Source organism: Parageobacillus caldoxylosilyticus NBRC 107762 (genome assembly GCF_000632715.1).
Lineage (GTDB): Bacteria > Bacillota > Bacilli > Bacillales > Anoxybacillaceae > Saccharococcus > Saccharococcus caldoxylosilyticus.
Genome location: NZ_BAWO01000020.1, coordinates 1 through 42,259, shown reverse-complemented (window position 1 = coordinate 42,259; position 42,259 = coordinate 1). Strand labels below are relative to the sequence as shown.

The following is a 42,259-nucleotide window of genomic DNA, read 5'->3' as shown; positions in this document are numbered from 1 at the left end:
GGCTCGCTGTCAGCGACGGCGCCCGTCGCACACCATTCCTTCCCTCGGTCCGTACACGACAACGATTTTAGCAACCAGGTCTACACCTCCTTCTGCAAGACGGGCGTTTCTGTTTACCATTGTACAGTGGCGGAAAAATAAGGACAAGGGAAAAACTTGTCCATGATTGTCATGAAAAAGCAGGATTTTTTGTCGAAAGAGCGAACATACATAATGTTCACATTATTTTAACAGCAAAGGGGATTGACAATGAACGTAAAAAAGGTTGATCATGTCGGCATCGCCGTTAAATCGCTTGAGAAAACGCTGCCATTTTATGTCGATATACTGCAGCTAAAATTTCTCGGCGTGGAGGAAGTAGAATCGGAAAAAGTAAAAGTCGCCTTTTTGAAAGCAGGAGAAACGAAAATCGAACTGCTTGAACCTACATCGCCGGAAAGCGCGATTGCAAAATTTATTGAAAAGCGCGGTGAAGGGATTCATCACGTCGCGCTTGGAGTGGACGATATACAAGAACGGATCAACGAGTTGAAAGAAAAAAGAATTCGCATGATTCAAGAAACGCCAAAACGCGGCGCCGGCGGTGCGCTTGTCGCCTTTATGCATCCGAAGTCAACCGGAGGAGTTTTGTACGAACTTTGCGAGAGAAAGGATGCGGAGGTGTAAGCGATGGCTGACATGTATGACAAAATTAATGAGCTGTATGACCGGCGCCGCGAAATCGAGCTTGGCGGCGGCGATGATAAAATTGAAAAGCAGCACGCCAAAGGAAAACTGACCGCGCGCGAACGCATTGATTTGCTTCTCGACGAAGGGACGTTTGTCGAGTTGAATCCGTTTATTGAACATCGCTGCACCGATTTTGGCCTTGATGGAAAAAAAGGCCCTGGAGACGGCGTTGTGACCGGATACGGGAAAATCAACGGCCGCACCGTATTTGTCTTTTCACAAGATTTCACGGTATTCGGCGGTGCGCTTGGAGAAATGCACGCGAAAAAAATCGCCAACATTATGGATTTAGCGGCTAAAACGGGAGCGCCAGTCATCGGTCTGAATGATTCCGGTGGCGCGCGCATTCAAGAAGGGGTATTGTCGTTAGACGGATATGGACATATCTTTTACCGCAACGCCATTTATTCCGGTGTCATTCCGCAAATTTCCGTCATTATGGGACCATGCGCGGGCGGCGCTGTCTATTCGCCGGCGATCACCGATTTTGTATTCATGGTCGAAAAGACGAGCCAAATGTTTATTACAGGTCCGAAAGTGATCGAAGCGGTGACGGGAGAAAAAATTAGCGCTGAAGATTTAGGCGGTGCCCGCGTCCATAACACGATCAGCGGCAACGCCCACTTTTCCGGAGCAACCGAGGAAGAAGTGCTCCATCAAGTACGGCAGCTATTAAGCTATTTGCCGCAAAACAGTCAAGAAAAACCGCCGTTTGGCCCGATTCCAAACGAAGACGACTATCGTCCCGATTTAGCCGATGTCGTGCCGATTGATGCGGTCCGGCCGTATGATGTGCGCAACGTTATTTTGCAGGTCGTCGATGAAGGCTCGTTTATGGAAGTACAAAAAGATTTCGCGAAAAACATCGTTGTTGGCTTTGCCCGCATCAAAGGCGAAGTCGTCGGGCTGGTGTGCAATCAGCCGAAATTTATGGCCGGCGGGCTTGACATTGATTCGTCTGACAAAGCAGCGCGCTTTATCCGCTTCTGCGATTCATTTAACATCCCGCTTATTACGTTTGAAGATGTCACCGGCTTTTTCCCAGGCGTCAAGCAGGAGCACGGCGGCATCATTCGCCACGGCGCGAAAATTTTGTATGCGTATTCTGAAGCGACGGTTCCAAAAATTACTGTCATTTTGCGGAAAGCATACGGCGGCGCGTATGTGGCGCTTAACAGCAAGTCGATCGGTGCCGACGTCGTTTACGCGTGGCCGAACGCCGAAATCGCCGTGATGGGGCCGCAAGGAGCGGCGAACATTATTTTTGCGAGCGAAATCGAAAACAGTCCGAATCCGGAAGAAACTCGCGCGCAAAAGATTGAAGAATATCGGCAAAAGTTTGCCAACCCATATGTCGCTGCCAAATACGGCATGATCGATGACGTCATCGACCCGCGCGACACGAGAATCAAGCTTATTCAGGCGCTGGAGATGCTCCGACATAAACACGAGGAACGCCCTCAGAAAAAGCATGGCAATATTCCGCTATAAAATAGTAAACCCCGCTGTCCATTCGTGGCAGCGGGGTTGATTCATTCGCTTCTTATTCTTCAAAAACAATTTTTCGCAATCATTGGCAAAATCGGTTATACTTTTAAGTGAGTACATACATAAGCAGGAGGAAGAATGAAGATGATCAATCAGCAACGTTTGGTCGACGAATTTTTGGAACTCGTGCAAATCGATTCGGAAACAAAGCATGAAGGAGAAATCGCCAAAGTATTAAAGCAAAAATTCGAAGCGCTTGGACTGCATGTCATCGAAGATGATGCCGCGGCAAAAACCGGACACGGCGCCGGCAATTTAATTTGTACGTTAGAGGCGACAAAAGAAGGTGTTGATCCGATTTATTTCACGTCGCACATGGATACAGTCGTGCCGGGAAAAGGCGTCAAGCCGTCGATTCAAGACGGATATGTCGTCACCGATGGAACAACGATTTTAGGAGCGGACGATAAAGCGGGCTTGGCGGCGATGTTTGAGGCGATTCGCGTCTTAAAAGAGCAAAACATTCCGCACGGCGTGATTCAATTTATTATTACTGTAGGGGAAGAATCTGGGCTTGTCGGGGCGAAAGCACTCGATTCGTCATTGATTCAAGCAAAATTTGGCTATGCGCTAGACAGCGACGGCAAAGTTGGCAACATTGTCGTTGCCGCTCCGACACAGGCGAAATTGAAAGTCGTCGTGCACGGCAAAACGGCGCATGCCGGTGTCGCTCCAGAAAAAGGAGTATCAGCGATTACGATTGCCGCAAAAGCGATTGCAAAAATGCCGCTTGGACGCATTGATGAAGAAACGACGGCAAACATCGGCCGCTTTGAAGGCGGAACACAAACAAATATCGTTTGCGACCGCGTCGATATTTTAGCAGAAGCGCGCTCCTTAGTGCCTGAAAAAATGGAAGCGCAAGTCGCGAAAATGAAGGAGGCATTTGAAACGGTTGCGGAAGAAATGGGCGGACGTGCGGAAGTAGAGGTTGAAGTCATGTATCCAGGCTTTAAGTTCGGCGACGGCGACCATGTTGTCGAAATTGCGAAACGTGCCGCGGCAAAAATCGGGCGTCCTTGTGAATTATTGCGCAGTGGCGGCGGCAGCGATGCGAACGTTATTGCCGGTTTCGGCATTCCGACGGTCAACTTGGCGGTCGGCTACGAAGACATTCATACGACGAATGAACGCATGCCGATTGAAGAGCTTGTCAAATTAACGGAAATGGTTGTCGCAATCGTTGAAGAAGTAGCGAAATAATAACGGGGCATCCATGTTTGGATGCTCCTTCTATATAAGAAGAGTTGTGAGCAATGAGGGGAGACGGTGGAATGAACAAGTTTGTTGTTTTTCAGCTCGAGCGCGAGCAATATGCGGTTCCGATCGAATATGTCATTTCCATTGAAAAAATGGTGGAGCCGACCATTATTCCGCAAATGCCTGACTATATGGTCGGGGTCGTTCGCATTCGCGGCGAGTTGGTGCCGGTGCTTGATACACGCAAACTGCTGTACGAGCGTTCATTTGAAGAAACGGACAAGACGCGACTGGTCGTCACCACGGCTGAAGATATTTCCGTTGCCTTTATTGTCGATGAGGCAAAAGAGATTCTCGATATTCCGGAAGAAGCGGTAAAGCAAGTCAATATGCTTGCCTATCAGCAAACACCTTATCTTGTCGGGGTCGCCAGCCTGCCGGAGCGGTTGATTATATTAATGGACCCGAACCGATTATTTGCCCATTTGGAAGAAGCAGACGAGATTAAGGAGCATATCCATAGTCACCAATGATTGGTGGCTTTTTCCTTAGACAGTGATGATATTGTGGTTCATGATGATCAGGCGATCAATTTGCAGATCGTTCGAATGATTGTCGAAAAACATCTGGAGGATTTTCGCGAGTATGCGAAGCAAGTGCTGGCGCAAGAAGACGAGGAATAGTGATGAGGGGTTGCTGTACGCAGCCTTTTTATTTTTAGGTGTTTGCCCATACATTTTTGTATTCCGCACATATCCTAGAAAAGGAGAGAACGAACTCCACTCGTTTTCTTGTCATTACCACGTGAAGTGCCAAAGGAGGATCTTAAATGGACGAAAGACAATTTGGAATGTATCCGGGTGGCGGATACTATCCGTATCATCATTATCCGTATCATCATTACCCGTATTATCCTTATTACTATCATCACCACTATCATTACCCGCACTATCCGCACTATCCATACGGCCATCAATACGGCGGATATGGCGGATATTAAGATTATCTTAAAGAGTCCTGGGTTCGGGACTCTTTTTTTATTTAAGAAATATCGTGTTACGTACGCGGCAAGCTTTTCTAAATCGCTCTAAATGTAATTCAAAACTTGATATGATAAAATGAACTGTGGTATGTTCTTTCATGAACAAATAAAAAGTTATAGAAAGGAACGTTTGACGATGGCAAAACAACAAATTGGCGTCATTGGGTTAGCAGTAATGGGAAAAAACCTTGCGTTAAATATTGAAAGCAAGGGATATTCAGTTGCCGTGTATAACCGTTCCCGCGAAAAGACGGATCAATTTTTACAAGAAGCGCAAGGAAAAAATATTGTTGGTACATATAGCATTGAAGAATTTGTCAATGCGCTTGAAAAACCGCGGAAAATTTTGTTGATGGTGAAAGCGGGCGCACCGACGGACGCAACCATTGAACAATTAAAGCCATATCTAGAAAAAGGCGATATTTTAATCGATGGCGGCAACACGTATTTCAAAGATACACAGCGCCGCAACAAAGAATTAGCCGAACTTGGCATTCATTTTATCGGCACGGGCGTTTCCGGCGGCGAAGAAGGCGCATTAAAAGGCCCGTCGATCATGCCGGGCGGTCAAAAAGAGGCGCATGAGCTTGTGCGCCCGATTTTCGAAGCGATCGCCGCGAAAGTGGACGGCGAGCCGTGCACGACGTACATCGGTCCGGACGGCGCCGGCCATTATGTAAAAATGGTGCATAACGGCATTGAATACGGCGATATGCAGCTCATTGCCGAAGCGTACTTCTTGCTGAAGCATGTGCTTGGCTTAAATGCCCAAGAATTGCACGAAGTATTTGCTGAATGGAATAAAGGCGAATTAAACAGCTATTTAATTGAAATTACGGCCGATATTTTCACGAAAATCGATGAAGAAACAGGCAAGCCGCTTGTCGATCTGATTTTAGATAAAGCCGGTCAAAAAGGAACAGGGAAATGGACAAGCCAAAATGCGCTTGATTTAGGAGTGCCGCTTCCAATCATCACGGAATCGGTGTTTGCCCGCTTTATTTCTGCAATGAAAGATGAGCGCGTGAAAGCGAGCAAGCTTCTTTCCGGTCCGGCGGTGAAACCGTTTGAAGGCGATCGCGCCCACTTTATCGAAGCGGTGCGCCGAGCGCTTTACATGAGCAAAATTTGTTCGTATGCCCAAGGTTTCGCACAAATGAGAGCAGCGTCTGAAGAGTATAATTGGAATTTGCAATACGGCAATATCGCGATGATTTTCCGCGGCGGCTGCATCATTCGCGCCCAATTTTTGCAAAAAATTAAAGAAGCATACGATCGTGATCCACAGCTGCCAAACTTATTGTTGGATCCGTATTTCAAAGACATCGTCGAAAATTATCAGGAAGCGCTGCGTGAAATTATTGCGATTGCCGTCATGCGCGGTATCCCAGTTCCGGCGTTCTCGAGTGCATTAGCTTATTACGACAGCTACCGGACAGAAACATTGCCGGCAAACTTAATTCAGGCGCAGCGCGATTATTTTGGTGCGCATACGTATGAGCGCGTCGATAAAGAAGGTATTTTCCACACAGAATGGCTGAAAAAATAATAGGTGAAAACCCCAACCGCCAAGCGGTTGGGGTTTTTGTTTTTTTTATATAGACGTTTTATCTAGTTATCTGTTATTATTTTAAATAGGTATATACATATTTAAATAAAATAATATATAAATTTATATGACAGAAGAGGGGTATAAAAATGATGGATCAATCACGTCGAAATATTATTCCAGATGGGTTTCTTTGGGGAGGCGCGGTTACCTCTTTCCAAACGGAAGGAGCATGGAATGAAGGGGGAAAAGGGCTGTCGATCGTCGATGCCAGACCGATACCGGAAGGGCACTCCGACTGGAAAGTCGCTGTTGACTTTTATCATCGCTACAAAGAAGATATCGCGTTGTTTAAAGAGTTAGGTTTTAATGCATACCGTACAAGCATCGCCTGGACTCGGATTTTCCCAGACGGCGAAGGGGAAGTAAACGAAGAGGGTCTGGGGTTTTACGATGCGGTGTTTGATGAACTATTGGCGAATGGGATTCAGCCGGTCATTACCCTTTACCACTTTGACTTGCCGCTTGCTTTGGCGAAAAAATATAACGGCTTTGCTTCGCGAAAAGTGGTCGACTTATTTGAAACGTATGCAAGAACGGTATTTGAACGCTATCGTGATAAAGTGAAATATTGGCTTACGTTTAATGAACAAAATCTCGTATTAACGAATCCGCATTTATGGGGCGCGACATTGCCGGAAGGGGAGGATCCTGAGGCCTTCGCCTATCAAGTATGCCATAACGTATTTGTCGCTCATGCGAAAGCGACAAAAGCGCTTCATGAAATCATTCCCGATGCAAAAATGGGCGGAATGGTCACCTATTTGACGACATATCCGGCGACGTGCAAGCCGGAGGATGCGCTGGCAAACATGAAAGCGAAAGAACTTTTAGTCGATTTTTATTTCGATGTGTTTGCCCGCGGCGCTTATCCGAAATATGTGACTCGCCGTTTGGAAGCGAAGGGGATCATGCCGGTATTTGAAGAAGGAGATGTAGAGCTGTTAAAAGAAAACACGGTTGATTATTTATCTTTCAGCTATTATCAAAGTCAAACGGTGCGCCATACGGAAGAAACGGGACAACTAATTTCCGGATTAACGCCAAATCCATATTTAGAAAAAACGGAGTGGGGCTGGGCCATCGACCCAATCGGACTACGCATCGCGTTAAAAGATATATACGCCCGCTACGAGATGCCGATTTTTATTACGGAAAACGGAATAGGAGTCAAGGAAGAATTGAACGAGCATGGCACCGTCGAAGACGATTACCGCATCGATTATTTGCGCAGACACATTGAACAAATGAAACTGGCGATGGAGGAAGGCGTCGAAGTCATCGGCTATTTAATGTGGGGATCAACTGATATTTTAAGTTCGAAAGGGGAAATGAAAAAACGGTACGGGGTTATTTTCGTCAACCGTGATGACACCGATTTGCGCGATTTAAAACGGTATAAGAAAAAAAGCTTTTACTGGTTCCAGCGCGTCATCGCGACCAATGGAGAAGAGCTGTAAAAAGAGAAAGCACCCTTGGCCCAGGCTAAGGGTGCTTAATGATTCTCTTATAAACTTTCCGTAAATAATAGCACACGCGCCGGTGCGGCGTCCGTGCCGACGAGTTTGAGCGGTGCGGCGACCATAAAATATGAACCTTCTGGCACCTCTTTTAGCCGCAGCCCTTCAATGACGATCACACCTGCGGAAAATAGCGTTTTATGCGTCGGATGCCCCGGCTGGCTTCGCTCAATGCCCAGAGCATCGATGCCGACGCCGCGGATCTTTTTATCGGCGAGGTATCGCGCCGCATCTTCGGCTACATAAATAAACTCAAAGTTAAACGCGTCTTCAAGCGAGTTTTTCGTCTTGAACAAGACAAAATCGTTTTCTTGAATGTCTAAAGCGGCGATGTCGTCTTTCGAAATTTTGTCGCTGACATGCGTTAGATCAAACAATTTGCATGGGCCGACGAGGCGGTCGAGAGAAATCGTTTCAAACGTTTCGCCGCCTTTGACCATATGAAGCGGCGCATCAATATGCGTGCCGGTATGCACGTCCATGTCGATGCGCGATTCCGTGACGTAGTCGTTTGTCACGCTTGTTAGTTTCGGCTGTTTTTCCGGCTTATTTTTATATACAGGCATTCCTTCAAAAATGGGTGCAGTAACATCATAAAACTTCATCACTAAGCGTTCTCCCTTCTTTATTGATGATAATGAATGGGCCACCAATGGAATCCATCTTTTTTCAGTAATGCATCAGAAGCTTTCGGTCCCATCGATCCGGCTTCATAGTTTGGAAAGTCGACTGCTTTTGTGTTTTCCCATACTTCTGAAATAGGGTCGACAAATTGCCATGACGCGGCTACTTCATCCCAGTGCGTAAAGTTGGTGGCGTCGCCGTGCATGCAGTCATACAACAGCTTTTCATACGCTTCCGGCGTGTTAATGCCGTCGATGCAGTTGTTGCAGTAATCTAGTTCGATCGGAGCCGTTTTCATGCTTTCGCCGCTTTTTTTGCCGTTTAAATGAAGGGTGATGCCTTCATCCGGCTGAATGTGGATGATTAACAGGTTTGGTTCGATTTTTTCATTTGTTCGGTAATACAAGTTCATTGGTACATCTTTAAATTGAACGACAATTTTCGTTGATTTTTCCGTCATCCGCTTGCCGGTGCGAATGTAAAACGGCACGCCGGCCCAGCGGAAATTGTCGATCATCAGCTTTCCGGCGACAAACGTTTCCGTGTTAGAATTCGGATCAACGTTGTTCTCCTCGCGATAGCCGACAACTTCTTTTCCATTCACAACGCCTCTGCCGTATTGTCCGCGTACAAAATATTGATCTACTTCCTCATGGGAAATTGGCCGAAGCGCGCGCAGCACTTTTACTTTTTCGCTGCGGATTTCGTCGGTCGTCAGTTTAATCGGCGGCTCCATCGCCAAGAGCGCAACCATCTGCAGCATATGGTTTTGCACCATATCGCGCAGCGCCCCTGAATGGTCGTAATAGCGGCCGCGGTCCTCCACGCCAAGCGTTTCGCTGGAGGTAATTTGAATGTTGGAAATAAAGCGGTTGTTCCAAAGAGGTTCGAAAATCGCGTTCGAAAAACGGATCACCTCGATGTTTTGCACCATTTCCTTGCCAAGATAATGGTCGATCCGGTAAATTTCGTTCTCCGAAAACACTTGGCGAATTTCTTCATTCAGTTTTCGGGCGCTTTCAAAATCATGGCCAAACGGTTTTTCAATGACGAGGCGCTTCCAGCCGTTGGTTGCCGTAAGGCCTTCCGATTTTAGGCGCGATGTAACCGTACCGAAAAATTCCGGCGCCATCGCTAAATAAAAAATGCGGTTGCCATTGCTATGGTATGTGTCATCAAGCTCCTCAAGCAGCGACTTTAGCTGCCGATAGGAGGCGGTATCGGTCACATCAAATGGATGATAATAAAAATGGGATACGAATTGTTCATTGTTTAGCTCTTGCCGGAGCGCGTTTTCTATCGATTCGCGGACATAGTTGCGAAATTCATCGTTTGACAGCGGTCGGCGTGCGACTCCGACAACGGCAAACTCCTCAGACAAATTTCCTTTTTCATATAAACGGTAAATGGAGGGGAACAGTTTGCGCTTTGCCAAATCTCCCGTAGCGCCAAAAATCACGATTAATGATTTCGGATTCATGTTGTTCACGGTATGTACCTCGCTTTAGCCAAATTTGTCTCTTCAAGTAAATAATTGTAGAGATTTATGGCGGTGAACGCAAACATTTTAGCGTTTTGTTATAAAAGAGTGTTGAAATCATCCGGCAACCATTGGTACGCTAACAACAGGCGACCATCATAGATCGTTTTGCATAAGGAGTGGGTGTTTTGGAGCTATTGTTTTTAGGTACAGGGGCGGGAGTGCCGGCAAAGGAACGAAATGTTACAGCGATTGCGCTGCAGCTGTTGGAAGAACGCGGGGCGACATGGCTGTTTGACTGCGGCGAGGCGACACAGCATCAAATCTTGCGCACATCCATTCGTCCGCGTCGCATTGAAAATATTTTTATTACTCATCTTCACGGCGATCATATTTTCGGATTGCCGGGACTGCTTGGCAGCCGTTCTTTTCAAGGCGGGGAAACGCCGTTAACGGTGTACGGACCGAAAGGAATTCGCGCGTTTATAGAAACGGCGATTTCCGTTAGCTTCACCCGGCTGAAATATAATTTGCAAGTGGTAGAAATCGAGGAAGGAACGGTGTTTGAAGATGAACGGTTTGCGGTCATCGCCAAACAGCTTGATCACGGCGTTCCTTCCTATGGTTTTCGCGTTGTGGAAAAAGATTTGCCTGGCACGCTTTTAGTTGATAAATTAAAGGCGCTCGGCATTCGTCCAGGTCCGATTTATCAGGAAATTAAGCTTGGGAAAACGGTGAAGCTAGAAGATGGGACGGTCATTGACGGCCGCGAGTTTGTCGGTCCGCCGCAAAAAGGAAGAATAGTTGCGATCCTTGGCGATACGCGCTATTGCGAAGCAAGCATCGAGCTGGCCAAAGAGGCGGACGTGCTGGTGCATGAAGCGACGTTTGCCGCGGAAGAAAGCGATTTGGCGCACGATTATTTTCATTCCACCGCCGTGCAGGCAGCGGAAGTGGCAGTGCGCGCCGGCGCCAAAAAACTGATTTTAACGCATATCAGTTCACGTTATCAAGGAATGCTAAGCGAACAATTGCTCGTAGAGGCAAGAAACGTGTTTCCAAACACAGAATTGGCTGCCGATTTTTCTTCCTTTGCTATTGCCCGCAAAAAATAAGGCTGCCGAACATCGGCAGCCTTAAAAACGCCATCCTCGTTCGTATTGCACCGGCGCAGGGATCGTCGTTCCCAACTCTTTGGCGGCGGCGTATGGCCAATATGGATTGCGCAGCAATTCGCGTGCGAGAAACACTAAATCGGCGCGTCCGTTGCGCAAAATTTCTTCCGCCTGCCATCCGGAAGTAATCAAGCCGACCGCTCCAGTAGCGATTTCTGCTTCGCGGCGAATCAATTCGGCAAACGGAACTTGGTACCCCGGATACGCGTTAATCGTTGCCGGAACGACCGCACCGGAGCTGACGTCGATCAAATCGACGCCTTGTTCTTTCATGCGCTTGGCGTATGGAATGTAATCTTTCGCCGTCAATCCCTCCGGATGATAATCGGAAGCGGAAATGCGGACAAAGAGCGGTCCGTCCCATACTTGCCTTACCGCATCGATCACTTCCCCTAAAAAGCGGTAGCGGTTTTCCGAGGAACCGCCGTATTCATCTTGCCGTTTGTTGGCAAGCGGCGATAAAAATTCATTAATCAAATAGCCGTGGGCGCCGTGAATTTCAATGACGTCAAAGCCGGCCTCCTTCGCGCGGCGCGCTCCGTTTTGAAACGCTTGAATCGTTTCTTCAATGTCCGTTTTCGTCATTTCTTTTGGCGTCCGTGTTTTTTCATTAAACGGAATCGCCGAAGGAGCGATAATTTCTCCTTCCACCTCCGCTTTGCGCCCGGCGTGGGCAAGCTGAATGCCGATTTTCGCGCCGTGTTCTTTCACTAGCGAAACTAATTCGCGCAAGCCGTCTACATGTTCATCGCTCCAAATGCCTAAATCGCGGGCGGAAATTCTTCCTTGCGCTGTAACGGCCGTCGCTTCGACGATAATCAGCCCGACTTGGCCAACCGCACGTGTCGGATAGTGGATTTTATGCCAAGTTCGCACTTTCCCGTCTTCCGTGTCGCACGAATACATGCACATCGGGGACATGACAATCCGGTTTTTCAGCGTCACGCCGCGGATCGTATACGGTGAAAAAAGCATCGTTTCCATTTGGCTATTCTCCCTCCAAGTCTTGTATCATTCTTCCAATTGAATGATAGCACGTTTTTTGAGGGAAACAAAATCAAACGCCTTATCATGTCATGATTGCATAGCCGCGGAAGAAAGTAACGCTTTTCCTAATTCCTCCGACCGCTCCGTCGCCCGTTTAATGCAAGCAGCGACCGCCTCTTGAAAACGGTATTGTTCCAGCACTTGGATGCCGGCTTCCGTTGTTCCGCCCGGGCTTGTGACTTCTTTGCGCAAGATGGATGGATGTTTGCTGGTTGACTGCAGCATGTGCGCGGCGCCGATAATCGTTTGCAAAATTAATGGTTTCGCTACAGAGCGGTCAAGGCCAATTTCTTCGGCTGCTTTTTCCATCGCTTCGACTAAATAATATACGTAGGCAGGACCGCTCCCGGAAAGGCCGGTGACGGCATGCAGATCCTGTTCGGGAACGATCGCAACGATGCCGACGGTCTCAAACAGTTTTTTGGCAATCGCTACATGGGCGGCTGTTGCAAAGCGGCCTTGGGAAATGGCCGTAGCGGATTGGCCGATGGCGGCCGATGTATTCGGCATTGCCCGAATGACAGCCACATTTTTGCCGACTAAAGAAACAATCGTGTCGGTGGTGACGCCGGCTAACAAGGAAATGATCAACTGATGCCCGTGGATTGCTGAGGCGACAGCGCCCATTGCCTCCGCTACATCTTTTGGTTTCATCGCTAAAATAATAATATCCGCCTCTTTGACTGCTTTTCTTTTATCCGTTTCGCTGCGAACCCCGTATGTTTTGTTCATGTATTCAAGCCGTGTTCGGTCGCAGCGGTTGGTCACGATAATTTGTTCAGGCACGTACAGCGTCTTTGTCATCCCGGAAATAAGCGATTCCGCCATGGAGCCAGCTCCGATAAACGTAATGGTTGGTCTGTTTTTCATCGCTGCATTCCTCCTTCTTGTTTAGAAAATAAAAAAGACCTTCATCCCCAAAAAGGACGGAAGGTCTTTTATTCCGCGGTACCACCTTTTTTGGCTCTGCCGGCAACTATCCCGAAAAAGAGCCCACCTCTGCACCGATAACGCCGGTGATGCGTTTAGGTTTTCCTAACAGCTCATAGGGTAGGTTCAACCATGAAGAGGGTAATGAAACCTTCCAGCCCCTGGGTTTCACTCTCTGGCTACCATTCATGGTTTACTGGCCCTACTCATCGCCCATTTGCAAATATTAATTTGTTTGCAATTATGCAATGAAATAAAGGGTGTTGTCAATAGAAAAGAGACAAAATTTTTTATATTTTTTTGCGAATTGTTTAAAAAAAATGACAAACAGCGAAAATCAGTGTAAACTGTAAAATAATGAATAACGATTCATTTTTTATTGCTGGAAAGAAGGGGAATGCAATCATGAAGGAACGCGTTTACCGCATTACTGTGCCAACACCGTTTCCGGTCGGAAATGTAAACATGTATGTTATTGAAGGCGACAACTTGACGCTGATTGATGCCGGAGTGAAAACGGAGGAGGCGTGGCAGTCGTTTCAACAGCAACTTCGCGAATTAGGCTACACTCCTCGAGACATTGATCAAGTCGTGATTACGCATCATCATCCTGATCATGTCGGACTGATTGATTATTTGTCTGAGGAAATTCCGGTCATCGGGCATAAAAAAGCGGACCGCTGGGTTCGCCAAGACGAGACGTTTTTTCAGCAGCAACAGCAGTTTTTTGCGCAGTTTTTAGTCGAGTGCGGCGTTGACCAGTCATTTATTGCTCAGTTGCCTCAGTTGCGCCGCTCTCTTCGCTACGCATGCCGCCGTCCGCTTGCCGGTACGGTCCAAGAAGGGGATTCTTTGCCGGGGCTGCCGCATTGGAAAGTAATCGAAACGCCGGGGCATGCGCAAAGCCATGTTGTATTTTATCGGGAAACGGATGGGGTGATGATCGGCGGCGATCATTTATTGCTCCATATTTCGCCGAATCCGATGATGGAGCCGCCTTTTGTCGGGGAGACGGAGCGGCCGAAGCCGCTATTGCAGTATAACGACTCCTTGCGGAAAATGCTCCGTTATGATATTGCTTATTGCATGACAGGGCATGGGGAAGACGTGACCGACGTACCCGCTTTAGTGGAAAAGCGGCTCCGCAAACAGCGGGAGCGCGCCGAGCAAGTGCTAGAAATGATCAAGCAAGGTCCGCATACCGTATTCCAAGTTTGCCAAAAGCTATTTCCTGCCGTCTACCGGCAAGAGTTTATGCTGACGATGTCGGAAACGATCGGGCAGCTGGATTACTTGGAAGCAAACGGTGCGGTGAAAAAGAGACAGACAGGGGATTATTACGTGTATGAAGCGGTGGAGGTGTCTGTTTGAAACTAGAGGGAAAACATATTGTCATCACTGGAGCGTCGGGCGGCATCGGTGAGCAAATCGCCTATGAAGCGGCGCGGCAAAAAGCGGTTCCGATCCTCTTGGCCAGAAATGTAGAAAAGCTGCAAGCGATCGCACAACAAATTGAACGTACATATCGCGTGCCATGCCATTATTTCCGTCTGGACGTAAGCGACATAGCCGCGGTGGAAGATGTATTTCAACAGTTGTTCGATCAGCTCGGCGCCGTCGATGTATTGGTGAACAATGCCGGTTTTGGCGTGTTCCGCTATGTGGAGGATATCGATGTTGAGGAAATGAAGGCGATGTTTGCCGTCAATGTGTTTGGCTTAATCGCCTGTACGAAAGCGGTATATTCCCATATGAAGGCGCGGCGCAGCGGCCATATTATCAATATCGCTTCGCAGGCGGGAAAATTAGCCACGCCAAAATCAAGCGTATATGCCGCCACCAAGCATGCCGTGCTTGGGTTTACGGACAGTCTGCGTATGGAAGCGGAACGATATGGGATTTTTGTAACGGCAGTCAATCCTGGGCCGATCCGCACCAATTTTTTTCAAGTCGCCGACCAATCAGGGGAATATGTGAAAAATGTGGAGCGCTGGATGCTTGCTCCGGAGAAAGTAGCGAAACGGGTGGTGTCCGTCATGATGACGCCGACACGAGAAGTCAATATGCCGCGCTGGATGAACGCAGGCAGCCAGCTGCATCGATTATTTCCATCACTCTTCGAAAAAGTGGCTAAACGGGCGTTTTTCAAAAAATAGCACTCCTTGCCAAAAAGCAAGGAGTGCTATTTCGTAATATAGTCGTAAATGACATCGTGGACGATTTCGTACAGATCCATGTCACCATCGTCCGTTTTTTTCGCTAAAATTTTCGCACATAACTGTTTCCATTCTTCGTTATTTAGCGGCAGTGATTCGTTGTCATATCCATATTGCAAAAAACAATTGCGAATGAGTTTACGCAGCCATTTTTCCTCCAATTGTGCCACTTCCTGAGCTTATTGCGATTCGGATTCAGAAGGGGTAGCGCGGACAACGGAATGGAATTTTCCTTTATGCGCGCCGTCGCAAAATGGTTTGTTATTCGACAATCCACAACGGCAGAGGGAAAACGTCTGTTTTGTTACGAATTTATTCCCTTCCGCATCAATCAGCTCGACATCGCCTGTCACCCGATACGATCCGTTGTCATTGACTTTAATTTGCACTTTGGCCATGATCCGTTCCTCCTTTTTATTTTGACAGCATCTTGCTTAAGTAGGTACAATAAAAGCAAAAACGAGAAGGAAAAGGAGCATCATTCGGCGTGAACATCACATTTACCGAGAAAGCAATCCAGCAACTTACTCCTATTTTAACGCAATCAAAGCGAATGTTAAAGCTAAAATATGACACAGATGGATGTGGCTGCCTTGTTGACGGCGTCATTGCCTTATGGCTCGTCGATGAGACGGATGAGGACGATCTTGTCATCGAAACGAACTTTGTTCCTATTCTCATCGAAAAGTCCCGTCTTGTCTTTTATGATGATGTAATGACGATTGATGCCGGACAAGGGGCGAACGTATTTCAGCTGAAAAGCCCTAGGCAAATTTTAAATCCGCGCATGGCGCTTGTCGAAGCGAGTGAACAGCATGAACGATAAATTAAAGCAACTAAAAGATGTAGCAAAGCAGAAAACGTGGGTGTCGTTTTTGCATGGAAGCGACCCGTACAGTTTGCTGCATTGGTCGATCGCCGGCCCTTATCACGAGCCAAAAGACGTTTGGCTTTTGCAGAATGAAATGACGTTTGAAACGAAAGAATTTGCCACGCTCGACGAGGCGGTGTCGTGGATAGATGAACATATGCCGCATATTACAGAAATTTTATAAAAACCGTAACCATTCCGGTTACGGTTTTTCTGCTCGCCTCCGCTTTTCCGATTGTCTAGCTACAGCGCCTAGCCTTCTTCTGCCAAATAACCTTCGCCCTCGGGGTGGCAAGCACCCCTGCGGTCGAAGAACATTTGGCTTCGAAAGCTAAACACGGCGCTTCCGCTTTTCGTTATTGTGGGGTGTTTTGCCGCTTGGTCGGATGGACCGCTTTTTCTAGTTCTTCTTTGGCGATTGTTGGTTTGACGGTATCTGCGGTCGGTTTTCCTTTTTGGGCGCGATTTTCTGCCATTTTCTTTCGCTCCTTTGCGTAAAATTGGTTCGTTTTTATCATGCAGGAAGAAATAATGTTTTATTCATGGGGGGATGGATATGAATAAACGGAAAAAAGATCGGGGCAAGCAAGAAGAAGAGCCGCTTTTGCTAAAGGATCGTTTGAATGACGAATTATTTATGAGGCTAAAGAAGAAAAAAGAGGAGCTCATGCATCAAGAAGAGCGGCGGAAAGCGGAAGAAGAAGCGCGGAAGCGGGAGGAGGCGCGGAGGAGGGAGCAACAGAAAACGTTTGCCCAGCTGCTGGATGAGAGCGACTTAGTTTGGCGCCAATTTAAGTAAAAGTCGAAAAAAGGAAGGAGATTGCCATGGACGCTCATTCGATGGAAAGAACGGGTGAGTCGCGTCGTAAAGCCGCATGGATCTTTTTAGCGGTCGGCGTCGTTTTTCTTGCCACCAACTTGCGCGCCCCGATTACCGCGGTCGGGCCGCTTGTTCCATCCATTCAGCAAAGCCTGCATCTTTTCAATACGGCGGCCGGCATATTGACAACCATTCCGCTGCTGGCATTTGCGGTTCTGTCTCCGTTTGCTTCGCGGCTGGCGCGAAGGTTCGGCATGGAGGCTGTTTTGTTATATTCCCTTCTTTTCCTGCTGATTGGGCATATCATGCGCCCGCTGGACAGCGCCTTTTTCCTGTTTGCCGGGACGATTTTCATTGGCACTGCGATTGCGGTAGATAATGTATTGATGCCGGCGCTAATAAAAGAAAAGTTTGCAAACCAGCTTGGCGCGATGATGGGAACGTATACGGTGGCGATGAATCTTAGCGCGGCGCTCGCTTCTGGATTCAGCATTCCGCTGGCGGAAACATGGGGGCTTGGCTGGAGAGGTTCGCTTCGCTTTTGGGCGGTGCTGACGATTGCCGCCTTCCTATTATGGGCGCCGCAAGTCCGCTATCGCAAAAAAGTTCCGCTGCTGCCGGCGGCACATACAGGAAGAGCGCCGCTCTGGAAGTCGCTATTGGCCTGGCAAGTGACGATATTTATGGGAGTGCAGTCATTTTTGTTTTATTCGTTGATCACATGGCTTCCTGTTCTGCTGCAGGGCAAAGGAATGAATGAGGAAATGGCGGGATGGATGCTGTTTTTGTTTCAATTCGCCCAGCTGCCATTTATGTTTATCGTTCCGGTGATGGCAGAGAAAATGGAAAATCAAAAGCTGCTTGTGTTCCTTACTTTTTTGTTAATGGCAGCGGGAATAGTCGGCTGTTTGTTCCAAAGCGCATCGTTCATGTGGCTGTCGGCGGTTTTATTAGGGATAGGAGCAGGCTTTGCTTTTTCGCTAGCGATGATGTTTTTTACGCTTCGTACGCGTCATGCCATGCAGGCGGCTGATTTATCGGCGATGGCACAATCGTTCGGCTATTTGCTGGCCGCGTTTGGGCCGCCGGCGTTTGGGTGGCTTTACGACATCACGAAAGGATGGACCGCTCCGCTGGGCTTGCTGCTCTTCGCTTCTGGCTGTTTGCTTTTCTCCGGCCTCGGTGCGGCGCGAAACAAATATATCTCATAAAAACGAAAGCGGAAAGAACGCTGCTCTTTCCGCTTTTTGGCCGTTAACTTATCGATGCGCTTGATAGGTGGACGCTTTTGTTTGCTGGCGCAACCATTCGTATTCCTCTTCACTCAAAGGCGGCGCAGAAGCGGCATGGACATTTTCGATAAGCTGTTCAACGCTGCTTGCTCCTGGAATGACGGCGGCGACAACCGGGTCATACAAGCAAAACTGCAGCGCCGTTGCCGTAAGTGAGCGGCGTTCGCCTGTTTTCTCCTTCAGTTTTGGGAGCAGTGTCTTCAATTCCTCATATGTATAATCAAGATAGCCGTTTTCTTTGACGGAATCGCTTGCCGCCTCTAATGGCCGCTCCGTCAGCAGCCCTTTGGCCACAGGTCCGCGGACGATGACGCTGATATGATGCTCGCTTAGTAGCGGAAACCACTCTTCCGGACGGCGATCAAGCAAGCTGTATTGCATCATGACGCTGACGATGTTTGAGCGCTTGACGTATTCGCGGATGACATTGGGACGAATCGAGGAAATGCCGTAGTAGCGGATTACTCCTTCTTGTTTTAATTCTTCAAATGCTTCAATCGTTTCATCGATCGGATCGTCGATTGTGCCGCCATGGAGCTGGTATAAATCGATGTAATCCGTTTGCAGGCGGCGCAAGCTTTCTTTTACTTCCGCTTTAATGTATTGTTTCGATGGATCCCAAAACCAGCCGTCTTTTCCTTCTTCCCAGCGGTTGCCGACTTTTGTTGCGATGATGACTTGGTCGCGTTTCCCTTTGACCGCCTTGCCGACGAATTCTTCATTCAGTCCGCGGTCATACAAATCCGCCGTATCCAAATAGTTAATGCCCCGTTCGAGCGCCTCGTGAATAATGCGGATCGCTTTTTTCTCATCTGTGCCAAGCGACATGCAGCCAAGCCCGATTTCGCTCACATATAAATCGGATAAGCCGATGCGGCGTTTTTTCATGATAGGCATCCTCCCTTAATGGTTTTTTTTTTCATTAGTATACTGTAAAGTAAAACTTTCTCAAATGATGTAGTACAATAAATGGGAAAATAATTATTTTGACGGGAGAGAAGAACATGGACCATTTAGTAGAAAAAACGATTCGCAAAGAAAAAATATTTAGCGGCAAAGTTGTTCAACTATATGTGGAAGACGTACAACTGCCAAACGGAAAAACGAGCAAGCGGGAAGTCATTAAACATCCAGGAGCGGTGGCGGTGATTCCGATTACCAAAGACGGGAAGCTCGTGCTTGTCCGCCAATACCGTAAAGCGCTTGAACGAGTATTAGTGGAAATTCCGGCGGGCAAGTTAGAAAAAGGGGAAGAGCCGTTTGCCTCAGCACAGCGTGAATTAGAAGAGGAAACAGGCTACCGCGCCCAGTCGATGCGCCATATCGTGTCATTTTATACGTCGCCGGGATTTGCCGATGAACTGATTCATTTATATGTGGCGGAAGGGCTGGAGAAATTGGAAGATGCCGCATCGCTCGATGAAGATGAATTCGTTGATGTTTTAGAAGTGACGTTGGAGGAGGCGTTGAAAATGCTGGAGAAGCAAGAAATTTATGATGCGAAAACGGCGTACGCCTTGCAATATTTGCAACTGCGCCGTGTCACGGGAGAAAAACATGCATAACTATTATGTCGATTTACATATTCACATCGGCCGTACTGCTTCCGGCCGGCCGGTCAAAATTACCGGCGCGAAATCATTAACGCTGACGAACATTTTGTACGAGGCGGCGCATGTCAAAGGACTGAATATGGTCGGCATCATTGACTGCCACGTTCCTGAAGTGCTCGATGAATTAGAACAAGGGATGAACACAAAAGGCTGGTACGAGCATAAGGACGGTGGTGTCATCGCCGGCGAGGTGACGCTTTTATTAGGAAGCGAAATCGAAGTTTATGACGAACATTGTCAAGGACCGATTCATGTGCTTGCTTTTTTGCCGACGGTTCTGGCGATGCGCGCATTTTCCGGGTGGCTGAAGGAGCGGGTGAAAAACATTTCACTCAGCTCGCAGCGCATGTACGGCACGGGTCGCGAGCTGCAAGGCGTCGTTAAACAATTAGGCGGATTGTTTATTCCCGCCCATGCGTTTACGCCGTTTAAAAGCTTGTACGGCAAAGGAGTGAAGAAAAGCTTAACGGAAGTGTTTGCACCTGATTGGATTGACGCCATCGAATTGGGGTTAAGTGCGGATACAGAGATGGCAGATCAAATCGCCGAATTGCACCGCTACCCATACCTTTCCAATTCCGATGCTCATTCGCTGCGGAAAATCGCGCGAGAGTACCAAGAGGTGCGCATGAACGCCCCGACATTTGCCGAGCTGAAAAAAGCGCTGCAACAACAGGATGGGCGAGGCGTCGCCGCCAATTATGGTTTAAATCCAAAACTCGGCAAATACCACCAAACGACATGCGAACGATGCTTTCAGCCGATGAATCCCGATGATGAACGCTGCCCAGCCTGCGGCCATCATCGGAAAGTGAAAGGGGTATTTGACCGGCTGCAAGAGCTGAAAACAGGCGGCGTTCCGCCAAAGCGCCCGCCATATATTTATCAAGTGCCGCTTGAGTTTATCCCTGGTCTTGGTCCGAAAACGTATAAAAAACTGCTCGATCGCTTCGGCACGGAAATGTACGTGCTTCATCAAGCGACAGAGGAAGAGCTGGAACAGGCCGTCGGGGAAAAGCTAGCGAAAGTTATTATTCTCGCGCGCCGGGGAGATCTCTCGATTCAAGCCGGGGGTGGCGGAAAATATGGAAAAGTTTTTTCCGAATAGTACAAGCTACGCATTTTCTACAAGGCTCGTCTTTTGTCAGACGGGCTTTTCTTTTTGCCGAAAATGTGTCATACATACAAGACTTGCACATACAATCTACTAAGAGAAAAATAGGAGGACGGAAAAAGATGAGAAGACATCCGCTGAAATCAATCGTTGCTGTACATATGCGCGAGCATGCGTCCATGTATTTATTTGTCATCGTCCTATTTTTAATGGGAGTTATTTTCGGTTCAATTGTTGTTAACAGCCTTAATTTCAGCCAAAAGCAAGATTTGTACTATTATTTGACGCAATTTTTTGGACAAGTGTCGAAAGGAAACCTTGCCAGCGCGCAGGATATGTTTCAACAAAGCTATTTTCATAATTTAAAATATATCGGTTTAATGTGGGTGTTGGGCATTTCCATTATCGGTCTTCCGATCATTTTAATTTTGCTATTTTTAAAAGGGATTGTCGTCGGGTTTACGGTTGGATTTTTAGTAAATCAAATGGGGTGGCAAGGCTTTCTATTGTCCTTTGTCTCGGTCATGCCGCAAAATTTAATTATCATTCCTGCTTTTATTGTCATGGGAGTCATTTCTGTGTCGTTCTCCCTGCAGATGGTGCGCAACCAGTTTATGAAGCGGACGCATGAACCGATTTTCCCAATGATTATGCGCTATACGATGGCAATGCTCGTCATTAGCGTCAGTTTGTTTGTTTCCTCTTCGTTAGAGGCGTATGTTTCCCCATTTTTTATGAAGCAAATTATTCAACTTATCGGCAATTAATAATTATTTTTATATAATAATCATTTTTATTCTCTTGTAATAATAACTTTATTTTGATACTTCCCTCTTTCTTTTGTTATAATGGTAGTTGAATGGCGAGGGAGGGAATAAAACATGGAAGATCGAGTTGAACGAATTAAGAAGCAGTTGCATACGGCTGGCTACAAGTTAACACCGCAGCGGGAAGCGACGGTGCGTGTTTTATTAGAGCATGAGGAAGATCATTTAAGTGCAGAAGACGTCTACCTCCTCGTTAAAGAGAAATCCCCGGAAATCGGGTTAGCTACTGTGTATCGGACGCTTGAGCTATTAACCGAGCTGAAAATTGTCGATAAAATTAATTTTGGAGATGGGGTGTCCCGCTACGACCTTCGCAAAGAAGGGGCAGCGCATTTTCATCATCACTTGGTGTGCATCGAATGCGGTTCGGTAGCGGAAATTGAAGAGGATTTATTAGAGGAAGTAGAAGCGATTGTGGAGCGAGATTGGAAGTTTAAAATTAAAGATCACCGCTTAACATTCCACGGCATTTGTTATCGCTGCCAGCAAAAACATATGGAAGAACAAAATGAAAAATAAAAAACCTTTTCCAGCGGGAAAGGTTTTTTATGTATAAACAGGAAAAATCATGGCATATCCTCATAGTAAGCATATATTTGAAAATGAGGAGGAGCGCCATGAGAACGTTATGGCAGATGGTGAAAGTATTTCTTTTATTTACGGGGTGTACAATTTTATTTTATTATAGTCTTGTATGGTTTAACCACGAATACGACAATTACCACCGTTACGATGAACCGCAGGGATCGGCCATAAAAGTTTCGACCGTTGAAAGCCCGTCATTCGACTGGCTTAGTCGGCTACTATTTTTTTATCGCGATGGGGAGTAGAGAGCGTTGGAACATGAAATGAAAGATTTCCTTCATTATTTAACAGTGGAGCGGAATTTGGCGAACAATACCATTGTTTCCTATGAAAGAGATTTAAAGAAGTATGCGCACTATTTGCGCCACGTCGAGCAAATTCATTCGTGGAACGATGTATCGCGTCTGCATATTATGCAATTTTTAAAGTTTTTAAAAGAAAAGGGGAGCTCGGCGAAAACGATTGCCCGCCATATCGCTTCCATCCGTTCGTTCCATCAGTTTCTTCTGCGCGAAAAAATAGCGGAGCAAGATCCGTCGGTACATATTGAATCGCCGCAGATGGAACGGACGCTGCCAAAGGTGCTGTCCATGGAGGAAGTAGAGGCGCTGCTCGAGGCGCCGAAGACGAATACACCGTTTGGCATTCGCGACAAGGCGATGCTTGAGCTATTGTATGCGACCGGCATGCGCGTCAGCGAGCTCGTAAACTTAAATCTTTCCGATGTGCATTTGACGATGGGATTTGTCCGCTGCTACGGAAAAGGAAATAAAGAGCGCATCGTACCGATCGGCAGCATGGCGATTAAAGCCTTAAAAGAATATTTGGAACACGCGCGCCCGCAGCTCATCGATCCAAAAAAACGGACAACCGATGCCTTGTTTTTAAACCATCATGGACAGCGCTTGACGCGGCAAGGGTTTTGGAAAATTTTGAAGAAACTTGCGAAAGAAGCAAACATTGAAAAAGAACTGACGCCGCATACGCTAAGGCATTCATTTGCGACGCATCTCCTTGAAAACGGTGCCGATTTGCGCGCCGTGCAAGAGCTGTTAGGACATGCTGATATTTCCACAACGCAAATTTATACGCATGTCACAAAAACACGCTTAAAAGATGTATATAAGCAGTACCATCCGCGCGCATAGCTTTCCGTCCCTGCAAGAAACGCCCGCTTAGTACGAGCGGGTTTTTTAGTTTGGCCATAAACAGGCTAATCAGTTGGAGAATGCGGCAGCTTCTGCATTCTTTGCCGATTTTTTTATTGCGTGTATTGTTGAAAACGTTTTATAATATAGTTGTCAGACTTCTGACCAATATAACATGGATGTGTTTCTTATTGCTGTTTCGGGAATGATAAGGAAAAATAGTTTTATGATGCTAGGAGGCATAGTAGATGGTTCATACATATAAACGCGTATTTTTAATTGTCATGGATTCGGTCGGGATTGGCGAGGCGCCCGACGCCGAAAAATATAACGATAAAGGCGCGGATACGCTCGGTCATATCGCCGAGCATCGCGGCGGTCTATACATGCCGAACATGGCAAAGCTCGGTTTAAGCAACATCCGCGAGATTAAAGGAGTACCGAAAGCAGAAAAACCACTTGCTTATTATACAAAAATGCAAGAAGCATCTGCCGGAAAAGATACAATGACGGGCCATTGGGAAATTATGGGCCTTCGTATTGACAAACCGTTTCAAGTGTTTCCAAACGGGTTCCCAAAAGAGCTGATTGATGAACTAGAAAAACGGACAGGGCGCAAAGTGATCGGCAACAAACCGGCAAGCGGTACGGCGATTATTGAAGAGCTTGGCAAAGAGCATATGGAAACAGGAGCGATCATCGTTTATACTTCGGCGGACTCCGTATTGCAAATTGCCGCTCATGAAGAAATTGTGCCGCTTGAGGAGCTGTATCATATTTGCAAAATCGCCCGTGAATTGACGCTTGATGAAAAATATATGGTCGGCCGCGTCATCGCGCGCCCGTTTATCGGTACGCCGGGCAACTTTAAACGTACGGCGAACCGCCATGATTATGCGTTAAAGCCGTTCGGCCGCACGGTCATGAATGAGCTGAAAGACGCGGGCTATGAAGTGATTGCGATCGGGAAAATTTCTGATATTTACGATAATGAAGGAGTAACGCAGTCGCTCCGCACCAAATCGAATATGGACGGCATGGATAAGTTAGTGGATACGTTGAAAATGGATTTCACCGGACTCAGTTTCGTCAATCTCGTTGATTTTGACGCGCTATACGGCCATCGCCGCGACCCAGAAGGATACGGGGATGCGCTCGAGGAGTTTGACGCCCGCCTTTCCGACGTGTTTCCGCTTTTAGAAGACGATGATTTATTGATCATTACGGCGGATCATGGAAACGATCCGGTTCACCACGGGACCGATCATACGCGCGAATACGTCCCGCTTCTTGTTTACAGTCCAAGCATGAACGGCGGCAAAGAACTGCCGGTCCGCAAAACGTTTGCCGATGTCGGCGCAACGATTGCAGATAATTTCCAAGTCAAGATGCCGCCCCACGGAACAAGCTTTTTAGCCGATCTAAAGTAGGAGGAAGAAGCGATGAATAAACAAGCGATTGAAAAAGCAGCGAGCTATTTGCGAGACAAAATTTCGACACCGCCGCGCATCGGCTTGATTCTTGGCTCTGGTCTCGGCGTACTCGCCGATGAAATCGAAGAAGCAGTGAAAATTCCGTACGAGAAGATTCCTGGGTTTCCTGTTTCCACTGTGGAAGGGCATGCCGGCCAGCTTGTTTATGGCCGGCTTGAAGGTGCGATGGTTGTCGCCATGCAAGGCCGTTTTCACTACTATGAAGGGTACCGCATGGATCAAGTGACATTCCCGGTTCGGGTCATGAAAGCGCTTGGCGTCAAAGAACTGATTGTCACCAACGCGGCCGGCGGAGTGAATGAGCGCTTTCAGCCGGGGGATTTAATGATTATTACTGACCATATCAACAATATGGGGAACAATCCGTTAATTGGCCCGAACGATCCGGAGCTTGGCGTCCGCTTCCCGGATATGACGGAAGCGTACAGCAAGCGGCTGCGCAACATTGCAAAAGAAGTAGCAGCAAATCTTGGCATTCCGATTCAAGAAGGGGTGTATGTTGCCAACACGGGTCCGTCTTATGAAACGCCGGCGGAAATCCGTATGATTCGCGCGTTCGGCGGCGATGCGGTCGGGATGTCGACCGTTCCCGAAGTAATTGTTGCGCGTCATGCGCAAATCGAAGTGTTAGGGATTTCGTGCATATCGAATATGGCGGCCGGGATTTTAGATCAGCCGCTTACCCACGACGAAGTCATGGAAACGACGGAACGAGTGAAAGCCAACTTTTTGCGGCTTGTCAAGGGAATTATCGCGGAAATGGCGAAACAATAGAAAAAGGTGATAAAGATGAGAATGGTCGATTTAATTGCGAAAAAACGAGATGGCCACGCGCTTTCAAAAGAAGAAATTGATTTTATCATCCGCGGCTACACCAACGGCGACATTCCTGATTATCAAATGAGCGCACTAGCAATGGCGGTGTTTTTCCGCGGCATGACCGAAGAAGAAACGGCCGCGCTGACGATGGCGATGGTTCATTCCGGAGATGTCATTGATTTATCGAAAATTGACGGAATTAAAGTCGATAAGCACTCGACTGGCGGCGTCGGCGATACGACGACGCTTGTGTTAGGCCCGCTTGTTGCGTCTGTCGGTGTGCCGGTCGCGAAAATGTCCGGCCGCGGCCTCGGGCATACAGGCGGGACGATCGATAAGCTGGAATCCGTTCCTGGGTTTCACGTGGAAATTGATAACGAGCAATTCATTGAACTGGTCAATAAAAACAAAATCGCCATTATCGGGCAGACCGGCAATTTAACCCCAGCCGATAAAAAATTGTATGCGCTTCGCGATGTGACTGCGACGGTTAACAGCATTCCGCTTATTGCTTCGTCGATTATGAGCAAAAAAATCGCGGCTGGCGCCGACGCGATTGTCTTAGATGTTAAAACGGGCACCGGCGCGTTTATGAAAGATTTAGAGGGAGCGAAACAGCTGGCAAAAGCGATGGTGGATATCGGCAAGCGTGTCGGCCGGAAAACGATGGCGGTCATTTCTGATATGAGCCAACCGCTTGGCTTTGCCATCGGCAATGCGCTTGAAGTGAAAGAAGCGATTGATACGCTCAAAGGAAAAGGGCCGGAAGATTTACAAGAGTTATGCTTGACGCTTGGAAGCTATATGGTATATCTAGCGGAAAAAGCGTCTTCATTAGAGGAAGCGAGAGCGTTATTAGAGAATTCGATTCAAGCAGGAAAGGCGCTAGAAACGTTCAAAGTGTTTCTCGAGGCACAAGGCGGCGATGCCACCGTTGTCGATAATCCGGAGAAACTGCCGCAGGCGAAATATCAATGGGAGTTGGAAGCGGCGGAAGATGGATATGTCGCGGAAATTGTCGCCGACGAAGTCGGAACGGCCGCGATGCTGCTTGGAGCCGGACGGGCGACAAAAGAATCGACGATCGATCTTTCCGTTGGGCTTGTCTTGCGCAAAAAAGTTGGCGATCCAGTGAAAAAAGGGGAATCGCTTGCGACGATCCACAGCAATACGGAAAACATTGAAGAAGTAAAAGAAAAGCTGCAAAAAAATATCCGCATCTCCCCAACTCCTGTCCGTAAACCGACGCTGATTTACGAAACGATTTCTTAGTAGAGAGGCTGAATCCCAGCCTCTTTTTTTTTTATGGCTAAAAATGGTTGAATTTCACTGCTCCTCTTGTATAAAAATATCTCTTTTGGAAAAAATGGCATGTATAAAGAATGGAGGTTTGGGAGATGAACAAGACACTGACTCGCTTACTAATATTTATCCTTGTTTTTCTCGTTCCTTTTTCCGCAAACGTCCATGCGGAAGAAAAGAAAACAGAAGCAAAAGGCCTTGAGCTAGCTGATGATGCGAAATCTGCCATTTTAATTGAACGTGATACAGGAGCTATATTGTATCAAAAAAACGCCCATGAAAAACTGCCGCCGGCTAGTATGACAAAAATTATGACCATGCTTTTGATTATGGAAGCGATTGATAAAGGAGAGCTTTCTTATAAGGAAAAAGTACGGGCGAGCGAATATGCCGCGTCGATGGGCGGATCACAAATCTTTTTAGAGCCCGGCGAAGAAATGACGGTAGATGAGCTGCTGCGCGGCATTGCCATCGGCTCTGCGAATGACGCTTCCGTCGCCATGGCGGAACGAATTGCGGGGTCAGAAGAAGCTTTTGTAAAAATGATGAATAAAAAAGCAAAAGAGCTCGGCCTGAAAGATACGATGTTTCAAAACGCGACAGGATTGCCTGCCGAAAAGCATTACAGCAGCGCCTATGATATGGCAATGCTGGCGCGCGAATTGCTGAAATATGAAGATATTACGAAGTATACCAGAATGTATGAAGATTATTTGCGCGAAAACACGGATAAAAAGTTTTGGCTTGTCAATACAAACCGGCTTGTGAAATTTTATCCAGGAGTGGATGGGTTAAAAACCGGATTCACAAGCCAAGCGAAATACTGCTTAACCGCAACGGCGAAAAAGAACGGCATGCGCGTCATTGCCGTTGTCTTCGGCGCATCGACGCCAAAATCACGAAACGCGCAAATTACAAAAATGCTTGATTATGCGTTTAGCCAGTATAAAACCCATCCTGTTTATAAACGGAATGAAGTATTAACCCGTGTCCACATCAATAAAGGGAAGAAAAGAACGGTCGCGCTCGTTACTTCCGAACCGATTTCTGTATTAACAAAAAAGGGGCAGTCGATCGATCAAATTGAAAAAGTGATTAAAGTCAAGGACGGCGTAAAAGCGCCGATTCAAAAAGGTGATGAGCTCGGGGTCCTTATTTTGAAGCAGGATGGAAAAGAGATATTGCGTAGCCCGATTGTTGCTAAGGAAAGTGTCGCGGAAGCTAGCTGGTGGGATTTGTTTAAGCGGACATTGCAAAATTTTACGAAATCCGCATAAGTGCTGTCAGTTTTTGCAGCAAGCGTTCTACATTTAGCGAATCGCCACTAGTTTTGTCGTAAAGCAGGATTTTTAGCGGGATGCAGCGAAACTTCTCCTTATCCGAAATGAATAAGGAGGAAAACGCTGTGAGTCTAATGATGGACTTTGAAGTAAAACGAGATGTGCTAATCATTCGACTGTCAGGCGAGCTGGACCATCATACAGCGGAAGAGCTCCGCGAAAAAGTAACGGACACGCTGGAAAGGGAAGCGATCCGCCACATTGTGTTGAATTTAGAGGGTCTAACGTTCATGGATAGCTCGGGGCTTGGCGTCATTTTAGGACGCTACAAACAAATAAAAAACCTTGGCGGGGAAATGATCGTATGCGCTGTTTCTCCGACGGTAAAGCGTCTGTTTGATATGTCGGGGCTGTTTAAAATTATCCGCTTAGAAAACAATGAACAGTTCGCATTACAGACATTGGGGGTGGCATAAATGCGCAACGAAATGCACCTCCAATTCTCCGCCCTCAGTCAAAATGAATCATTTGCCCGCGTTACAGTTGCCGCGTTTGTCGCGCAGCTGGATCCGACGATGGATGAATTAACGGAAATTAAAACGGTTGTTTCCGAAGCGGTGACAAACGCAATTATTCATGGCTACAATAACGACCCGAACGGAATTGTCTATATTTCCGTCGTCATTGAAGACGGAGTCGTCCATTTGACGATTAAAGATGAAGGGGTTGGCATTGCCAATATTGAAGAGGCGCGCCAGCCATTGTTTACGACAAAGCCGGAGTTGGAACGGTCCGGAATGGGATTTACCATCATGGAAAATTTTATGGACGAAGTCGTTGTTCAGTCGGAAGTCAACAAAGGCACAACTGTTTACCTAAAGAAGTATATAACGAAGAGCAAAGCCTTGTGTAACTAAGGGAGACATGCCTATGGATGTCGATGTCAAGCAAGATCAGTCGCAAATCAAAGATCATGAAATGAAGGAGCTGATTCGTCGCAGCCAACAAGGGGACCAAGAGGCGCGCGATGAAATTATTGAAAAAAACATGCGCCTCGTTTGGTCCGTCGTCCAGCGTTTTTTAAACCGCGGTTATGAGCCGGACGATTTATTTCAGATTGGCTGCATCGGCTTGCTCAAGTCTGTTGATAAGTTTGATTTGTCGTATGATGTGAAGTTTTCCACCTATGCGGTGCCGATGATCATCGGTGAAATTCAGCGTTTTATTCGCGATGACGGAACGGTAAAGGTGAGCCGTTCCTTAAAAGAGATGGGGAATAAAATCCGCAAGGCGAAAGACGAGCTTGCAAAAAAGCATGGGCGGGCGCCGACAGTGACAGAAATCGCCGGTTATTTGGAAATTTCCCCGGAAGATGTTGTGCTCGCCCAAGAGGCGGTCCGTTCTCCCGCTTCGATTCATGAGACGGTATATGAAAACGACGGCGATCCGATTACGCTTCTTGACCAAATCGCCGATTCCGACGAAGTTTCGTGGTTTGATAAAATCGCGCTAAAAAAAGCGATTGAGGAACTTGATGAACGGGAGCGGCTCATTGTCTATTTGCGCTATTACAAAGACCAGACCCAATCAGAAGTGGCATCTAGATTAGGCATCTCTCAAGTGCAAGTATCCCGGCTTGAAAAAAAAATATTGCAGCAAATAAAAGAGAGAATGGATGGATAGCCATCCATTCTTTTTTATTTTTATGAAATTGGTGGTAAGGGCTGCACGGCCGCATGATTCCTTTTTTGGCCAAACATACTAAAGAAAAGCGAAGGGGCAACTTTAATATACAAAAAAATTACAAATTAAGGTGTGAGGCAGATGGGAGAAACTGTCTTTATCAAGTTGCGGCATCGTGTCCAAGTAAAACCCAACGCCGCTATCACTGTCGGCGATGTTGCGCAAGTCATGGCAACGGATAGCGGTATGGCGAAGCAATTGCAGACAATCCCGCTGTATCAAATTCAGCCGAGCGATAAAAATATCGTCATTATCGATGTCATGAAAGTAGTGAGAGCTGTGTTGCAAGCAGATCGTTCTCTTGATGTGCAAACGGTCGGACCATCGCAGACGATTATCGAGGTCGTCTACGAAAAGAGACGTTTTTCCACTGCTTATTTCCTTTTGATATGGTTGTTGCTTTTTGTTGGCTCGGCTATGGCTATTATGAACTTCCATGAAGATGTCAGCATGCAGCAAGTGCATCAGCATCTTTACGAAATAATCACGGGAAAAAAAGTCGATAAGCCGTTGTTGCTGCAAATTCCATATTCGCTTGGATTGGGGATCGGCATGATTTTATTCTTTAATTATGTGTTTCGTAAACGAATTAATGAGGAGCCTAGCCCTTTGGAAGTCGAGATGTTTAATTATCAGCAATCGATTGATCAATATGTCATTTTACATGAAAACAAAGAAAGTATGAGAAAAATTGATGACGATTGAGATTTTAACGGTGATCTTTGTCGGCTTCGCAGGAGGGCTGGCTGTTGGAACAGGGTTTGTTGCCTTTTTAGTCGTTCTTGGCGTCATTCCCCGCTTAACGCAATTAACGAAAACGATGAAACGAATTCATGCTTATGAATGGAGCGCAGTAGTCGGCGCGGTTGTAGGCGGGTGGATGAGTTTGCGTCACTCTATTTTATATGTATCCAAATATTGGCTGATTCCGATCGGCTTGCTCCATGGAGTATTTATCGGAATGCTTGCTGCTGCGTTAACGGAAGTGCTGAACGTATGGCCGATTTTAGCGAAACGAATCGGGGTGGAGGATAAAATTGTCATTTTATTGATGGCGATTGCTTTTGGCAAGGTCGTCGGCTCGCTGTTTCACTGGATTTATTTTGTCGATTACTTTCAATAAGGGGGGAAGGAAAGATGAGCTTAAAAACAAATTATCGCCAGGCAGTAAAAGCGTTTCAGCCTGCTCCCCCGTATTTTTTCAACAGCGTGAAAGCATTTGTTGTCGGCGGTTTGCTTTGTGCACTGGCAGAATGGCTGGCAAAATGGTACAGCAGTTTCTTCTCTATTTCCGCTATTTCCGCACAGCAGCTGGCGGTGATGACGATGATGTTTTTCGCGATTGTCCTCACGGGAGCAGGAAAGTATGACGATTTCAGCCAGTTTGCCGGTGCGGGGGCCACGATGCTGATGACAGGGTTGGCGAATGCGCTGGCAAGCGCGGCGATCGAGCATCGCAGTGAAGGATGGACGGCAGGAATTGCTAGCCAAATGTTTAAATCAGGCGGTGCGGCGATTGTCTATGGCATTGTTGCTGCCTATTTGCTCGGTCTTTTCTATTACATCGTGTCTTGAGGAGAAAGAGGGATTTCTCATGAAGCTGGTTGGAAAACAAACATGGGTGTTTGAACATGGCATTTATATTCAAGAGGCGGGAACGGCAGTCGGGCCGTTAGAAGCAGAAGGGCCGCTGCGCGACAGTTTTGATATCGTGCACGATGACTTGTATTGCGGGGAGAAAACATGGGAGTTGGCTGAGCGGCGTTTAATGCAGGAAGCGATCCAAATTTGCCTAGAAAAAGCGCGCCTTTCTTTCGCTGATATTGATTTGTTTCTCGCTGGGGACTTGCTGAATCAAAACGTAACTGCCAACTACGTGGCTCGGGAGATTCCTGTCCCGTTTTTGTGTATGTTCGGTGCTTGTTCGACTTCCATGCAAACCATAGCGGCTGCTGCTGCTTTTATTGATGGAGGTTTCGCCCGATCGGTGCTGGCGGCAACAAGCAGCCATAATGCTACTGCGGAGCGGCAGTTCCGTTATCCGACCGAGCTGGGCATTCAAAAGCCGAAGACGGCGACGTTTACGGTGACCGGAGCAGGAGCGGTGGTACTTGGACGCAAGCCGGGACGATGGCGCATCGCCGCAGCGACGATCGGCAAAGTCGTGGACGCTGGAATGACGAATCCTTTAGATATGGGCTCGGCGATGGCCCCCGCTGCGGCAAGCACGATTGAGCAGCATTTTAACGATTTAGGCATTTCTCCTAGTGATTATGACTTGATTGTCACCGGTGATTTATCCAGGGTCGGAAGCGTGATCGTCAGACAGCTGCTTGCCGAATCAGGATATGATGTCACAAACAACTATAATGACTGCGGTTTAATGATTTACAATCCCGATCAAAAAATATTTGCCGGTGGAAGCGGCTGTGCTTGCTGTGCGGTCGTCACTTATGGGCATTTGTTGAAAGAAATGGAACGCGGGGCGTTTCGCAAAATTTTCGTTGTCGCAACCGGGGCGCTATTAAGCCAGACGATGGTACAGCAAAAACAGTCGATTCCAGCGATCGCCCATGGTGTGGTCATTGAAGCAGCGAAGGAGGAATGAGGAATGGATTATGTAGTGGCGTTTATGGCTGGAGGGGGGATTTGCGCGCTGGCACAGTTGGCCATGGATGTGGGCAAACTGCCACAACTGCATGTCATGAGCTTGCTTGTGGCCGTTGGCGTCATTTTGGGAATCAGCGGGATTTATGATCGAATTGTTGCGTTTGCCGGGGCAGGCGCGACGCTGCCGCTTAGCGGTTTTGGCTATTTTCTCACCAAAGGTATATTGTCGCAAAAAGAGCTGGACGGATGGCTGACGATCGGCGCGGCGATGTTTCAATTTACCGGCGCCATTCTTTCCTTTGCTATTGTCCTTTCCTTTTTCACTGCGCTTATATGCAAGCCGAAAGGATAATCGCTATGAAAAAAAGACGGGTCATATTAGTAACCGATGGGGATGAGTTCGCCTATCGAACAATTCAATATATTGCTGGGCAAATCGGCGGACGCTGTATTTCTCGCTCTCATGGCAATCCCACCAGATTAGCCGGCAAAGAGCTGGTGCAGCTGATTTTACAAACTCCATATGATCCTGTATTCGTCATGTTTGACGATTGTGGTGCTATTGGTGAAGGAGCGGGGGAACAGGCGCTCAAATATGTGGCAACCCATGAGCAAATAGAAGTGTTAGGAGCGCTTGCCGTCGCTTCCAATACACGTAAGCATGAATGGGCAAAAGTGCATGTCAGCATCGACCGTGACGGAAATGTAACAGAGTATGGGGTAGATAAAGAAGGAATTCGCGAGCTGGAAGTCGGACGGATTAACGGAGATACCGTCTATTGTTTGGATCAATTAAAGATTCCGATCATCGTCGGAATCGGCGATATTGGCAAAATGGGATACCGCGATCATATTAAATACGGTTCACCGATTACGCGAAAAGCAGTGGAGTTGATCCTGGAAAGGAGTGGTTATCATGCCGACCAAAACGAATAACATTCCTATTTTCGAAAAACTAGTCGACAACGAAAAATTTTTTAGAGAAAAAATTGGTATTGGGACAAGTTTTGATTTAGGAGTACGGAAGGTTCATGTATTAAACCGCGAAGTACATATTTACTATTGCAACGGTTTATGTGACACGCAATATTTAATGGAGCTGCTCAAACAAATTGTCCGCATTAATGACAATGAACGGCAGACGGAGCGGGCAAAGCAAATTATTGAAAATCGCCTTGTTCATCAGCAGGTAAGTCCAGTCACTAATTTAGACGAAGCAGTGGATAAGCTTCTGTCTGGTTTAATTGTCATTTTAATTGAAGGGGAATCAACAGGGTTCGTCGTTGACGTGCGTAGCTATCCGGGGCGGCAGCCGGAAGAACCAGATACAGAAAAAGTGGTGCGCGGGGCGCGGGACGGCTATGTCGAAAATATTATCGTCAATACTGCGTTGACGCGGCGGCGCATCCGTGATGAGCGGCTTCGTTTTGAAATCCTGCAGGTTGGCGAGCGTTCAAAAACCGATGTTTGCATCGCTTATATTAAAGATGTAGCTGACCCAGGACTGGTGGAGCTAGTAAAACAGGAGCTGCAACAAATGAGTGTTGACGGATTGACAATGGGGGATAAAACGATAGAAGAGTTTTTAGTGAAACAAGGATATAATCCGTATCCGCTCGTTCGGTATACGGAACGGCCGGACGTGGCTGCCACCCATTTGCTTGAGGGGCACGTTTTGATCATGGTCGATACATCGCCAAGCGTCATTATTACTCCGACGACATTTTTTCACCATGTGCAGCATGCCGAAGAATACCGGCAGTCTCCTGCGGTCGGAACATTCGTGCGCTGGGTGCGTTTTTTAGGAATCCTGACATCGCTGTTTTTGCTTCCGCTTTGGGTATTGTTTGTCCTTGAACCATCTTTATTGCCGGATTCGTGGGCATTTATCGGGCCCAACAAACACACGAATATCCCAGTTTTTATTCAAGTTTTATTGGCGGATTTCGGGATTGAGTTTTTGCGCATGGCCGCGATTCATACGCCAACGCCGCTTTCTACCGCGATGGGGTTAATTGCTGCTGTGTTAATCGGAGAAATTGCGATTGAAGTCGGACTGTTCGTTCCGGAAGTAATTTTATATGTTTCTGTCTCCGCCATCGGCTCGTTTGCGACACCAAGTTACGAATTGAGTATTGCGAATAAAATATCACGCCTAATTCTTGTCATTCTAGTGGAGATGTTTAAAGTGCCGGGACTTGTGATCGGCACAACGGTCTACTTGCTTTGGCTCGCTCATATTCGTTCCTTAAACACGCCGTATTTATGGCCGTTTATTCCGTTTAACCCGGCGGCGTTTATGCAAATTATCGTCCGTCGTTCTGTTGCAGGCGCTAAAGTAAGGCCAAGTATTGTTCATCCGCAAAACCAACGCAAGCAACCGTCCTAAATTTGCGAAAATGACGCGTGTGAATGATCCATATTGCAGCTGTCCCGCCGGCAAAGCGCAAAGCTGGCGGGCTTTAGCATGATCGATGCATAACTGGTTTTTATTAGTTCATCCACACACATGTTGCAACTTTTTTATAATTATGATAAGTTATACGTAATCTTTTCTCTGCAAAAAGGCAGTTATCCTGGATGTTAACTGTCTTTTTTGCTTTCGATATGCGTAAAAATTTCTTATATTGAATAATTTTATTTTTGGGGAATGAGGGATTTGTATGTTCTTTCATGGGACAAGCCGAGTCAATGACAAAGGGCATTTGGAAATCGGCGGTGTCGATGCGGTCGAGCTAGCGAAAGAATACGGGACGCCGCTGTATATTTATGATGTGGCTTTAATCCGTGCGCGGGCGCGCGCGTTTAAAGAAGCATTTCGTAAACAAGGCGTCGCAGCGCAAGTCGCTTACGCAAGTAAAGCATTTTCTTCGATTGCAATGGTTCAGTTAGCCGAAGAAGAAGGGCTGTCGCTCGATGTCGTATCAGGCGGGGAATTGTATACAGCGATACAAGCAGGATTTCCGCCCAAGCGCATCCATTTCCATGGAAACAATAAAAGCCGCGAAGAGTTAATGATGGCGCTGGACCATGGAGTTGGCTGCATCGTTGTCGATAATTTTTACGAACTGGAATTGCTAGAACAGCTCGGAAAACAATACGGAAAAACGATTGCCATTTTGATACGCGTTACTCCTGGAGTTGAAGCCCATACACACGATTATATTTTAACCGGTCAAGAAGATTCGAAATTTGGTTTTGATTTAAACAACGGTCAAGCGGAGCAGGCGCTTGTGAGAACATTATCTTCTTCCTCTTTTTCTGTATTAGGCATTCACTGCCATATCGGTTCGCAAATTTTTGAAACAACGGGGTTTGTGTTGGCAGCGCAGAAAATTTTCCAAAAAATTGCTCATTGGAAAGAAGCATACGGGTTTGTCCCTGCCGTTGTCAACCTCGGCGGCGGCTTTGGCATCCGTTACACCGAGGAAGATGATCCGATTCCGGTTTCCGAATATGTGGATCAAATCGTCAGTGAAGTGAAAAAACAAGTGAGCAAACAAGGCATCGCGATGCCAGAAATTTGGATTGAGCCGGGCCGTTCCCTTGTCGGTGATGCCGGGACGACGATTTATTCGATCGGTTCGCGCAAAGACGTACCGAACGTCCGGCATTATGTGGCCGTCGACGGCGGCATGAGCGACAATATCCGTCCAGCTCTGTATGAAGCGAAGTATGAAGCGGTGCTGGCGAATCGGGTGCTCGATGAAAAAAATGAAATTGTCTCCATCGCAGGGAAGTGCTGCGAATCAGGAGATATGCTGATTTGGGATTTGCCGCTTCCAAAAGCCAAGCCAGGGGACTATTTAGCCGTTTTTTGTACGGGTGCATACGGCTATTCGATGGCAAACAACTATAACCGCATTCCGCGCCCGGCTGTTGTGTTTGTCGAAAACGGCGAAGCGCAGCTCGTGGTGAAGCGGGAAACGTATGAAGATTTAGTGCGGCTGGATTTACCGCTAAAGACAAAAGTGAATAAGTAAGCAGACGAAAAAGGCGCCCTGTTTCCTTGGGCGCCTTTTTCGCTATTGATTGTTTTGCGGCTCGGAAGAAGAAAAGGCTGATTTAATGGCGTTCCAAATTTCCTTTAAAATGTCGATAATGTTTTGGATAAACGTTTTTCCCTCGTCTGATTGCAGAAAAGCGGATAGTTTGTCTTTCGCCTTGCTTAATTGATCATTTACTTGATTCCAATCAATATTAGCGTTTTTCATTTTATTGAATAATGAAATTAAACTGTTTATTTCATCTTCCGTTAACGTAATTCCAAGGTCCTTTGCTACTTTTTCAATAAGCGCTCGCAAATCGGCATCCGTTTGCGGCGGATTGTTGGCGATTTCCTCTTTTATTTTGGCAAGGAGAGCCACTGCTTTATCCTGTCCGATGGAATCACCAAGCTTTGCGGTTTTTACCATTTCTTCCGTTGCTACTTTTTTCACCTCATCAGGAATCACTTTATCGGAAGAAACTTCATACGCTTTCATCAACCCGGTCAATGCAGCTGTGCCGGATACCGGAGACGGAGCGGTGACATAAATTTTCGCGTCTTTTACCCCGGCTGTAATCAGCGCGTTTGTATACATCTCTTTTGTTACCCATGTAATGTTATGCGTTTCCACGTCCAATCCGGAACCTTGGGCGCCGATCGTGATCATCGCTGATGAAATCGCCCGCGTTCCAATTTGCGCTTTCGGGATTAGCCCATCGAGATATTTATGTTCTTCAGCGTTGGAAACGGTGATGATTTGCGCGTTATCCGGCGCGTTCATCTCTTCTAATACTTTTTGCTTTTGCGGCTCGGTCAAGTTCTCGCCCAACGTAATAATGACATCACCTTCCGCGGCATCGGCAGCCGCCATCGCCGGGAATGTAAAGAACAGCGCTGCAAGCAAGCAACTTGCCAATATTCGTTTCATAACGACATATCCCCCTTTGGTAAAGGTAAATTGATTATAACGTTTTCCGCCATTTTTTTCTACTAAAATGCCGTCTCTTGCATTTCCCTCACCATCCATTTTGTAAGTTTAACGTTTATAGGAGCAGGAGGGGTATGTAAGCGAGAATACCATAGCTTCCATCATTATATTAAAATATATGCGTTTTTAGTGCTATCATTTTATTGTATCATATGCGTTTGGCTATATTGCTTGCTGGATCTGCCAATATCAATGTGCTATGTGAAGTTTCTTGCTTTTTTTATATCAACTATAATAGTATGATAATGATGCGTAAGTCAAAAAAGGAGTTGGAATGTATGGCGAAAAAAGGATATATTTTAATGGAAAATGGCGGAAAAATAGAGTTTGAACTGTTTCCAAATGAAGCGCCGATTACGGTTGCTAACTTTGAAAAATTAGCGAATGAAGGTTTTTATAATGGGCTAACGTTCCATCGCGTCATTCCTGGGTTTGTCAGCCAAGGCGGATGTCCGTATGGCAACGGCATGGGGGATGCAGGCTATACGATTCCATGCGAAACGGACAACAATCCACATAAGCATGTGACTGGTGCGATTTCGATGGCGCACCGTGGACGAGATACAGGAAGCTGCCAGTTTTTTATTGTGCATGAACCGCAGCCGCACCTTGATGGCATCCACACGGTGTTTGGCCAAGTGACATCGGGAATGGATGTAGTAAAATCCATGAAAAACGGGGATGTCATGAAAGAAGTTAAAGTGTTTGATGAGGAATAAACAGGCGGAAAAAAGACTTGGCAGACGGCGGGGCTGTTAAGTCTTTTTTCCATGTCGTGTTCAGATCATAGCAAGAGGTGAAAAAATGAAGCGAAGAAATTGGCTTTTATTTTTTCTTCTGCTCGGAGCAAGCCTGCTGTGGGGAGCGATTTACTGGATATTCATTGCCAAATAACGACAATGCTATGGAAGAATGGACAAACGGTTATCATGTGATATAATAATTAAAAATTAAAAAATTTCAATTTCATACCGGTGTATCCTTCGGGGCAGGGTGAAATTCCCGACCGGCGGTGATGAAGCGATGCGCTTCTCAGCCCGCGAGCCGTATAGGCACGATCCGGTGCGATTCCGGAGCCGACAGTATAGTCTGGATGGGAGAAGGATCACAACGTATAAATGATTGCCTGTTCGTGTTGCGTAGGCATTTTTTCCCTGCGCGGTTTCTGCCTTTGTTGCAGGATGTCAAGGCATTTCGAACGGCAGCTGTTTAAGCGGGGAAACATCGCTTTTCGCAGTTCATTTTTCGTTTTTTTACGGATAGACGGCAACCAGTTTGTTAAAAATATCCATAGACGATATTTGTTTTTATGTCGGTCGGTTTATCTAAAAAAGAAACGAGCCCCGCTTTACGGTTTTTTACATACGTTGCTGATGATTCTGCATAACTTTGCCCCAGGATGTTGCGCCTGGGGCTTTTCTTTATGAAAAAAAGGAGGCAAACATGGTGCGAAGCGATGAACAATATATGCGCATGGCCCTTGAAATCGCCAAAGCAGGGATCGGGCAGACGTCTCCTAATCCGGTTGTCGGGGCGGTGGTCGTGAAAGATGGAGAAGTGGTCGGATTGGGCGCCCATTTAAAAGCAGGGGAGCCGCATGCGGAAGTACATGCCGTCCGCATGGCCGGCGAAAAGGCGAAGGGTGCGACGGTCTATGTCACATTGGAGCCGTGCAGCCATTACGGGAAGACGCCGCCCTGCGCCGATTTGTTGATCGAAACGGGCGTCCGCCGCGTCGTCATCGCTACGACGGATCCGAATCCGCTTGTGGCCGGAAAGGGAATCGAAAAGCTACAAAAGGCGGGAATTGAGGTACAGCTTGGCGTGCTGAAAGAAGAAGCAGATGAATTAAACCGCGTATTTTTCCACTATGTTGCAACGAAAACGCCGTTTGTGACGCTCAAATATGCAAGCAGCCTGGACGGAAAAATCGCGACGTCGACCGGGGAAAGCAAATGGATTACATCGGAAGCGGCCCGGGAAGACGTGCATCGTTACCGGGCGCTGCACGATGCGATTCTTGTCGGGGTCAATACGGTGATTGCCGACAATCCGAGCTTGACAGTAAGGCTTGTGGAGGGCGGAAAAAACCCGATCCGCATCGTCTTGGATACGCATTTGCGCACCCCGCTCGATGCCAACGTGATCCGTGACGGCGCGGCGGAAACGTGGATCGTTGTCGGCAGTGAGGCCAGTGAGAAAAAAAAGAGACAGTATGAGAAAGAATATGTAAAAGTGATTTCCATGGATAAACCTTACATCGATATCAAAGAATTATTGCGCGTGCTTGGCGGAAAACGAATTACTTCGCTTTTTGTCGAAGGTGGGTCGCATGTGCATGACAGCTTTATCCGCGCGGGGGCAGTAAATGAAATTGTCGCCTATTTTGCCCCGAAAATCATCGGCGGAAAACAGGCGCCGACGCCAATCGGCGGGGTCGGTTTTGCCAATATGGCGGAGGTGATGGAGCTTCAAATCCGCCAAGTGGAAAGGATCGGTCCCGATATAAAAATCGTTGCCATACCGAACATATAAAGGGTGAATGAAGGATGTTTACCGGAATTGTGGAAGAAATCGGCACGATCGAACAAATACAGCAGTCGGGTGAAGCGATTGTGATGATGATCGGTGCAAAAAAAATTTTGACGGATGTCCATCTTGGAGACAGCATTGCGGTCAACGGGGTTTGTTTGACGGTCACGTCCTTTACCGACCGTACGTTTACGGTCGATGTGATGCCGGAAACAGTCAAAGCGACGTCGCTCCGCACATTAACAAAAGGGTCCAAAGTCAATCTGGAACGGGCGATGGCGGCGAATGGACGTTTCGGCGGCCATTTCGTTTCCGGGCATGTGGACGGCATCGGCCGGATTGTCCGCAAATGGCCGTCGGCCAATGCGGTATACTACGAAATTGAAATTCCAAAAGAACTGCGCAAATATATGATTTTAAAAGGATCGGTCGCGGTCGACGGCACAAGTTTAACGATTTTTGGGCTGACGGATCATACGTTTACGATTTCCCTCATCCCCCATACGCGTGCGGAAACGATTTTAGGGGAAAAACATCCAGGGGATATTGTCAACATTGAGTGCGATATGATCGGGAAATATGTTGCCCAATTTATGGAAGAAAAAAAGGAAGCAACGCAATCGGCCATTACGCTCGAATTTTTGGAACGGCACGGCTATAAGTAAAGCTAAAAAGGGGGCACAAACAGATGTTTGATACGATTGAAGCAGCACTTGAGGCATTGAAGCAAGGAGAAGTAATTATCGTATGCGATGACGAAGACCGGGAAAATGAAGGGGATTTCGTGGCACTGGCCGAAAAAGCGACGCCGGAAGTGATCAATTTTATGATTAAATACGGGCGCGGGCTTGTTTGCGTGCCGATTACCGAAGAATTGGCGGACAAGATGGACCTTGCGCCGATGGTGAACCATAATACCGATTCCCATGGCACGGCGTTTACCGTCAGCATCGATTATAAATCGACGACGACGGGAATCAGCGCCTATGAACGTTCGATGACAATTCAGGCGCTGCTCGATCCTGACGCCAAAGCAAGCGATTTTAAACGGCCGGGACATGTGTTTCCGCTCGTCGCGAAAAAAGGCGGTGTATTGCGGCGCGCCGGCCATACGGAAGCGGCGGTGGATTTAGCTCGGTTATGCGGAGCAAAGCCGGCCGGAGTGATTTGCGAGATTATTAAAGAAGACGGCACGATGGCACGCGTTCCGGATTTGCGCAACATCGCGGATGAGTTTGGATTGAAAATGATTACGATTAAAGATTTAATTCAATATCGCAGCCAGAGAGAAAAGCTTGTAAAACGCGAAGTGGAAGTGATGCTGCCGACAGAATTCGGTCGGTTTAAAGCGGTCGGCTATACCAATGTAGTTGACGGAAAAGAACATGTGGCGCTCGTAAAAGGCGAAATTGTTCCGGACGAACCGATTCTTGTCCGCGTGCATTCTGAATGTTTAACAGGAGATGTGTTTGGCTCGTATCGCTGCGATTGCGGACCGCAGCTTCATGCAGCACTCCGCCAAATTGAAGAAGAAGGGCGCGGCGTTCTCTTATATATGCGCCAAGAAGGGCGCGGCATTGGATTAATGAATAAACTGCGCGCGTATAAGCTGCAAGAGCAAGGCTATGATACGGTAGAAGCCAATGAAAAGCTCGGGTTTCCTGCCGATTTGCGCGATTATGGCATCGGCGCGCAAATTTTAAAAGACCTCGGTGTGACAAAAATACGTTTATTGACGAACAATCCGCGCAAAATCGCCGGCTTAAAAGGACACGGCCTTGAGGTAGTCGAACGCGTTCCGCTGCAAATGCCGATGAAAAAAGAAAATGAAAAATATTTGCGCACCAAGTATGAAAAGTTAGGGCATATGCTCCATTTATAAGCAATAGTTCGTGTCTTTTGCTGTTTTGGATTATGATAAAACCGATGGGTGGAAAAGATAGGAGGTATAAGCAGTTTGTTAAACATCTATAAAAAGGTATAAAATCATGTAAATATCTCCTGTTATTGAACGTAAAGAGGCGGATGTTCTCCATCTTTTCCATCGTCTCCTGTCTTAGGATAAAAAATCCTCTCCCCCTTCCGCATATAAAAAGGAAAGGAAGAAGAGTTGG

At 47.1% G+C, this 42,259-nt stretch carries 47 protein-coding genes and 1 riboswitch; of the genes, 39 read left to right on the top strand and 8 right to left on the bottom strand.

Annotated features, from left to right (window positions below):
• The first annotated feature begins 249 nt into the window (after positions 1-249).
• From mce to GCA01S_RS06860, 7 genes are all read left to right on the top strand, one after another.
• The gene (gene mce / locus GCA01S_RS06885) at positions 250-666 is read left to right on the top strand and encodes a methylmalonyl-CoA epimerase (RefSeq protein ID WP_042408469.1); all 417 of its coding nucleotides are present in this window, start codon (positions 250-252) and stop codon (positions 664-666) included.
• Positions 667-669: 3 nt separating this feature from the next.
• Positions 670-2,220, top strand: a complete 1,551-nt coding sequence (locus tag GCA01S_RS06880) for an acyl-CoA carboxylase subunit beta (RefSeq protein WP_042408466.1) — start codon at positions 670-672, stop codon at positions 2,218-2,220.
• A gap of 141 nt (positions 2,221-2,361) precedes the next feature.
• Positions 2,362-3,480, top strand: a complete 1,119-nt coding sequence (locus GCA01S_RS06875) for a tripeptidase T (RefSeq protein WP_017435249.1) — start codon at positions 2,362-2,364, stop codon at positions 3,478-3,480.
• 71 nt (positions 3,481-3,551) lie between these two features.
• The gene (locus GCA01S_RS06870) at positions 3,552-4,010 is read left to right on the top strand and encodes a chemotaxis protein CheW (RefSeq protein ID WP_042408462.1); all 459 of its coding nucleotides are present in this window, start codon (positions 3,552-3,554) and stop codon (positions 4,008-4,010) included.
• 296 nt (positions 4,011-4,306) lie between these two features.
• On the top strand, positions 4,307-4,477 hold the full coding sequence (locus GCA01S_RS20495; RefSeq protein WP_017435252.1) for a hypothetical protein: 171 nt from the start codon (positions 4,307-4,309) through the stop codon (positions 4,475-4,477).
• Positions 4,478-4,655: 178 nt separating this feature from the next.
• A complete protein-coding gene (gndA, locus tag GCA01S_RS06865) occupies positions 4,656-6,068 on the top strand; it encodes an NADP-dependent phosphogluconate dehydrogenase (protein ID WP_017435253.1) in 1,413 nt (470 codons plus the stop codon).
• 152 nt (positions 6,069-6,220) lie between these two features.
• Complete coding sequence (locus GCA01S_RS06860) at positions 6,221-7,588, top strand: glycoside hydrolase family 1 protein (RefSeq protein WP_042408475.1); 1,368 nt, start codon at positions 6,221-6,223, stop codon at positions 7,586-7,588.
• 47 nt (positions 7,589-7,635) lie between these two features.
• On the opposite strand, the gene GCA01S_RS06855 is transcribed toward GCA01S_RS06860, so the two are convergent.
• Entirely contained in the window at positions 7,636-8,253 is a 618-nt protein-coding gene (locus GCA01S_RS06855; protein ID WP_017435255.1) for a cyclase family protein, read from the bottom strand.
• 20 nt (positions 8,254-8,273) lie between these two features.
• Entirely contained in the window at positions 8,274-9,752 is a 1,479-nt protein-coding gene (gene zwf, locus GCA01S_RS06850; protein WP_221198336.1) for a glucose-6-phosphate dehydrogenase, read from the bottom strand.
• Between the two features lie 188 nt (positions 9,753-9,940).
• Between zwf and rnz the strand changes: the two genes are divergently transcribed.
• Positions 9,941-10,867 carry a ribonuclease Z gene (gene rnz, locus GCA01S_RS06845; RefSeq protein ID WP_017435257.1) on the top strand — a complete coding sequence of 309 codons (927 nt, stop codon included), beginning with the start codon at positions 9,941-9,943 and terminating at the stop codon, positions 10,865-10,867.
• 21 nt (positions 10,868-10,888) lie between these two features.
• Here rnz and namA read toward each other — a convergent pair whose 3' ends face one another.
• Positions 10,889-11,911, bottom strand: coding sequence for an NADPH dehydrogenase NamA (gene namA, locus GCA01S_RS06840; protein ID WP_017435258.1), 1,023 nt, complete (start codon positions 11,909-11,911; stop codon positions 10,889-10,891).
• 90 nt (positions 11,912-12,001) lie between these two features.
• Positions 12,002-12,844 (bottom strand): pyrroline-5-carboxylate reductase ProI, encoded by an 843-nt coding sequence (gene proI / locus GCA01S_RS06835; RefSeq protein ID WP_042408457.1) that lies wholly within the window; start codon positions 12,842-12,844, stop codon positions 12,002-12,004.
• Between the two features lie 465 nt (positions 12,845-13,309).
• On the opposite strand from proI, the gene GCA01S_RS06830 reads away from it, so the two are divergent.
• On the top strand, positions 13,310-14,275 hold the full coding sequence (locus GCA01S_RS06830; protein ID WP_017435260.1) for an MBL fold metallo-hydrolase: 966 nt from the start codon (positions 13,310-13,312) through the stop codon (positions 14,273-14,275).
• Positions 14,272-15,060, top strand: a complete 789-nt coding sequence (locus GCA01S_RS06825; RefSeq protein ID WP_017435261.1) for an SDR family NAD(P)-dependent oxidoreductase — start codon at positions 14,272-14,274, stop codon at positions 15,058-15,060. Before GCA01S_RS06830 ends, GCA01S_RS06825 begins: the two co-directional genes overlap by 4 nt.
• Before the next feature lie 26 nt (positions 15,061-15,086).
• Here GCA01S_RS06825 and GCA01S_RS06820 read toward each other — a convergent pair whose 3' ends face one another.
• Positions 15,087-15,290 carry a YqzH family protein gene (locus GCA01S_RS06820; protein WP_244380190.1) on the bottom strand — a complete coding sequence of 68 codons (204 nt, stop codon included), beginning with the start codon at positions 15,288-15,290 and terminating at the stop codon, positions 15,087-15,089.
• Positions 15,291-15,299: 9 nt separating this feature from the next.
• Complete coding sequence (locus tag GCA01S_RS06815) at positions 15,300-15,518, bottom strand: CDGSH iron-sulfur domain-containing protein (protein WP_017435263.1); 219 nt, start codon at positions 15,516-15,518, stop codon at positions 15,300-15,302.
• 89 nt (positions 15,519-15,607) lie between these two features.
• On the opposite strand from GCA01S_RS06815, the gene GCA01S_RS06810 reads away from it, so the two are divergent.
• The 4 genes from GCA01S_RS06810 to GCA01S_RS06795 all read left to right on the top strand — a co-directional run bounded on the left by GCA01S_RS06810 (position 15,608) and on the right by GCA01S_RS06795 (position 18,022).
• Positions 15,608-15,946 (top strand): iron-sulfur cluster biosynthesis family protein, encoded by a 339-nt coding sequence (locus GCA01S_RS06810; RefSeq protein ID WP_042408455.1) that lies wholly within the window; start codon positions 15,608-15,610, stop codon positions 15,944-15,946.
• Entirely contained in the window at positions 15,936-16,175 is a 240-nt protein-coding gene (locus GCA01S_RS06805; RefSeq protein ID WP_017435265.1) for a YqkC family protein, read from the top strand. Before GCA01S_RS06810 ends, GCA01S_RS06805 begins: the two co-directional genes overlap by 11 nt.
• 372 nt (positions 16,176-16,547) lie before the next feature.
• On the top strand, positions 16,548-16,790 hold the full coding sequence (locus GCA01S_RS06800; RefSeq protein ID WP_042408453.1) for a DUF3886 domain-containing protein: 243 nt from the start codon (positions 16,548-16,550) through the stop codon (positions 16,788-16,790).
• Between the two features lie 26 nt (positions 16,791-16,816).
• Complete coding sequence (locus tag GCA01S_RS06795) at positions 16,817-18,022, top strand: CynX/NimT family MFS transporter (RefSeq protein ID WP_081804180.1); 1,206 nt, start codon at positions 16,817-16,819, stop codon at positions 18,020-18,022.
• A gap of 48 nt (positions 18,023-18,070) precedes the next feature.
• Here the strand turns inward: GCA01S_RS06795 and GCA01S_RS06790 are convergent, their stop codons facing one another.
• A complete protein-coding gene (locus GCA01S_RS06790; protein ID WP_017435269.1) occupies positions 18,071-18,991 on the bottom strand; it encodes an aldo/keto reductase in 921 nt (306 codons plus the stop codon).
• A gap of 116 nt (positions 18,992-19,107) precedes the next feature.
• Between GCA01S_RS06790 and GCA01S_RS06785 the strand changes: the two genes are divergently transcribed.
• From GCA01S_RS06785 to lysA, 21 genes are all read left to right on the top strand, one after another.
• A complete protein-coding gene (locus GCA01S_RS06785) occupies positions 19,108-19,668 on the top strand; it encodes an NUDIX domain-containing protein (protein ID WP_017435270.1) in 561 nt (186 codons plus the stop codon).
• Complete coding sequence (locus GCA01S_RS06780; RefSeq protein ID WP_017435271.1) at positions 19,661-20,824, top strand: endonuclease Q family protein; 1,164 nt, start codon at positions 19,661-19,663, stop codon at positions 20,822-20,824. The genes GCA01S_RS06785 and GCA01S_RS06780 overlap by 8 nt, the downstream gene beginning before the upstream one ends.
• A gap of 128 nt (positions 20,825-20,952) precedes the next feature.
• Positions 20,953-21,597 carry a stage II sporulation protein M gene (gene spoIIM, locus GCA01S_RS06775; RefSeq protein ID WP_017435272.1) on the top strand — a complete coding sequence of 215 codons (645 nt, stop codon included), beginning with the start codon at positions 20,953-20,955 and terminating at the stop codon, positions 21,595-21,597.
• A gap of 114 nt (positions 21,598-21,711) precedes the next feature.
• A complete protein-coding gene (gene fur, locus GCA01S_RS06770; RefSeq protein ID WP_017435273.1) occupies positions 21,712-22,176 on the top strand; it encodes a ferric iron uptake transcriptional regulator in 465 nt (154 codons plus the stop codon).
• Positions 22,177-22,274: 98 nt separating this feature from the next.
• Positions 22,275-22,487: a YqzK family protein gene (locus GCA01S_RS06765; RefSeq protein ID WP_017435274.1), complete on the top strand. Its 213-nt coding sequence runs from the start codon at positions 22,275-22,277 to the stop codon at positions 22,485-22,487.
• Between the two features lie 6 nt (positions 22,488-22,493).
• A complete protein-coding gene (gene xerD / locus GCA01S_RS06760; protein WP_017435275.1) occupies positions 22,494-23,390 on the top strand; it encodes a site-specific tyrosine recombinase XerD in 897 nt (298 codons plus the stop codon).
• A gap of 248 nt (positions 23,391-23,638) precedes the next feature.
• Positions 23,639-24,820, top strand: coding sequence for a phosphopentomutase (gene deoB / locus GCA01S_RS06755; protein ID WP_042408451.1), 1,182 nt, complete (start codon positions 23,639-23,641; stop codon positions 24,818-24,820).
• A 12-nt stretch (positions 24,821-24,832) separates the two neighbouring features.
• Positions 24,833-25,657, top strand: a complete 825-nt coding sequence (locus GCA01S_RS06750) for a purine-nucleoside phosphorylase (RefSeq protein WP_042408448.1) — start codon at positions 24,833-24,835, stop codon at positions 25,655-25,657.
• Between the two features lie 15 nt (positions 25,658-25,672).
• The gene (locus GCA01S_RS06745) at positions 25,673-26,974 is read left to right on the top strand and encodes a pyrimidine-nucleoside phosphorylase (RefSeq protein ID WP_026078470.1); all 1,302 of its coding nucleotides are present in this window, start codon (positions 25,673-25,675) and stop codon (positions 26,972-26,974) included.
• 125 nt (positions 26,975-27,099) lie between these two features.
• Positions 27,100-28,281, top strand: coding sequence for a D-alanyl-D-alanine carboxypeptidase family protein (locus GCA01S_RS06740; protein ID WP_042408445.1), 1,182 nt, complete (start codon positions 27,100-27,102; stop codon positions 28,279-28,281).
• A 107-nt stretch (positions 28,282-28,388) separates the two neighbouring features.
• Entirely contained in the window at positions 28,389-28,760 is a 372-nt protein-coding gene (spoIIAA, locus tag GCA01S_RS06735; RefSeq protein WP_221198337.1) for an anti-sigma F factor antagonist, read from the top strand.
• Entirely contained in the window at positions 28,761-29,201 is a 441-nt protein-coding gene (gene spoIIAB, locus GCA01S_RS06730; protein ID WP_015864379.1) for an anti-sigma F factor, read from the top strand.
• Positions 29,202-29,214: 13 nt separating this feature from the next.
• Positions 29,215-29,967 carry an RNA polymerase sporulation sigma factor SigF gene (gene sigF / locus GCA01S_RS06725; protein ID WP_017435281.1) on the top strand — a complete coding sequence of 251 codons (753 nt, stop codon included), beginning with the start codon at positions 29,215-29,217 and terminating at the stop codon, positions 29,965-29,967.
• Between the two features lie 141 nt (positions 29,968-30,108).
• Entirely contained in the window at positions 30,109-30,732 is a 624-nt protein-coding gene (locus GCA01S_RS06720) for a stage V sporulation protein AA (RefSeq protein WP_017435282.1), read from the top strand.
• Positions 30,722-31,150 carry a stage V sporulation protein AB gene (locus tag GCA01S_RS06715; protein WP_017435283.1) on the top strand — a complete coding sequence of 143 codons (429 nt, stop codon included), beginning with the start codon at positions 30,722-30,724 and terminating at the stop codon, positions 31,148-31,150. Before GCA01S_RS06720 ends, GCA01S_RS06715 begins: the two co-directional genes overlap by 11 nt.
• A gap of 14 nt (positions 31,151-31,164) precedes the next feature.
• Complete coding sequence (locus GCA01S_RS06710) at positions 31,165-31,602, top strand: SpoVA/SpoVAEb family sporulation membrane protein (RefSeq protein WP_042408442.1); 438 nt, start codon at positions 31,165-31,167, stop codon at positions 31,600-31,602.
• A gap of 19 nt (positions 31,603-31,621) precedes the next feature.
• The gene (gene spoVAD / locus GCA01S_RS06705) at positions 31,622-32,635 is read left to right on the top strand and encodes a stage V sporulation protein AD (RefSeq protein ID WP_042408440.1); all 1,014 of its coding nucleotides are present in this window, start codon (positions 31,622-31,624) and stop codon (positions 32,633-32,635) included.
• Between the two features lie 3 nt (positions 32,636-32,638).
• On the top strand, positions 32,639-32,989 hold the full coding sequence (locus tag GCA01S_RS06700) for a SpoVA/SpoVAEb family sporulation membrane protein (protein ID WP_042408438.1): 351 nt from the start codon (positions 32,639-32,641) through the stop codon (positions 32,987-32,989).
• Between the two features lie 5 nt (positions 32,990-32,994).
• Complete coding sequence (locus GCA01S_RS06695; protein ID WP_042408432.1) at positions 32,995-33,573, top strand: stage V sporulation protein AE; 579 nt, start codon at positions 32,995-32,997, stop codon at positions 33,571-33,573.
• On the top strand, positions 33,554-35,026 hold the full coding sequence (locus GCA01S_RS06690; protein ID WP_017435288.1) for a spore germination protein: 1,473 nt from the start codon (positions 33,554-33,556) through the stop codon (positions 35,024-35,026). Before GCA01S_RS06695 ends, GCA01S_RS06690 begins: the two co-directional genes overlap by 20 nt.
• A 274-nt stretch (positions 35,027-35,300) precedes the next feature.
• Positions 35,301-36,620: a diaminopimelate decarboxylase gene (gene lysA / locus GCA01S_RS06685; protein WP_042408429.1), complete on the top strand. Its 1,320-nt coding sequence runs from the start codon at positions 35,301-35,303 to the stop codon at positions 36,618-36,620.
• 42 nt (positions 36,621-36,662) lie between these two features.
• Here lysA and GCA01S_RS06680 read toward each other — a convergent pair whose 3' ends face one another.
• Positions 36,663-37,553: a DUF1002 domain-containing protein gene (locus GCA01S_RS06680; RefSeq protein ID WP_017435290.1), complete on the bottom strand. Its 891-nt coding sequence runs from the start codon at positions 37,551-37,553 to the stop codon at positions 36,663-36,665.
• A gap of 338 nt (positions 37,554-37,891) precedes the next feature.
• Between GCA01S_RS06680 and GCA01S_RS06675 the strand changes: the two genes are divergently transcribed.
• From GCA01S_RS06675 to GCA01S_RS06660, 4 genes are all read left to right on the top strand, one after another.
• Complete coding sequence (locus GCA01S_RS06675) at positions 37,892-38,332, top strand: peptidylprolyl isomerase (RefSeq protein ID WP_017435291.1); 441 nt, start codon at positions 37,892-37,894, stop codon at positions 38,330-38,332.
• Positions 38,333-38,588: 256 nt separating this feature from the next.
• Positions 38,589-38,722, top strand: a riboswitch (FMN riboswitch).
• Between the two features lie 334 nt (positions 38,723-39,056).
• The gene (ribD, locus tag GCA01S_RS06670) at positions 39,057-40,148 is read left to right on the top strand and encodes a bifunctional diaminohydroxyphosphoribosylaminopyrimidine deaminase/5-amino-6-(5-phosphoribosylamino)uracil reductase RibD (protein ID WP_174407480.1); all 1,092 of its coding nucleotides are present in this window, start codon (positions 39,057-39,059) and stop codon (positions 40,146-40,148) included.
• 14 nt (positions 40,149-40,162) lie between these two features.
• A complete protein-coding gene (gene ribE, locus GCA01S_RS06665) occupies positions 40,163-40,810 on the top strand; it encodes a riboflavin synthase (RefSeq protein ID WP_017435294.1) in 648 nt (215 codons plus the stop codon).
• 23 nt (positions 40,811-40,833) lie between these two features.
• Entirely contained in the window at positions 40,834-42,027 is a 1,194-nt protein-coding gene (locus GCA01S_RS06660) for a bifunctional 3,4-dihydroxy-2-butanone-4-phosphate synthase/GTP cyclohydrolase II (protein WP_017435295.1), read from the top strand.
• Positions 42,028-42,259 lie beyond the last annotated feature (232 nt).

What these genes read in the sequence shown, in the direction of transcription:
- ribD (WP_174407480.1), top strand. Translation starts at nt 39,057, where the DNA reads ATGGTGCGAAGCGATGAACAATATATGCGCATGGCCCTTGAAATCGCC.
- GCA01S_RS06690 (WP_017435288.1), top strand. Translation starts at nt 33,554, where the DNA reads ATGCCGACCAAAACGAATAACATTCCTATTTTCGAAAAACTAGTCGAC.
- GCA01S_RS06710 (WP_042408442.1), top strand. Translation starts at nt 31,165, where the DNA reads ATGAGCTTAAAAACAAATTATCGCCAGGCAGTAAAAGCGTTTCAGCCT.
- GCA01S_RS06675 (WP_017435291.1), top strand. Translation starts at nt 37,892, where the DNA reads ATGGCGAAAAAAGGATATATTTTAATGGAAAATGGCGGAAAAATAGAG.
- lysA (WP_042408429.1), top strand. Translation starts at nt 35,301, where the DNA reads ATGTTCTTTCATGGGACAAGCCGAGTCAATGACAAAGGGCATTTGGAA.
- ribE (WP_017435294.1), top strand. Translation starts at nt 40,163, where the DNA reads ATGTTTACCGGAATTGTGGAAGAAATCGGCACGATCGAACAAATACAG.
- GCA01S_RS06750 (WP_042408448.1), top strand. Translation starts at nt 24,833, where the DNA reads ATGAATAAACAAGCGATTGAAAAAGCAGCGAGCTATTTGCGAGACAAA.
- GCA01S_RS06660 (WP_017435295.1), top strand. Translation starts at nt 40,834, where the DNA reads ATGTTTGATACGATTGAAGCAGCACTTGAGGCATTGAAGCAAGGAGAA.
- GCA01S_RS20495 (WP_017435252.1), top strand. Translation starts at nt 4,307, where the DNA reads ATGGACGAAAGACAATTTGGAATGTATCCGGGTGGCGGATACTATCCG.
- zwf (WP_221198336.1), bottom strand. Translation starts at nt 9,752, where the DNA reads ATGAATCCGAAATCATTAATCGTGATTTTTGGCGCTACGGGAGATTTG.
- GCA01S_RS06875 (WP_017435249.1), top strand. Translation starts at nt 2,362, where the DNA reads ATGATCAATCAGCAACGTTTGGTCGACGAATTTTTGGAACTCGTGCAA.
- GCA01S_RS06880 (WP_042408466.1), top strand. Translation starts at nt 670, where the DNA reads ATGGCTGACATGTATGACAAAATTAATGAGCTGTATGACCGGCGCCGC.
- spoIIM (WP_017435272.1), top strand. Translation starts at nt 20,953, where the DNA reads ATGAGAAGACATCCGCTGAAATCAATCGTTGCTGTACATATGCGCGAG.
- fur (WP_017435273.1), top strand. Translation starts at nt 21,712, where the DNA reads ATGGAAGATCGAGTTGAACGAATTAAGAAGCAGTTGCATACGGCTGGC.
- GCA01S_RS06765 (WP_017435274.1), top strand. Translation starts at nt 22,275, where the DNA reads ATGAGAACGTTATGGCAGATGGTGAAAGTATTTCTTTTATTTACGGGG.
- mce (WP_042408469.1), top strand. Translation starts at nt 250, where the DNA reads ATGAACGTAAAAAAGGTTGATCATGTCGGCATCGCCGTTAAATCGCTT.
- sigF (WP_017435281.1), top strand. Translation starts at nt 29,215, where the DNA reads ATGGATGTCGATGTCAAGCAAGATCAGTCGCAAATCAAAGATCATGAA.
- GCA01S_RS06860 (WP_042408475.1), top strand. Translation starts at nt 6,221, where the DNA reads ATGGATCAATCACGTCGAAATATTATTCCAGATGGGTTTCTTTGGGGA.
- GCA01S_RS06780 (WP_017435271.1), top strand. Translation starts at nt 19,661, where the DNA reads ATGCATAACTATTATGTCGATTTACATATTCACATCGGCCGTACTGCT.
- GCA01S_RS06740 (WP_042408445.1), top strand. Translation starts at nt 27,100, where the DNA reads ATGAACAAGACACTGACTCGCTTACTAATATTTATCCTTGTTTTTCTC.
- gndA (WP_017435253.1), top strand. Translation starts at nt 4,656, where the DNA reads ATGGCAAAACAACAAATTGGCGTCATTGGGTTAGCAGTAATGGGAAAA.
- GCA01S_RS06815 (WP_017435263.1), bottom strand. Translation starts at nt 15,518, where the DNA reads ATGGCCAAAGTGCAAATTAAAGTCAATGACAACGGATCGTATCGGGTG.
- spoIIAA (WP_221198337.1), top strand. Translation starts at nt 28,389, where the DNA reads ATGAATAAGGAGGAAAACGCTGTGAGTCTAATGATGGACTTTGAAGTA.
- GCA01S_RS06795 (WP_081804180.1), top strand. Translation starts at nt 16,817, where the DNA reads ATGGACGCTCATTCGATGGAAAGAACGGGTGAGTCGCGTCGTAAAGCC.
- GCA01S_RS06720 (WP_017435282.1), top strand. Translation starts at nt 30,109, where the DNA reads ATGGGAGAAACTGTCTTTATCAAGTTGCGGCATCGTGTCCAAGTAAAA.
- spoIIAB (WP_015864379.1), top strand. Translation starts at nt 28,761, where the DNA reads ATGCGCAACGAAATGCACCTCCAATTCTCCGCCCTCAGTCAAAATGAA.
- GCA01S_RS06870 (WP_042408462.1), top strand. Translation starts at nt 3,552, where the DNA reads ATGAACAAGTTTGTTGTTTTTCAGCTCGAGCGCGAGCAATATGCGGTT.
- GCA01S_RS06745 (WP_026078470.1), top strand. Translation starts at nt 25,673, where the DNA reads ATGAGAATGGTCGATTTAATTGCGAAAAAACGAGATGGCCACGCGCTT.
- proI (WP_042408457.1), bottom strand. Translation starts at nt 12,844, where the DNA reads ATGAAAAACAGACCAACCATTACGTTTATCGGAGCTGGCTCCATGGCG.
- spoVAD (WP_042408440.1), top strand. Translation starts at nt 31,622, where the DNA reads ATGAAGCTGGTTGGAAAACAAACATGGGTGTTTGAACATGGCATTTAT.
- GCA01S_RS06790 (WP_017435269.1), bottom strand. Translation starts at nt 18,991, where the DNA reads ATGAAAAAACGCCGCATCGGCTTATCCGATTTATATGTGAGCGAAATC.
- GCA01S_RS06695 (WP_042408432.1), top strand. Translation starts at nt 32,995, where the DNA reads ATGAAAAAAAGACGGGTCATATTAGTAACCGATGGGGATGAGTTCGCC.
- namA (WP_017435258.1), bottom strand. Translation starts at nt 11,911, where the DNA reads ATGGAAACGATGCTTTTTTCACCGTATACGATCCGCGGCGTGACGCTG.
- GCA01S_RS06700 (WP_042408438.1), top strand. Translation starts at nt 32,639, where the DNA reads ATGGATTATGTAGTGGCGTTTATGGCTGGAGGGGGGATTTGCGCGCTG.
- GCA01S_RS06785 (WP_017435270.1), top strand. Translation starts at nt 19,108, where the DNA reads ATGGACCATTTAGTAGAAAAAACGATTCGCAAAGAAAAAATATTTAGC.
- deoB (WP_042408451.1), top strand. Translation starts at nt 23,639, where the DNA reads ATGGTTCATACATATAAACGCGTATTTTTAATTGTCATGGATTCGGTC.
- GCA01S_RS06855 (WP_017435255.1), bottom strand. Translation starts at nt 8,253, where the DNA reads ATGAAGTTTTATGATGTTACTGCACCCATTTTTGAAGGAATGCCTGTA.
- GCA01S_RS06715 (WP_017435283.1), top strand. Translation starts at nt 30,722, where the DNA reads ATGACGATTGAGATTTTAACGGTGATCTTTGTCGGCTTCGCAGGAGGG.
- GCA01S_RS06680 (WP_017435290.1), bottom strand. Translation starts at nt 37,553, where the DNA reads ATGAAACGAATATTGGCAAGTTGCTTGCTTGCAGCGCTGTTCTTTACA.
- GCA01S_RS06800 (WP_042408453.1), top strand. Translation starts at nt 16,548, where the DNA reads ATGAATAAACGGAAAAAAGATCGGGGCAAGCAAGAAGAAGAGCCGCTT.
- GCA01S_RS06830 (WP_017435260.1), top strand. Translation starts at nt 13,310, where the DNA reads ATGAAGGAACGCGTTTACCGCATTACTGTGCCAACACCGTTTCCGGTC.
- GCA01S_RS06805 (WP_017435265.1), top strand. Translation starts at nt 15,936, where the DNA reads ATGAACGATAAATTAAAGCAACTAAAAGATGTAGCAAAGCAGAAAACG.